At 46.7% G+C, this 57671-nt stretch carries 44 protein-coding genes, 1 tRNA gene and 3 pseudogenes (2 of these 48 cut by a window edge); 34 read left to right on the forward strand and 14 right to left on the reverse strand.

All coding sequences use genetic code 11. The annotated features are described in order from the left end of the window. Together NDI44_RS20885 and NDI44_RS20890 are read left to right on the forward strand one after the other, a co-directional pair. A protein-coding gene (locus NDI44_RS20885) for a hypothetical protein (RefSeq protein ID WP_348235314.1) crosses the window boundary here: on the forward strand, positions 1 to 21 show its end. It extends 1572 nt beyond the left edge of the window; the window shows 21 of its 1593 coding nt (coding positions 1573-1593); the start codon falls outside the window, past its left edge; its stop codon occupies positions 19 to 21. Between the two features lie 456 nt (positions 22 to 477). Beyond that, the gene (locus tag NDI44_RS20890; RefSeq protein ID WP_190416107.1) at positions 478 to 7077 is read left to right on the forward strand and encodes a translocation/assembly module TamB; all 6600 of its coding nucleotides are present in this window, start codon (positions 478 to 480) and stop codon (positions 7075 to 7077) included. A 188-nt stretch (positions 7078 to 7265) separates the two neighbouring features. Here NDI44_RS20890 and NDI44_RS20895 read toward each other — a convergent pair whose 3' ends face one another. After that, the gene (locus tag NDI44_RS20895) at positions 7266 to 8456 is read right to left on the reverse strand and encodes a histone deacetylase (RefSeq protein ID WP_190416108.1); all 1191 of its coding nucleotides are present in this window, start codon (positions 8454 to 8456) and stop codon (positions 7266 to 7268) included. Between the two features lie 63 nt (positions 8457 to 8519). On the opposite strand from NDI44_RS20895, the gene NDI44_RS20900 reads away from it, so the two are divergent. The 12 genes and pseudogenes from NDI44_RS20900 to NDI44_RS20955 all read left to right on the forward strand — a co-directional run bounded on the left by NDI44_RS20900 (position 8520) and on the right by NDI44_RS20955 (position 19663). Next, on the forward strand, positions 8520 to 8816 hold the full coding sequence (locus NDI44_RS20900) for a DUF981 family protein (protein ID WP_199305052.1): 297 nt from the start codon (positions 8520 to 8522) through the stop codon (positions 8814 to 8816). Positions 8817 to 8858: 42 nt separating this feature from the next. Next, positions 8859 to 9209: pseudogene (locus NDI44_RS20905) on the forward strand (alpha/beta fold hydrolase); the annotation flags it as partial. 214 nt (positions 9210 to 9423) lie between these two features. Further along, complete coding sequence (locus tag NDI44_RS20910; RefSeq protein WP_190416110.1) at positions 9424 to 10365, forward strand: NAD(P)-dependent oxidoreductase; 942 nt, start codon at positions 9424 to 9426, stop codon at positions 10363 to 10365. Positions 10366 to 10413: 48 nt separating this feature from the next. Further along, positions 10414 to 11115 (forward strand): dienelactone hydrolase family protein, encoded by a 702-nt coding sequence (locus tag NDI44_RS20915; RefSeq protein ID WP_190416111.1) that lies wholly within the window; start codon positions 10414 to 10416, stop codon positions 11113 to 11115. 73 nt (positions 11116 to 11188) lie between these two features. Further along, positions 11189 to 11392 carry a flavodoxin domain-containing protein gene (locus NDI44_RS20920; protein WP_190416112.1) on the forward strand — a complete coding sequence of 68 codons (204 nt, stop codon included), beginning with the start codon at positions 11189 to 11191 and terminating at the stop codon, positions 11390 to 11392. Between the two features lie 1387 nt (positions 11393 to 12779). After that, entirely contained in the window at positions 12780 to 15260 is a 2481-nt protein-coding gene (locus NDI44_RS20925; protein WP_190416113.1) for an ATP-dependent Clp protease ATP-binding subunit, read from the forward strand. Between the two features lie 392 nt (positions 15261 to 15652). Continuing rightward, entirely contained in the window at positions 15653 to 16183 is a 531-nt protein-coding gene (locus NDI44_RS20930; RefSeq protein ID WP_347276920.1) for a methylated-DNA--[protein]-cysteine S-methyltransferase, read from the forward strand. Between the two features lie 114 nt (positions 16184 to 16297). After that, positions 16298 to 16438: an element excision factor XisH family protein gene (locus NDI44_RS20935; protein WP_190416114.1), complete on the forward strand. Its 141-nt coding sequence runs from the start codon at positions 16298 to 16300 to the stop codon at positions 16436 to 16438. Then, positions 16426 to 16770, forward strand: coding sequence for a XisI protein (locus NDI44_RS20940; protein WP_190416115.1), 345 nt, complete (start codon positions 16426 to 16428; stop codon positions 16768 to 16770). Before NDI44_RS20935 ends, NDI44_RS20940 begins: the two co-directional genes overlap by 13 nt. 248 nt (positions 16771 to 17018) lie before the next feature. Beyond that, positions 17019 to 18503 carry an antiviral reverse transcriptase Drt5 gene (gene drt5, locus NDI44_RS20945; RefSeq protein WP_190416116.1) on the forward strand — a complete coding sequence of 495 codons (1485 nt, stop codon included), beginning with the start codon at positions 17019 to 17021 and terminating at the stop codon, positions 18501 to 18503. Positions 18504 to 18956: 453 nt separating this feature from the next. Further along, positions 18957 to 19202, forward strand: a complete 246-nt coding sequence (locus NDI44_RS20950) for a hypothetical protein (RefSeq protein ID WP_190416117.1) — start codon at positions 18957 to 18959, stop codon at positions 19200 to 19202. Continuing rightward, positions 19199 to 19663, forward strand: a complete 465-nt coding sequence (locus NDI44_RS20955; RefSeq protein WP_190416118.1) for a type II toxin-antitoxin system VapC family toxin — start codon at positions 19199 to 19201, stop codon at positions 19661 to 19663. Before NDI44_RS20950 ends, NDI44_RS20955 begins: the two co-directional genes overlap by 4 nt. A 186-nt stretch (positions 19664 to 19849) precedes the next feature. Here the strand turns inward: NDI44_RS20955 and NDI44_RS20960 are convergent, their stop codons facing one another. Further along, complete coding sequence (locus NDI44_RS20960; RefSeq protein WP_190416119.1) at positions 19850 to 20149, reverse strand: hypothetical protein; 300 nt, start codon at positions 20147 to 20149, stop codon at positions 19850 to 19852. A 312-nt stretch (positions 20150 to 20461) separates the two neighbouring features. Between NDI44_RS20960 and NDI44_RS20965 the strand changes: the two genes are divergently transcribed. The 3 genes from NDI44_RS20965 (at position 20462) to NDI44_RS20975 (ending at position 23518) form a co-directional block, all read left to right on the forward strand. Next, positions 20462 to 22717, forward strand: coding sequence for an FdhF/YdeP family oxidoreductase (locus NDI44_RS20965; RefSeq protein WP_190416120.1), 2256 nt, complete (start codon positions 20462 to 20464; stop codon positions 22715 to 22717). Between the two features lie 161 nt (positions 22718 to 22878). Beyond that, entirely contained in the window at positions 22879 to 23094 is a 216-nt protein-coding gene (locus NDI44_RS20970; protein ID WP_190416121.1) for a hypothetical protein, read from the forward strand. Then, on the forward strand, positions 23087 to 23518 hold the full coding sequence (locus tag NDI44_RS20975; RefSeq protein ID WP_190416122.1) for an aspartyl protease family protein: 432 nt from the start codon (positions 23087 to 23089) through the stop codon (positions 23516 to 23518). Before NDI44_RS20970 ends, NDI44_RS20975 begins: the two co-directional genes overlap by 8 nt. Positions 23519 to 23662: 144 nt before the next feature. Here the strand turns inward: NDI44_RS20975 and NDI44_RS20980 are convergent. Beyond that, positions 23663 to 23794 (reverse strand): annotated as a pseudogene (locus NDI44_RS20980) (VIT domain-containing protein); the annotation flags it as partial. 137 nt (positions 23795 to 23931) lie between these two features. Between NDI44_RS20980 and NDI44_RS20985 the strand changes: the two are divergent. The 4 genes from NDI44_RS20985 (at position 23932) to NDI44_RS21000 (ending at position 29300) form a co-directional block, all read left to right on the forward strand. Continuing rightward, on the forward strand, positions 23932 to 25746 hold the full coding sequence (locus NDI44_RS20985; RefSeq protein WP_190416123.1) for an RNA-directed DNA polymerase: 1815 nt from the start codon (positions 23932 to 23934) through the stop codon (positions 25744 to 25746). Positions 25747 to 26027: 281 nt separating this feature from the next. Further along, positions 26028 to 26252, forward strand: coding sequence for a DUF433 domain-containing protein (locus NDI44_RS20990; protein ID WP_190416124.1), 225 nt, complete (start codon positions 26028 to 26030; stop codon positions 26250 to 26252). After that, positions 26249 to 26587 carry a DUF5615 family PIN-like protein gene (locus NDI44_RS20995; protein WP_190416125.1) on the forward strand — a complete coding sequence of 113 codons (339 nt, stop codon included), beginning with the start codon at positions 26249 to 26251 and terminating at the stop codon, positions 26585 to 26587. Before NDI44_RS20990 ends, NDI44_RS20995 begins: the two co-directional genes overlap by 4 nt. Before the next feature lie 997 nt (positions 26588 to 27584). Then, on the forward strand, positions 27585 to 29300 hold the full coding sequence (locus NDI44_RS21000; protein WP_190416127.1) for a CHASE3 domain-containing protein: 1716 nt from the start codon (positions 27585 to 27587) through the stop codon (positions 29298 to 29300). Positions 29301 to 29713: 413 nt separating this feature from the next. Here the strand turns inward: NDI44_RS21000 and NDI44_RS21005 are convergent, their stop codons facing one another. After that, positions 29714 to 30793, reverse strand: a complete 1080-nt coding sequence (locus tag NDI44_RS21005) for a pentapeptide repeat-containing protein (protein ID WP_190416128.1) — start codon at positions 30791 to 30793, stop codon at positions 29714 to 29716. A gap of 236 nt (positions 30794 to 31029) precedes the next feature. Here NDI44_RS21005 and NDI44_RS21010 point away from each other — a divergent pair, with 236 nt between their 5' ends. From NDI44_RS21010 to NDI44_RS21025, 4 genes are all read left to right on the forward strand, one after another. Next, positions 31030 to 32142, forward strand: a complete 1113-nt coding sequence (locus NDI44_RS21010; protein WP_190416129.1) for an S-(hydroxymethyl)glutathione dehydrogenase/class III alcohol dehydrogenase — start codon at positions 31030 to 31032, stop codon at positions 32140 to 32142. Positions 32143 to 32285: 143 nt separating this feature from the next. After that, positions 32286 to 33152 carry an S-formylglutathione hydrolase gene (fghA, locus tag NDI44_RS21015; protein ID WP_190416130.1) on the forward strand — a complete coding sequence of 289 codons (867 nt, stop codon included), beginning with the start codon at positions 32286 to 32288 and terminating at the stop codon, positions 33150 to 33152. A gap of 86 nt (positions 33153 to 33238) precedes the next feature. Continuing rightward, positions 33239 to 33907, forward strand: a complete 669-nt coding sequence (locus NDI44_RS21020; RefSeq protein ID WP_190416131.1) for a discoidin domain-containing protein — start codon at positions 33239 to 33241, stop codon at positions 33905 to 33907. A 310-nt stretch (positions 33908 to 34217) separates the two neighbouring features. Continuing rightward, entirely contained in the window at positions 34218 to 35186 is a 969-nt protein-coding gene (locus NDI44_RS21025; protein ID WP_190416132.1) for a protochlorophyllide reductase, read from the forward strand. Between the two features lie 28 nt (positions 35187 to 35214). On the opposite strand, the gene NDI44_RS21030 is transcribed toward NDI44_RS21025, so the two are convergent. Both NDI44_RS21030 and NDI44_RS21035 read right to left on the reverse strand, forming a co-directional pair. After that, the gene (locus NDI44_RS21030; RefSeq protein ID WP_190416133.1) at positions 35215 to 35811 is read right to left on the reverse strand and encodes a hypothetical protein; all 597 of its coding nucleotides are present in this window, start codon (positions 35809 to 35811) and stop codon (positions 35215 to 35217) included. A gap of 403 nt (positions 35812 to 36214) precedes the next feature. Then, entirely contained in the window at positions 36215 to 36943 is a 729-nt protein-coding gene (locus tag NDI44_RS21035; protein ID WP_190416134.1) for a hypothetical protein, read from the reverse strand. 539 nt (positions 36944 to 37482) lie between these two features. Here NDI44_RS21035 and NDI44_RS21040 point away from each other — a divergent pair. Continuing rightward, positions 37483 to 37686: a hypothetical protein gene (locus NDI44_RS21040; protein ID WP_190416135.1), complete on the forward strand. Its 204-nt coding sequence runs from the start codon at positions 37483 to 37485 to the stop codon at positions 37684 to 37686. Between the two features lie 57 nt (positions 37687 to 37743). On the opposite strand, the gene NDI44_RS21045 is transcribed toward NDI44_RS21040, so the two are convergent. Further along, a complete protein-coding gene (locus NDI44_RS21045; protein WP_190416136.1) occupies positions 37744 to 39306 on the reverse strand; it encodes an RNA-directed DNA polymerase in 1563 nt (520 codons plus the stop codon). A gap of 260 nt (positions 39307 to 39566) precedes the next feature. Here NDI44_RS21045 and NDI44_RS21050 point away from each other — a divergent pair. Then, positions 39567 to 39740: pseudogene (locus tag NDI44_RS21050) on the forward strand (glutathione S-transferase N-terminal domain-containing protein); the annotation flags it as partial. A gap of 56 nt (positions 39741 to 39796) precedes the next feature. Here NDI44_RS21050 and NDI44_RS21055 read toward each other — a convergent pair. From NDI44_RS21055 to NDI44_RS21070, 4 genes are all read right to left on the reverse strand, one after another. Further along, positions 39797 to 41272, reverse strand: a complete 1476-nt coding sequence (locus NDI44_RS21055) for a glycosyltransferase family 39 protein (RefSeq protein WP_190416138.1) — start codon at positions 41270 to 41272, stop codon at positions 39797 to 39799. A 291-nt stretch (positions 41273 to 41563) separates the two neighbouring features. Further along, a complete protein-coding gene (locus tag NDI44_RS21060; RefSeq protein ID WP_199305054.1) occupies positions 41564 to 43654 on the reverse strand; it encodes a glycosyltransferase family 39 protein in 2091 nt (696 codons plus the stop codon). Between the two features lie 266 nt (positions 43655 to 43920). Then, positions 43921 to 45573, reverse strand: a complete 1653-nt coding sequence (locus NDI44_RS21065) for an AarF/ABC1/UbiB kinase family protein (protein WP_339380856.1) — start codon at positions 45571 to 45573, stop codon at positions 43921 to 43923. A 135-nt stretch (positions 45574 to 45708) separates the two neighbouring features. Further along, positions 45709 to 46770, reverse strand: a complete 1062-nt coding sequence (locus tag NDI44_RS21070) for a mannose-1-phosphate guanylyltransferase (protein WP_190416139.1) — start codon at positions 46768 to 46770, stop codon at positions 45709 to 45711. A 263-nt stretch (positions 46771 to 47033) separates the two neighbouring features. On the opposite strand from NDI44_RS21070, the gene NDI44_RS21075 reads away from it, so the two are divergent. Together NDI44_RS21075 and NDI44_RS21080 are read left to right on the forward strand one after the other, a co-directional pair. Beyond that, a complete protein-coding gene (locus NDI44_RS21075; protein WP_339380857.1) occupies positions 47034 to 48467 on the forward strand; it encodes an LCP family protein in 1434 nt (477 codons plus the stop codon). A gap of 256 nt (positions 48468 to 48723) precedes the next feature. After that, on the forward strand, positions 48724 to 49230 hold the full coding sequence (locus NDI44_RS21080) for a pentapeptide repeat-containing protein (protein WP_190416153.1): 507 nt from the start codon (positions 48724 to 48726) through the stop codon (positions 49228 to 49230). Here the strand turns inward: NDI44_RS21080 and NDI44_RS21085 are convergent. Further along, positions 49216 to 49953: a GDSL-type esterase/lipase family protein gene (locus NDI44_RS21085; RefSeq protein WP_190416140.1), complete on the reverse strand. Its 738-nt coding sequence runs from the start codon at positions 49951 to 49953 to the stop codon at positions 49216 to 49218. The genes NDI44_RS21080 and NDI44_RS21085 overlap by 15 nt on opposite strands. A gap of 230 nt (positions 49954 to 50183) precedes the next feature. Between NDI44_RS21085 and NDI44_RS21090 the strand changes: the two genes are divergently transcribed. The 5 genes from NDI44_RS21090 to NDI44_RS21110 all read left to right on the forward strand — a co-directional run bounded on the left by NDI44_RS21090 (position 50184) and on the right by NDI44_RS21110 (position 53582). Continuing rightward, positions 50184 to 50411 carry a DNA-directed RNA polymerase subunit omega gene (locus tag NDI44_RS21090; RefSeq protein WP_190416141.1) on the forward strand — a complete coding sequence of 76 codons (228 nt, stop codon included), beginning with the start codon at positions 50184 to 50186 and terminating at the stop codon, positions 50409 to 50411. A gap of 19 nt (positions 50412 to 50430) precedes the next feature. Beyond that, complete coding sequence (locus NDI44_RS21095; RefSeq protein ID WP_242037216.1) at positions 50431 to 51051, forward strand: hypothetical protein; 621 nt, start codon at positions 50431 to 50433, stop codon at positions 51049 to 51051. A gap of 62 nt (positions 51052 to 51113) precedes the next feature. Then, positions 51114 to 51479 carry a DUF1818 family protein gene (locus NDI44_RS21100; protein WP_190416142.1) on the forward strand — a complete coding sequence of 122 codons (366 nt, stop codon included), beginning with the start codon at positions 51114 to 51116 and terminating at the stop codon, positions 51477 to 51479. Positions 51480 to 51528: 49 nt separating this feature from the next. Next, positions 51529 to 51602, forward strand: a tRNA-Pro gene (locus NDI44_RS21105). Between the two features lie 255 nt (positions 51603 to 51857). Then, positions 51858 to 53582 carry a metallophosphoesterase gene (locus tag NDI44_RS21110; RefSeq protein WP_347276921.1) on the forward strand — a complete coding sequence of 575 codons (1725 nt, stop codon included), beginning with the start codon at positions 51858 to 51860 and terminating at the stop codon, positions 53580 to 53582. A 242-nt stretch (positions 53583 to 53824) separates the two neighbouring features. Here NDI44_RS21110 and NDI44_RS21115 read toward each other — a convergent pair whose 3' ends face one another. Further along, complete coding sequence (locus NDI44_RS21115) at positions 53825 to 54367, reverse strand: GAF domain-containing protein (RefSeq protein ID WP_339380858.1); 543 nt, start codon at positions 54365 to 54367, stop codon at positions 53825 to 53827. 160 nt (positions 54368 to 54527) lie between these two features. Continuing rightward, positions 54528 to 57671, reverse strand: the 3' portion of a protein-coding gene (locus NDI44_RS21120) for a PAS domain S-box protein (protein ID WP_190416144.1). Its footprint extends 837 nt past the window's final position; the window shows 3144 of its 3981 coding nt (coding positions 838-3981); its start codon lies off the right edge, out of view; the stop codon is at positions 54528 to 54530.

Below are 57671 nucleotides of genomic sequence, written 5' to 3' on the forward strand. Positions count from 1 at the left end.
ATTAAAGCCACCCTAGATTAAATACTACTGAAATCATTTCAGCTTAAGGTCGCCACAAATAAAGGGTTGTCAGTGGCTACTGCAATAGACTCGAACTGACTCTTTCAGCGCTAGGCTAACGCCTCGCTTCGCTAACGCGATCGCCGCCAATCTTCTACGAACCAAAATCAGAAATCAAAACTCTAAAAGAGAATGATTTTTAGAAAATGGACGGATTGGTGAAACATATCAGCGCTACTCAAGTCTTTTGGATTATGCATTGATTGTAGGTTAAGAGTGTCACCTACGCGATCGCAGGCAGACCCTTTCAAAGCAAGTCTCATTCTGAGTACGCGAGTGTGGGAAAATTCCCAAATATAAGGAACAGGCGTAAGGAGCAGAGTTGACACTTAACATAGGACAAGCCGATAGTATTCATCGGTAGAAGCCTGTAATCATGTCTAAAGACACCCTCGTTACCGCCGTTGCTAGTTTTCTATGAAGAACTCCCCAAATTCGGGTAATGAAACAGCAGCTACCCGTTCCAATCGGCGTCTATGGGTACTCTTAAGCCGCACCGGCCTTGGCCTGGGAATTATCCTGTTGCTTGGCACAATTGGCGGGGTCTGGTGGGCGTGGATTTTTGTCCATCAGCGGTTAGCACCAATTGTTGAAGAAAATCTCAGTCAAACGCTGAAACGACCCGTGCAGCTGGGGAAAGTCGAAGGCTTTTCCATCAACAATCTGCGCTTTGGTGCCTCCTCGATACCAGTTACGCCCACTGACCCCGACCGCGCTTCGGTAGAGGGTGTAGACGTGGTTTTTGATCCACTAGCGCTTCTCTTTAGGCGGACTTTGGAGCTAGATATTACCCTGGTCAACCCTGATATTTACGTTGAACAAGACAAAGAGGGGCGCTGGGTTTCTACGGAACTGAAGTCAGAAGAACCGAGTGGGCCGATTAAGACGGATATCCAAAGCGTTCGGGTTCAAAATGCAGATGTTGTGCTGGTACCAACGCCCAAAATTGTAGAGAGGAAAAAAGGCAGCCAGGAAGCAAGAGGAAATGTAGATGTAACGCTGCCCTCTCAAAATCTCCCGCGCAGTAACACTCAAGACACCCTCTCCAGACGACTGGAATCTCTGCTTCCCAGAGCAGAGAGGAGGGGGGTACCAGTCGCTTTTCGTCAGGTAGGCGGTACGGCTCGCTTTTTCGATAACAACCAGCGGATTCGCTTTGATGTCAGCGCTCAATCTCAGGTCGAATTAGGGACACCGACAAAAAGTGTCCCTCAAAAACAGCAGGCCAATCCAACACCTGCGCCCATCCAAAGCAGCCTCAAACTTTCTGGTGAATACCGCGCCCCAACCGGACAAACCAACCTGCAAGTTCAAGGGCAGAACCTGAGTGCAGTCGATGTCGATCGTTTAGCGAAGCTGCCAATAGACTTGTATGCAGGGCTGTTGGATGGCAACTTGGAAGTCCGATTCCAAAATGAAGAGCGAGCCACATTTCTGGGAACAGCTATCCTCAAAAATGTGAAAGCGCAGGTTGCAGAGGTGCCGCAACCGTTTAACAATGCCAACGGACTCGTGCGATTCAACGGATATGCGATCGCGCTGGAGAATGTCAGCGCTCTTTACGGTCAGGTTCCCGCAGTTGCCAATGGGGTTATTGATACCCAAGAAGAAAAGGGTGGGTACAACATTGCCGCCCAAGTGAAATCGGTCGCGATCGCGACTGCCCTCAATACTCTCAAAGTAGAGTCACCTTTCCCCGTAACTGGACAAGTCCGCGTTGACGTGCAGCTCAAAGGAGCGCTGGAAAAACCGATCCTCTCAGGAACCGTCGCCACCCTCCAGCCCACCGAAAAAGTGCCCCTAATCGTAGATAAGGTAAACTTTCGCGGCATCAGCGGTCAATTTCAGATGATCGATACCCTCCTCACCATTACCAACATCCGTGCCTTGCCTAGCGTTGGCGGCAGACTGGCTGGTAATGGTCGAATTCAGATGGGCGACAAAGGAGGATTGGTATTCGATGTCATCGGTCAAGACATTCCAGGGGATGCCGTTGCCCAGATTTACAACGCCAAGCCGAGCAATATCCAAATCGGCACCGTAGCCGCTAAAGCACAGCTTTTTGGCACTACCGGCAACCTCCAGACCGTCGTGCAAGTTCAGGCACCCCAAGCCACCTACCCAGGCAGTGGAGAAGTCATCGTTACTCAGGATAAAACCTACTTTCGCAACACGACTCTGAGAGTCGGGGCAGGCACCGTTAACGTCAAAGGTCAGGTGGCAAATGGTCGCTGGGAGGCGGCAGGAGTTGCCGATGATGTTCAACTAGCACGGTTGGCAGAACTCCCGCCACAGTTGCAGTCAGCCCAAGCAGATGGGACTTTTTATCTAGCCGGAAGTGTCGATTCTTTCAAACCGGAAACGATTCGCGGCACCGCTCAAGCGAATGTCCGGGTTGCTGGTGGCACCGTCAAGGCATCAAAAATTGCGCTGAATGCAGGGCGCTGGCAAGCTTCTGGGCAGGCTTCTGCTGTCCAGTTGAGGCAGCTAGCCCCGCAACTGCCGCCGCAATTCCAAAATCAAACCGCAAATGGTTCTTTTAGCTTATCTGGAAGTCTAGCTGCCTTTAAACCGGAAACTATTAGTGGCACCGCCTCGGTTCAACTGAATATTGGCGGGGGCAGCGTCAATGCCTCAAACGTTCGGCTGAACAACGGTCGTTGGCAAGCTTCTGGACAAGCGTCTGCCATTCAATTAGCAACCGTTTTGCCCCAATTACCCGTCCAAGGGCGACTCAATAATGGTTCCTTCAACCTGTCAGGAAGTTTGGCGGCTTTCACCCCGGAAACGATTAGCGGGACTGCCCAAGGAAATCTTCAGGTTGGCGGTGGTCGCGTCAGTGCCACCAACGTGGAGTTTGGCAACGGTCGCTGGCAAGCTTCTGGGCAAGCTTCTGGCGTCCAGTTGGCAACGGTGTTGCCCCAAATTCCGCCGCAATTCCGAGGTCAGCTGAATAATGCTTCCTTTAACGTCTCCGGTAGTCTGGAAAATGTCAGCGCCGAAACGATTACCGGAGAAGCTTCTGGACGTCTGAATCTTGGCGGGGGCACCGTTACCGCCTCGAATATCCAATTTAACAACGGTCGCTGGCAAGCTCGCGGACAAGCCTCTGGGGTACAACTAGCAAGGGTGTTTCCCGAACTGCCGCCGCAATTCCAAGGTCGGTTGAATAATAGTTCTTTTAATGTATCGGGGAGTCTGGGGGCGTTTAGCCCGCAAACCGTTACCGGAACTGCTTCTGGAAGTCTGAATGTGGGTGGGGGAACCGTCAGTGCCGCCAATGTAGAGTTTGGCAACGGTCGCTGGCAAGCTCGCGGACAAGCGTCTGAGGTTCAGTTAGCAACGCTATTTCCCGAACTGCCACCGCAATTCCAAGGTCAGCTGAATAATGGTTCTTTTAAGGTATCGGGAAGTCTGGCGGCTTTTACGCCAGAAACTCTTAGCGGCACGGCTTCTGGAAGCCTGAACTTAGCTGGAGGCAGCGTCAGTGCCGCCAACGTACAGTTTGGCAACGGTCGCTGGCAAGCGTCTGGTGAGGCGTCCAATATCGAACTTGCTAGGGTGTTTCCGCAATCGCCCCAATTCCAAGGTCAGCTAAATAATGGTTCTTTTAATCTCTCCGGGAGTTTAGCCGCTTTCAGCCCCGAAACGATTACTGGCACGGCTTCTGGAAATCTGAACTTGGGTGAGGGAAGCGTCAGTGCAGCCAACGTACAGTTCGGCAACGGTCGCTGGCAAGCTTCTGGCGAGGCGAATGGGGTTCAGTTGGCAAAAGTATTTCCCCAGCTGCCCCCGCAATTTCAAGGTCGGCTGAATAATAGTTCCTTCAACCTATCCGGCAGTTTGGCTGCCTTCACCCCGGCAACCCTGAACGGGACGATTTCTGGAAGTTTGAATGTGGGGGATGGCACCCTCACCGCCTCAAATGTCCAACTCCAAGACGGGCGCTTTGCGGGTTTAATTTCTGCTAACAATGTTGATCTAGAACAGCTTGCCGCAGCATTACCCGATTCCGTGCCGGTTCCGGCGCTGCGAGGACGGGTGAGTGGCAACGTTGATGCTTCTGGGCCGCTGAGTGCTGTCAATCCGGCGGCTATCCGAGCAACCGGACAGTTGCGCGTCGAGGATTTTGCCGCCAATGACTTAGTGTTCGACCCCATTCTTACCGGGCAAATCAATTTAGTCCCCGGACAGCCGAGTAGCGTTGAGCTGGCAGGCAATCAACAAGACCGGATTTCGCTGGTGTTGTCGCCTAGCTATCAACCCGTCTCTTTTTTAGTGAAGCGTGACGAGGTGCTGGCACAAGGCAACCGCGAGGGCGATTTGTTGGTGGTGGATGTGCAAAACGTTCCGCTCAAATTGTTGAAAGATTTAGCTCCCCAGAATGCCTTAGCAAGTCTACCGTCAGCGATCGCATCCCAACCCATCGAAGGTAAACTTTCTGGAGATTTTATCCTGAATCTCGCCAATTTTAATGTTGCCGGGAATGATGTAGCGATCGCTCAACCCGTGCTTGGTACCATTAAAGGCGATTTGCTGACCATCGGCAGTTTCCGCTATGCCGATGGTACCGCCACCTTGGATGGGGGAGAGTTCCGCCAAGGCGAAAGTCTATACGCCCTCGCCGGTAGCGTTACTCAAACCTCCAGTGGGCCAGAACTGCAAGGTTCGCTGAAAGTAGCTCAAGGAAAAATCCAAAACGTCCTCCCCCTCCTGCAAATCTTTGATTTACAAGACCTCGCCAGAGGCGGACAACCTCCTACCTATGCTAGCGCCGCCGAGGTTAAACCCCAACCCGTCGGTCTACCCAATGCTACCCTGGAAGCTCAACTGCGCCGCTTGTCAGAAATAGAAGCCATCCTTGCTGCCCAGAAAGAGGAACGGGAAGCTTCGCCCATCCCCGAACTCAAAGACCTCACCGGCAATTTCTCCGGCGGAATCAATGTAGCAGCTTCCCCTAGACAAGGCATTAACCTTGACTTTGACTTCGGCGGAAATAACTGGAAATGGGGCAGAGACGACCAGCCAAATCGGCTTTACACCGCTGATAATGTGATTGTCAAAGGCAGCTTCCAAAACGGCGTCCTCACCCTTCTGCCCTTACGAATTGAATCTGAAGAAACGCTGCTTGCCTTCACTGGCACCCTTGGCGGAACCGAACAAAGCGGTCAGCTGCGCCTGAGAAATGTCCCTGTCGCCCCATTCCAACAGTTCGCCAATTTACCAGTCGATATCACTGGGAATCTCAATGGAACCGCAACCCTAGCAGGCAGCATCAACAATCCCCAAGCCATCGGCGAACTGACTCTCATCGATGGCACTCTGAACCAAACCGCCGTCCAAGCGGCACGGGGCAGTTTCCGATATACCAATGCTCGTCTGACCTTCAGCAGCACCATCGCCACTGCCGAATCTGGAGAGCAGGCAAGCCCGGAAGCTGGGGAGACTCGGCTCGATACTCAACCTGCAACAACTCCTAGTACCCCATCTCCAATCGCCAGTATCCCCTCGACGACTCAAATCACTGGCAGCATTCCCTTTTACCAGTTGCCCTTTGCCTCCGTTGCACCCGATAACAACCAACTCAGCCTGGATTTAAACGTTCAAAATGAGGGACTTTCCCTGTTAAACCTGCTTTCGCGTTCTGCTGTCACTTGGGTGGATGGTACCGGACAAGTGCAACTCAACGTTCAGGGTACGGTGAATCCAAATACGGGCAAATTAAACCAGCTTGTCGCTAACGGGATTGCGACTGTTGACGATGCCACTATCAAGGCGCAAGCTTTGCCCGAACCGCTCACCGATGTCAACGGTAGGGTCTTATTTAACTTTGACCGCATCCAAGTAGAAAACTTCCGGGGTGACTTTAGTGGTGGTGAAGTGGTCGCCTCCGGAGCCATCCCCATCTCAGGCACGGGGCAAGAGTCGGGGGATAAACTCACGGTTAGCCTTGAAAAACTCGCTGTAAATTTGAAAGGGTTATACTCAGGCGGCGTCAACGGCAACGTGGAGATTACTGGCTCGGCTCTCAATCCGCAAATTGGTGGTGAAGTGCGACTTGCCGATGGTCGGGTGCTGATAGGAGAGACGGCAGGGGATGGCACAAACGGAACGGCTTCACCCGGTGGTGGTACCGCTACCCCATCATCCCCAACCTCTAACGAGCAACCCTTCACTCCCGCATTTAATAACCTACAACTGGCTTTAGACAAAGGCGTCGAAATCTCCCGCCCACCGCTGCTGAGTTTCCAGGCGACTGGTGGCTTTACTCTCAATGGCACTTTGGATGAACCTCAGCCAAAGGGGACGATTCGGCTAACCAGGGGTCAGGTGAATCTGTTTACGACTCAGTTCCGCTTGGCACGCGGCTACGAACACACGGCTGAGTTTACCCCCAGTGAGGGACTTGACCCGGTTCTGGATATTCGGCTGGTCGCGTCTGTTTCCGAAGTAACCCGCAGCCGGATTGCTGACACAACCGCCACGGGTATTGTGAGTAGCGAAATTAGCGATGTTCCCGCTACCAATTTGGGGGCATTGCGAACGGTTCGCATTCAAGCCAGAGCCACAGGTTCGGCAAGTCAATTGGCAGATAATCTGGAGCTGACCAGTAATCCGCCTCGCAGCGAGAGCGAAATTGTCGCCCTTTTGGGTGGTGGCTTTGTGGAAACGCTAGGTCGGGGAGATACCACGCTAGGACTCGCAAATTTGGCAGGTTCGGCACTGTTGACACCTTTCCAAAATGTGGTGGGAGATGCGTTGGGATTGAGCGAGTTTCGCTTGTTCCCCACAGTAGTGAGGGATGAAAAGTCCCGCACTTCAACGTTGGGCTTGGCGGCAGAAGTTGGGGTTTCCGTCACTCCTAAGCTTTCTGCCTCTGTATCGAAGATTTTGACGGCTGATGAGCCTCCTGAGTTTGGTGTCACTTATCGAGTCAATAATGAGATTCTGCTGCGAGGTGGCACCGATTTGTCTGGGGAAACCAGGGGAGTGGTGGAGTATGAAAAGCGCTTCTGAAAAAAAGGACTGAGGAGTAAGGACTGAGGACTGAGGGCTGAGGACTGAGAAGTGAGGAGTAAGGAGTAAAAAGTGAGGGCTGAGGGCTGAGAAGTGAAAAGTGAGGGCTGAGGGCTGAGAAGTGAAAAGTGAGGGCTGAGGGCTGAGAAGTGAGGCGCGAGAAGTCAGAAGTGAGGGGTGAGAAGTGACTATCGAGAGAATTGCCAACGACCTCGCTGTACTGCGTTGAGTGTTGCAATATATTCCTCCAAGTTAAAAGAAGACTCCGTTTCTTTTTGAGGGAGGGTTTCTTTAATGACAAGCGGCAAACCCAACATCGCCGCAGACGTATTCACTAGACAGTTGCCCAAATTCGTGGCATCGTAGCCACCTTCTAACAACAGCAGGTAATGCCCACCCACAGAAGCGATCGCTTCTGCGACCAAACGGGTTAGGTTGTAGTAAAGTTGGGCACTCAGGCACAAGCCTGCCCCAGGATCGTACAGGTAAAGATGATTGATATCATCGAAGTGTCCGTCAAACCCTGCCGACACAATCACGATGTCGGGTTTAGCTTGGGCAATTAGAGTCGGTACAACGGTCTGGAACAACGCCCAATACTCATCATCGGCTAGCTTTGCGGGTAGCGGCAGGTTGATAATGTTACCTTGTGCGCCAATATCCTCCAGATTGCCGGTTTGCGGGTAAAGCTCTTTACCAAACTGGTGGAGGGAGCAAAAAATGATACGCGGGTCGTCCTGTACGATATCTTGGGTGCCATCTCCGTGATGCAAGTCCCAATCCAAGATTAAAACACGCTCTACACCCTCTTTTTTTAAGCAATACTTGGCTGCGATCGCTGCATTATTAAATAAGCAGAAACCACCCGCTTGTTTGCGTCCGGCGTGGTGTCCAGGCGGACGGTTTAAGCACACAGCGCTTTGAATCTGCCCGGACAAAATGCCCTTGAGGGCGCTAATTCCTGCCCCAGCGGAAATCAAGGCGGTTTTGTAAGAGCCGGGGCTTACATAGGTAGACTCAGCCAAATACCCGCCAGCCGCACTGATTGCCCGGACTTGAGCAATGTATTCCGATGTGTGTACCGCCTGTAAATCCTCTTCCGTTGCTGGTTCAGGCTCAAGAAGAGTCATCTGCTGGCTTAACCCAAAATCTCTTAGCGCTGCCATTGCTGCTGTCAGGCGACTACTGGATTCCGGGTGGGGAACCGGACTAACGACTGGGTAAGGAAACTGAATTTGGTCTAACGTGTAAACTGGATCGAGCAAATCTTGCCCCGCTACCCGGTGATATAAATTATTTCCTTCGACCCTAATTTGACCAGGATCGTGTATAGCAAAATCAGGCGTATAAATTAGGGCAATTGGCAACATCTTGGTCATTAGTTATTCCTTCTTAGTTATGAGTCCTCAGGTAACAACTAATGACTTTTTATCCATTACCCATTGTCCGAAAATGGCATTTATGGATTTTTTGCAGGACTTGTATCGCTGCTCATTGGCTTGCGCTTCATCAACCTGGGACTCATACCAATCGCTGTGCCAGCAGGAACTGGGTTTATCTTAGTTGGTTTAGGAGGAATTTTTGCTGTACCAACTCTCTATTTCAAAGAAAACCGGCTCTTACGAACTGTTGGAGCCATTGTGTTAATTGTGGCAGCCCTCATTTTTGCGTTTATTGGATTGAGTTCCTACTGGGCACATCTTACTAACTTCTCGATGTGGCAACCCATGCCAAAGTAATTGCCGTAAAACGACTCCAGTAAACTTACAAGGAGTAATCCGATGATTACATATCGCACCGTTTCGATCGATGGTTTAGATATCTTTTATCGAGAAGCTGGTTCTCGCGATAATCCAACGATTCTGCTGTTGCACGGCTTCCCAATCTCATCTCATATGTTCCGCAATCTGATGCCCGCGCTTAGCGATCGCTTCCATCTCGTTGCTCCCGATTATCCGGGTTTTAGTAACAGTTCGATGCCAACTGTGGATGAGTTTGATTACACGTTCGATCATCTGGCACAGATCGTCGAGAAATTTATCGCTGCGATCGCTCTCAAGAAATATAGCCTTTACTTAATGGATTATGGTGTTCCGATTGGTTATCGGATTGCGGCTAAAGCTCCAGAGCGCGACACCGGGCACTTTGCGCTGGAAGAAGATGGGGATGCGATCGCAAACTACATCCGTCAATTTCTCGCGTCACGGCTTCAACCCATCCCTGCCTAATGAAAACAAAGAAACACTACTTTGATTTTTGTTGATTCTCTTAGGCTATGAAGTAAGCAATGAAAACGATTGAACGAGAAAGATACTCAACGTCAACAAAGTTTTAGAGGGTTTACAGATGAAGATTTTTGTTGCCGGAGCAACAGGAGCAATCGGTCGTCCGCTACTCAACCAATTACTTGCCAGAGGTCACGATGTTATAGCTCTAACCCGCTCCCCGGAAAGGGCACAGTCATTAGTGGCAGAGGGAATAGAGCCTGCGGTCGCGGATGTATTCGACGCTGATTCAGTTAAAGCGGCGATCGCCCGCGCTCAACCGGAAGTGGTGATTGAACAACTCACCGCCCTACCCAGGACTTACAGTCGTGAATCCATGAGTGCAGCAGCGCCTCTGAATACGCGCATTCGGTTAGAAGGGGGTGCCAACGTGCTGGCGGCTGCACAGGCAGCAGGGGTGCGCCGCTACCTGAGACAGTCGGTCGCCTTCTGGGGAATTCCCGGTACTGGATTGGCAGATGAGGAAACACCGTTATCGCTTGATGCCTCCCCCGCCGTTGCCGCCGATGCTCGCCTCGTAACTGAAATTGAACACCGTTTATTGGAAACATCCAATCTCGAAGGAATTGCTTTACGCTATGGTTTCTTCTACGGACCCGGCACTTGGTTCAACCCGGATGGCGATGTAGCACAACAGGTGCGACAGCAACAGTTTCCGATCGTCGGGAATGGTAATGGCGTTTGGTCCTGGTTACACATTGAGGATGCAGCGATCGCCACAGTTGCAGCCGCAGAGCAGGGCAATCCTGGTGTTTATCTGATTGCGAACGATCGCCCTTTAGCGGTGCGCGAATGGCTCCCTGCGTTTGCTCGATCGCTGAATGCTCCACCACCGCCACAGGTATCAGTTGAGGATGCTCTGAAAAGGGATGGTGGTGCGGATATTGTTTACTACCAGACTCAGATGCGAGGCGTATCGAATGCCAAGGCAAAACGCGAACTGGATTTTCAGCCGCGATCGTTGGAGTGGATCGTTGACAGCGCCGTGGCTGATGCCAGTTAACGTTCTAGCATCCAGATGGCTATCGTAATCAGGAAGAATGAAGGCATCATGACAACTCAAAATGTAACCATTCCAGCCTTTTCAGGCGGCAGTTTTAACGCCTATCTATCAGCACCCGATACTCAGCCTCGTGCAGGGATTGTGCTGATTCAAGAAATTCTTGGGGTCAATCCGAATATGCGACAGACTGCCGATGATTATGCTAAGGCAGGCTATTTGGTACTGGTGCCGGATCTGTATTGGCGACTGGAACCCGATGTGCAACTCGATCCTGGCAAGGAGGAGCATTGGGCTAAAGCCTTTGAGCTACTTCGAGCATTTGATGTCGATAGCGGCGTAGAAGACCTCAAGGCCAGTCTATCTTTTCTGCGGCAGTATCCCAGCAGCACAGGCAAGGTCGGCAGTGTGGGCTTTTGTTTGGGCGGCAAACTGGCATATTTCATGGCAACACGCACCGATGCGGATGCCAACGTCAGTTACTACGGTGTTGAGATTGACAAGAATTTAGCCGAGGCGACAAAGATTCAGAAACCGCTGATATTGCATATAGGTGGAAATGATGAGTATGTGTCCCCAAGCGCTCAAACAACCATTCAGCAAGGACTGAAAGACAACCCTCTGGTCACAATCTATCGCTATGAAGGAGTGAGTCACGGGTTTAGCCGCATGAATAGTTCCGCTTATCGCCAAGAAGCCGCAGAATTAGCACGCGATCGCACGTTGGCGTTTTTAAAACAGCATTTAGGGTAGCGGGACTTAAACGCAAAGCGATTGAGATTTGGCGCACAAACAGCTATCAACTTCAACAAGTGTGAGGTAAAAGATGACAAAAGTTTTAATCGTTTACGCAACTGATTACGGCAATACCCAGAAGATGGCAGAAGCGGTAGCATCTGGTGTGACATCAGTTCCAGGTACTGAAGTGGCGGTAAAGTTTGTTGAGGATGTTACTGAAGATGATGTAATCGCCAGTGATGGTTTACTGAAGAGAGGCTGGAAGCTGCCAAGTATCATGGTGCGAATGTAACACGAGTGGCTGCTGCCTTAGCAGGCAAAGAATTGTTTGCCAAGTAAAAAACTCAGGACTAGCCCTCAGCAGGAAATAATGTCGCCTCGGAAACAATGTTGATGGGACAAAAATTGTTATCTACAATCCTTGTCCCATCAACAAACCCTGCTAAGTTAACTAGCTTGACAGTGCTACTTCAACAGATTGTTTACTGCCAATCAGTAGCTTAGCTAATTTTTCCTTAAGAGCCTCTGCTGATTCTACTGCTGGCATCATCCTAAGCATGAACTGCCAGGGTGGTTATAACATCAATATTTGGCAGAAACATACTTCTGGTGAACTACTCTATCGTGCAACTAATCCCAACGGGAATTTAAGTTTGGGCAGAGGAACTAGCCAAAGGACAGAAGGCGTTTGAGTGTATAAGTTTCGGAATAGAAATTATGAATATTGGGTGTGGGATGGTACGTTAGATAATCCGCAGGCTGGAACTTTAGAGGTGTATAAAAACAACCGGATCTTGATGCAGCGAGCTTGTAGGAAAAGTTGAATCCTAAGAGAGGGTGTTATTCTCTAATGCTCGAATTGCGAACACTATGAGCGAATGATTCAGCCGTTTTTCATCTGAAAATCAGAAGTTGGCAGTCGGATTCCGGTATTTTTGCTTACCTTGGGATGCACTTGCTTCGCCCATACTTTACACCCCATTTACATCTACCGAAAGAGTTCAATCAGGGGATTTTCTCAAGATGATTCACTCGTTCCTGGCTGAGTGGAAAAGCCTGAAGGATATCAAGCCGGAGCGATAGTGAAATACTAGGGCAATGTCTTTATCGCTCACTGGGCTTCAAAACTAAAGGAGGGAGATCCCAATGAGAACGGCTGTCGATTACATGATAGCTTTACGATCTCATGTCTAGTCCTGCCGTTGCACACGCCAGAATCATTAGACCTCATGATTCATGCAGGAGATATAAATATACCGCCAGGTAGAAATATAAGGTTTTCCGACATTTTTAGTGGATGAAACTCTGATTGGTATCTTAAGCTACGAATACAGGGAGCGATGTATGGGGACTTAATAATAAGGATTATTAAGTTTATAAGAATTGATGAAGCTGCTTCTGGTTGAATGTTGGCGACGGTAGGGAAGAATTTTAAAATTATCCCTCCATTTATATACCTAAATTTCTAACTACCGAGGTATATTTTTTTCCGCCATATATGCATCGCGCTTCTATTCCCATGCATAGGCGGCAACTACACCTGATTTCATACGGTTGTGCCCACTGCGATCGCTATCAGGGTGGAGATACATTGTTAATTAAGCAAGTACATAAAAGTTTATGCATGGGGAAATGCCACTTCACCCATAGCCTAAACAGCTCGGTAGAGGAAAGTTGCTATGTTTCAACATTTCACAGACAAAGCCGTTAGGGTAATTATGCTATCCCAGGAAGAAGCACGTCGCCTGGGACACAACCTCGTGGGCACCGAGCAACTCCTTTTAGGATTAATTGCAGAAGGCACGGGTGTGGCGGCTAAAGTTCTGATCGATCAAGGCATCACCCTCCAAGCATGCCGGATTGAGGTAGAAAAAATTATTGGTCGGGGGTCTCGCTTTGTACCCTCTGAAATTCCCTTCACTCCTAAGGTGAAGCGTGTTTTCGAGCAAGCCTTTCTGGAAGCAAAGGCTTTCGGACATAACTATGTAGGCCCGGAACACCTGCTGCTGGGGTTAATTCAAGAAGGGGAAGGGGTTGCCGCCAAAGTGCTGCAAAACCTGAACGCTAACCCCGATAACATCCGTACCGCCGTGATTCGGATGCTGGGAGATGTCACAGCCGTCTCTGCTGGCAGTGGAGAAGAGCGTTCGACATCCGGACGTGGCGATCGCAAAACCGCAACGTTAGATGAGTTCGGCACGAATCTGACCGCACTCGCCGCACAAGGCAAGCTCGATCCGGTCGTCGGTCGCGCCAAAGAAATCGAACGCGCCATCCAGATTTTAGCTCGCCGCACCAAGAGCAACCCGGTGTTGATTGGAGAGCCAGGGGTTGGTAAAACTGCGATCGCGGAAGGTTTAGCTCAGCGGATTGTAAATAAAGACGTTCCTGGCTTTTTGGAAGATAAGCAAGTGATCGGTCTGGATATGGGTTCGCTGATCGCGGGTACCAAATTCCGGGGCGAATTTGAAGAACGCCTCAAGAAAATTGTGGATGAAGTTCGGACATCGGGGAACGTCATTCTGGTCATTGACGAAGTGCATACGCTGATTGGTACGGGTTCAACCGAAGGTGGCATGGATGCTGCGAATATCCTCAAGCCAGCATTAGCGCGAGGCGAGTTGCAGTGCATGGGAATGACCACCCTGGACGAATACCGCAAGCATATTGAGCGAGATGCTGCCTTAGAACGTCGCTTCCAGCCGATTATGGTAGGCGCACCCAGCGTCAGTGAAACCATCGAGATTTTATTTGGTCTGCGCGATCGCTACGAGCAGCACCATAAAGTTAAAATCTCTGATGTTGCTCTGGTTGCAGCCGCCAGCTTGAGCGATCGCTACATCTCAGACCGTTACTTGCCGGATAAAGCAATTGACCTGATTGATGAAGCGGGTTCTCGCGTCCATCTGAGAAACAGCAAATCTTCTGGGACTGGACAACTGAAGCGCGAACTGCGTGAAGTGACCAAAGAGAAAGAAGCGGTTGTGAAGGCTCAAGACTTTGATAAAGCGGGACAACTGCGCGATCGCGAGTTGGAACTTGAGGCACAATTGAAGGCGATCGCTGACAACAAAAAGGCAGAAGTCATTAACCCTGAAGATTCCCCAGTGGTTAACGAAGAAGACATCGCTCAAATCGTTGCTTCTTGGACTGGAGTTCCTGTCAGCAAACTCACAGAATCCGAATCGGAGTTACTGCTGCACTTAGAAGATACCTTGCACCAGCGTCTCATCGGTCAAGAGGAAGCCGTCACTGCCGCCTCTAAGGCGATTCGCCGCGCCCGCGTTGGTCTAAAAGACCCCAACCGCCCCATCGCCAGCTTTATCTTCTCTGGCCCCACCGGAGTTGGTAAGACGGAACTTGCGAAGTCTTTGGCTGCTTACTTCTTCGGTTCCGAAGAAGCGATGATCCGCCTGGATATGTCGGAATTCATGGAAAGCCACACGGTTTCCAAGCTGATTGGTTCGCCTCCTGGATACGTGGGATACGACGAAGGCGGTCAGTTAACTGAAGCGGTGCGTCGCAAGCCTTACACGGTGGTACTATTCGACGAAATCGAAAAAGCTCACCCCGATGTGTTCAATATGATGCTGCAACTCTTGGATGACGGTCGCCTGACCGATGCTCAAGGTCGCACAGTAGACTTCAAGAACACCCTGATCATCATGACTTCCAACGTCGGTTCTAAAGTCATTGAGAAAGGCGGCGGCGGTCTAGGCTTCGAGGTTACTGACAATCAAGCTGAAGCGCAATACAACCATGTTCGCGCTTTGGTGAATGAAGAACTCAAGCAGTACTTCCGTCCTGAGTTTCTCAATCGTCTCGACGAGATCATTGTCTTCCGTCAGTTGACGAAGGACGAAGTGAAGCAAATTTCTGTAATCATGCTGCGCGAAATCTCCGAACGCTTGACCGAACAGGGAATTACGCTGGAAGTCAGCGATCGCTTCAAAGACCGTGTCGTAACCGAAGGCTATAGTCCTGCTTACGGTGCAAGACCGCTGCGTCGGGCGATTATGCGACTCCTGGAAGACAACTTGGCTGAAGCCATGCTATCTGGCACCATTCAAGATGGAGACACTGCCATCATTGATGTTGACGATGACGGTCAGATTCAGGTAGTCAAATCCGAACAGCGTGAGTTACTTCCTGTCGCCTAAGGGCATGAGTTCCGCAATTCATTAGCTAAGATTTAGCACTTTCATCCCCTGGCATTTCTGCCAGGGGATTTTTTTTGCAACCGTCCATTTCTGCTCAAAAAAGGCTGCTGGCGAGATGTAGCAATTAGAGCTAAAAATTTAAAATCCACAGAGGTTGGGGAGTCACACGAAAAGCTGGAGTTTCCCCACTTTTCAACGTGGCGTTTAAGGAAACAAATCCAACTCTTATAAATATTTGTTGGGTTGAACGATGGTATGGGTTGCTGATAAGCGATACTTTCGGTGGGCTTCGTCAACGCATTCCCATGATGCACAGATGGGAATCCATGCAAAAATATACCTGGTGTTTTAGGCGATCGCGTTCTGGAAAATCTAAGCAAAAAGGAATTTTTATGATTTCTGATTCAATTTTCTATACCTACATGGATAGCCCTCTGGGACGTATCTTAATCGCGCAAAACTCAGTTGGGCTAGTGGCAATAGACTTTCAAGAAGGACTGGCTGCAAAGTCTCCAGAAGCCGCTTGGCATTTCCAAAAGAAGCTCGACGGTGACGCCGTTGATCAACTTCAGGCATATTTCAATGGCGAATTGTATCAATTCACGCTACCACTTGCCCCCATAGGTACGGTGTTTCAACAGCAGGTTTGGACAGCCCTACAGTCGATTCCTTACGGTCAAACGATATCTTATGGAGAACTGGCGAGAAAAATAGGATTGCCAACAGCAGCGCGTGCTGTGGGAGCAGCCAACGGTAAAAATCCTCTGTGTATTATTGTGCCTTGCCATCGTGTTATTGGCAGCAACGGCACACTTACAGGTTTTAGAGGTGGAGTCCGTCTTAAAGAAGGTTTACTAGAACTTGAGCGCAGACATAGCGCAAAATCTAATCGGCAATTGACAATGGCTTTGGGCAACTCTTAAAGGCGCGATCGCATTTTTTTGTTTCTGGAAGACCTTTTTTGATGCTGTCTTTAATGATGCGATTCTACTTTGTAGACGCTTTGCGATCGCCAATGCGAACCAGCTTAACTACTTGTGACTTATGTTGCTGTCAGTACAGTCGCTCATAACACCTTTTTCAAGCAAGATATAATTCAACTCATTCTCAATAAACACCAGCTTCCACTCATTGTCGTAAATATAGAGGCAGAGGAAATTACGCAATGGATAAATTAATTGAGTATCCCAAGTTGATGAAACAGATATTGTCTGAGTATGTAGAATTGTGCAACCGCCGTCCGAATCGAGACATTAAGACATTCTTGATTGTGGATGAACCAAAGGGACATTATATCTGGATGAATCTTGGTTGGCAGAAAGGCGATCGCATTGCTGGCATGACCGTCTATGTTCGTATTCGTGATGGTAAGTTTTGGATCGAAGAAGATTGGACTGAAGATGGCATTGCCACTGACTTAGTTCGTGCAGGTGTCCCCAAAGAAGATATCGTGTTAGCATTCCACGAGCCTAAGATGCGAGAGTACACAGATTTTGCAGTAGCATCGTAGCGGCGCAGGCTAATAAATTGATGGATCAAACGAGAGATATCGATAGGATTGCAAAAGCGAGGCGCTAAGACGCGATCGCTATCTCTTTTTTCTTCAGAGCAGGTGCGTCCCTCTGGAAAAATATTCAGCCTTGCGATCACTAAATACTCTGGGCGATTTCGAGAGAGTGATGGGTTCATTGCGGATTACCGCTTGTAGCTGAAAGATATACTGAAGTTATCAGTTTAACCAGACAAATTTTAGAATAGATGAGTACTTATACAGCCATTCAGTACCTACTAGATGACTATCCTCGTACCCTGTTTCCGCTTTCAACTACTAAAGTCATTGCAGAGAACAGGGGAAAGGAGGTTCTTGAATATGTCTATCAGAAAGTTTTAAATAAAACCGAGAATGAGCATTGTTTTTTATCCCAAGCTCGATGCTATGCATCAAAGCAAGGCTTTCATTTACGTCGAACAGTAAAGCTCGATCCGGTTGCTGAATTATTTATCTACGACATTATATATAGAAATCGAAATTTATTCAGGAAAGACTTCAATCAGAACCGCCGCAGCTTTGGGTATAGATTTGAGCATGGAAAACCTCTATCTGCTACTAAGAGCTATGCTGAGTTCAAAGCTGCTCTTGCTCATGCAAAATCAACCTATAAGTATGCTCTTAAATTCGATGTAGCTACCTACTTTAACTCACTGTACCATCACTATATTGTTAAATGGTTCAGTGAGATTGGCGCTCCTGTCGATGATGTTGAGTATCTTGGTCAATTCCTAAGACAAGCGAATACAGGAGTTTCAATTGATTGCTTACCCCAAGGACTTCATCCATGCAAAATCATTGGTGCAGAGTTTTTGAAATTCATTGATAATTCTGTAAGGTTACGTTGTAGCTTAATGCTTCGTTTCATGGATGATTTTTATCTTTTCTCGGACGATGAAAATGTCTTAATTGGTGATTTTTTAATGGTTCAGCGTTTACTAGGCGAGAAAGGACTCTCGCTAAATTCAACAAAAACCATTATTGGTCAAGTAAGCGATCTTGATGTAGCAAAGAAGGTTGATGAGATCAAAGCTGGTCTACTTAAAATTCGACGAACTATGGTCAAGGCTTATGGAGAGACGCTTAAATTTGAGGAGGAAGAGTACTATGAAAAATTGAGTTCTGAAGAGGTTGAATATCTCCTAAACCTTCTTAAGAATCCCGATATTGATGAGTCTGACGCAGAATTAGTTCTTGTTCTACTCCGAGAGCATGGAACTGACGTACTAGAGCGAATGGATACATTTCTAGAACGTTTTCCAAGCCTAAGCAGGAGCGTGTATCACTTCTCCAGCCGTGTAGATGACGTGGAAGCTCTTGCCTCTCTAATATTCAACTTCATTAAAAATGGCAATAATATCACTGAAGATCAGTTGTTTTGGATGGCTAAGCTTGCTGAAGATTACCTTTCTGGCACATCTCACTACTCTGCTATTCTGATTGAGCTTTACGAGCATAAGAATGCAACTTTGATTTCTCGTGCCAAAATTTTGGAAATTCCAGAGCAGAGATTTGGTATGGTTGAATTGCGAGAAGAACATCTTCGTACTGGAAAATCAGATTGGCTAGCTTGGGCAGCAGCAGTAGGCTCTGGTGGAGCAACAGCAATTAGCCGAAACCATACCTTGTCGTATTTCTCCAACGCTAGTCCAATGAATAAGATTATTGGTGATTGTATAACAAATTTGTCCTGAACTGCTCTAGAAATAACGTGAATTCAGAATAAAGAGGGGGGGTTGGACATTATAATCTTCTCGACAGTAAACAGAGCTTTAATGATCAAGAAGTCTGACTTTAATAGAATGACCCGTCAAGAACTGAGAGCCTATGTTTTGAATCACCGATAAAATGATGCAGGAATTAATGCTCTGATTAAACAAGGGAATCTTAATAGACTAAGATATCGATTTATCAAACAAAAATGATGAGAATTTTAGGGAAATAAAAGAGATTTTTAAGAGAAAATTGGGTAACAGTGGGGAAGCAATCTAAGACCTCATTTCAAACTGCATATTCTGATTTTGTAGAGTTCTTAACCAATCAAGAATGACCCACAAACCAGTTAGATAGTAGTGAGCCTGAAGCAGAAATGAGCGATCGCATTGGTTACAATAGAAGAAATCTGCTTTCGGACGATCGTTATAATCATGCTCCGAGAAAAGCTTAAGCAAGACCTAGACAAGTTAAACGAAGAGCAACTCAAGAAGATCGCTGATTTCATCGCCTTCGTTGAGTTTCAATCCAGACAGGTCGAATCATCTGTTCTATTCTGGCAAAGGGCAACCCCAGCAGAACGGGCTAGAGAGTTACAGGAATGGGTATCGCAACTTCCCAAAAATAGTTCAAGTCTGCCTGATGAAGCCTTCAGCCGCGACAGCATTTATGAGGAATGACGAGATATCTGCTTGATACTAATGTTGTTTTACGTTTATGCAACCCCTCTGATGTGCAGCATAGCCTTGCAATAGACGCAATATCCTGTTTACTCACACAAGAAGACGAATGTTTTCTAACAGCGCAAGTGCTTGTTGAGTTTTGGGTCGTTGCTACCCGACCAATTGAAGTGAATGGTTTAGGGTGGGCTGTTGAGCAAACGAGAAACACAGTAGATCAGCTTCTCGATCGCTTTCCGTTGCTAGAGGAAATTCCGCAGATTTTTCCAAATTGGTTAGATTTGGTAACAATCAATAAAGTGATGGGTAAGCGCACTCATGATGTTCGTATCGGTGCAGTGATGCTTGCACATGGAGTTACGCATCTTCTAACTTTCAATCCAAGGGATTTTGCTAGCATATCAGGCATTACAATTGTGCGCCCCCAGGAATTATTAATCCCTGAAACCGATGAGTCCTAGCCTTAACTCTATTTCTGCAAAGGCAAGAAGTCGATTATTTTTTGTTCCTGCCCATCCCATCTGCGGAATAGTGTATCTTGGTGCGTTGGCAGGATGAGCGATCGCAATCTTGAATATTCCGCAGACAACGCTTAAAACTCGGCAAGTGGAAATCGATCGCCCCAGTCAGAGTTTACATTCAACTGCTTAATCAAACAAGCCATCTACCTTTTGACGAAAGGCAATCAAGGCATGATTGCTCGAAAACTCCTTCAGGTCTTCTAACAATTGGTCTGATATCTCTTTTGACACAATGGTTTTGACTTCAATGTTGGTGTTATAGCCAGCGATATCTCCCATACGTTTACCGTGACTACCAGCGCCCTTGGCTGGAATAATAGTGTAGCCAGAAGCACCCAATCCGCTGAGCAGCTTAACTAGGCGATCTTGCAATACCGTTTCGCAAATGATCGTGACGAGATAGCCCTGGCTGTGAGAAATGGTCATAAAAATTTTGGGAACAGTTGTGTACTCATTATTCCACGGCGCAGTTGCAGGCTAGGGGAAGGCATCTGAAAATCTGCTTAAAGACTGAGATCCCAGCGCTACGATTGAAATAGTTAGACGATGTTTGAGAAGCTAGTTTTCTAGGAAAAAGCTCTCAGCGATCGCACATCTATACAATCGTGCGAGACAACTTTACATGAGTTAACCTGATTTCAAGTCCCTCTAGATAGTATTTTGCTCAAGATAAATTCAGAGGGATAGAACGCATTCCAGGCTGACAGATGAGTGGCGCTGCATTCAAGAGGAAGCTGTATGGACGCAGAAATTAAACCAGAAGACGCAACGAAAGCAACCAACAATGCTCCAGAAATGGGTGGCGGTTTGCCCGTCGTGCAATATTGGGCAGAGCATACCCTATCACCCGAAGGGCCAAAACTGTGGCAAACGTTGTTGCATAAAAGTGCTTGCTTGTCCTGTGCTTGGGGAACGGGGGGACAAAAGGGCGGCTTCGCGAACGAGTTGGGGGAAACGATGCAACGCTGCGCCAAAAGTGTAGAGGCAATTTCCGCCGAGTTGCAACCAGCCGTCTCGACCCATTTTTTCGACCGCCACAGTATCGCCGAACTCCAGCAGTTGAGTTCCTTAGAAGCGGATCGGCTGGGTCGTCTCAGCTTTCCGGTCATTCTGCGCGAGGGGAAGTCACATTACGAGCGGATTTCCTGGGATGAGATTTACGAGATTGGCGAAGCTGGTTTTCGCAAGTCCCCGGAGCGAGTCGCCTCCTATAGTTCCGGGAGATCGTCGAATGAAGCGGCTTATCTGCTGCAACTGATGATGCGATCGCTGGGGTCGAATCATTTGGCAGATTGCTCGGATTTGTGCCACGTCCCATCGACGGTGGGACTGAAGCAGATGTTTGGTTCTGGCACCTCAATGGTCAGTCTGGATAGCCTGAAAAAGGCAGAATGCGTGGTGCTGATCGGGTCGAATGCGCCTGCTAACCATCCGCGCTTGATGAACGAACTGATTGAGTTGCGCGATCGCGGTGGCAAAGTTATTGTTGTTAATCCAGTAGTGGAAGTGGGGTTGGTTAAGTTTGCATCTCCAGCGTTTCCCCTCAAGTCGCTATTTACTGGATCGGAGATTTCCTCACTTTATCTGCAACCGATTCCCGGTAGCGATGTGGCGCTATTTATCGGCATCCAAAAAGCGCTAATTGAACGCAACTTAATTCAAACAGATTATCTTTGCGCCCATGCTGAGGGTTGGGAAGCGGTTGTCGATTATGCTGGCTCTATTTCCTGGGAAGCGATCGCGCAAACTTGCGGTGTTTCCCAACAGGAGATCGAAGTCGCCGCAGAAATAATCGCCTCTTCTAAGGGTGTGGTGTTTGCCTGGGCGATGGGTGCAACGCAGCAAGAGAACGGCGTGGATAACATCTATGCGATCGCTAACACCGCTCTGCTGACAGGGAATGCTGGCAAAGAGGGCGGCGGTACGATGCCCATCCGGGGACACTCCAACGTCCAGGGTTTTGGCTCGATGGGAGTGACAGTCCAACTCAAAAAAGAGATTCAAGAAGCGTTAGAGAAATTGCTGGGGCGATCGCTCAACCGCAACCCTGGATATCGCGCCCGCGACTTAATTGATGCGGCTGATGCAGGGAAAGTAGATACGTTGATTTGCCTGGGTGGAAATCTGTATGCGGCGAACCCTGACTTAAATCAAGCAAAGCGAGCTTTAGGCAATATTGACACCATTATCTACCTCGCCACCAAACCGAATCTAGGACACTTTCACGGTTTAGCGCAGAAAAATACCATCATCATTCCCGTATTTAACCGCTTTGAAAATCCGCACGAAACTACTACGGAATCGGGCAACAATTTTGTGCGGCTCAATGATGTTGGGAAAACCCATCTCAAGGATGCGGATTTGATTTCCGAGGTAGAATTTCTCACACAATTGGCGCATCGGATTCTTGGCAGCGATCCGGTTGATTGGCGCAAACTGCAAGATACTAAATATGTCCGTCAACTGATTGCCAAAACGATTCCCGGTTTTGAGCAGATGGCGACGATTGATGAAACCAAGGAAGAATTCACCATCGCCGGACGTATTTTCAAGGAACCCAAATTTGCTACACATTCCGGTAAAGCGAATATGTTTGTCACACCATTACCAAAATTGCATTTACCGGAAGCCAAAGAATTTGGAGTCCCGGAATCTTCGCAAGCGATTGTATTAGCATTGATGACGGGACGCAGCTACTCGCAACACAACACGGTAGTTTACAAACCAGGCGACAAATATCGCGGAATGCCGCACCGAAATTGCATTCTAATGAACCCATCCGATGCAAAAGAAGCAGGATGGCAAGAGCATCAACGAGTGACAGTGCAAGGCGATGCAGGCAAGTTAGAGAATGTTGAAATTATCTTTGGTGTTGTGCGTCAGGGAGCAGCAATGATGTTCTATCCCGAAGTTAACATCATCTTCAAAGCGCGTATAGATAAGCAGTCTGGGATACCTGCTTTTAAGCGAGTTCCGGTTGTAGTTTACACCTGATAGCGGGAGAGCGATCGCTAATGCAAATCAACATATCATCGACGACTACCTCATCGGAACCAGTTGAGCTACCAGCAGCAATACAATTAGGTAATCCAATTGGCTCAGTAGATTCTAGGTATATGATGAAAAAGCGTACCTGACCTACTGGAGCGGTTTACATGGTATCAACAGAATTACTTTCTACTCTACGAGGGCTTAACCGGGCAGATAAGTTATATGTTATGCAGGTTTTGATCTCAGAGCTAGCTCAACAAGAAACAGACCTGATAAAACCCGATCTATCCTACCCCGTGTGGTCGCCCTATGATGCGTTTGAAGCAGCAGATACTATGCTAAAAGTTTTACAAGCTGCCAAAACTCAAGACGATGCGTAACGCCCAACGGTATCCATTTATCTCTGCTGATACTGCATTAGGCGAGGCAGGTTTTCGTCCATATCTTCCTATCACCTTAGTCAATCAGAAAAGTTCTGTTGCAACATCGGGTTTATTAGATACCGGAGCAACGGTGAATGTGCTGCCTTACCCGGTGGGGGTTGAGCTTGGGTATGAGTGGGAGCAGCAAACAACAGCTTTGAGTTTAACAGGTAATTTAGCTGAGTATGAAGCGCGTGTAGTGGTTGTTCAAGCAGTGGTTGGGCAATTTGAACCTGTGGAACTCGTATTCGCATGGACACAGGCTGTAAGTGTGCCATTAATATTAGGGCAAGTTAACTTTTTCATGGAGTTTGATGCCTGTTTCTACCGTTCGCAGCTACAGTTTGAGGTCAGTCCCAAAGCGGTAGTTTCCGACGCTTAGCCAGTTTGAGGATGCAGAGCCAGAAAATGTTGTGGTGCTAGCTAACCTAATGGGTGGTATTAAAGCGATCGCTACTTTGAATATCTTACAGAGCGGCTAGCTTAAGGACGATCGCCGCTCTGGATGATTATCCTTTTTTCGAGCGCGATCGCTAATGCGAATCAGCATATCATCGACTGGTGCCTCATCGGATAACGGGAATATGTAGACAACTTTCAGCGTCGTTGGGAAGGAATTTTTAAAGCCCTGGGTGACTTCCACTCGCTAGCTATTTCCTGTAAAACTTTCAGGCGATCGGTGAGGCGGTACTCCGAGCAATTCCTCTATTTCCATCGAGTTTGGTGTTTTTTCTATTGGCGTAACCCGTAAGGTGGCGGTTACAATCAAGTTGGTAAATATACATTTATTAGTAAATGCAAGGGACTCAACGCGCACAAAGTTTGTCTCTAGATCTTGATTATGCCTTCCAAACTCATAAAGTAGTTAAGGTTTGGAAAGACACAGTGCGTAACGGTCTACGGAAACAACCATTAGAAGATATTCACGACTTTTTAGATATTCACAGAAATATTCAAGCCTTTGCTAATCGCTTGCGTAAAGATGTTCTTGATGGTCATTACAAACCGTCATCCCCTGAATTTGTTCATCTGGAAAAAAGAGACGGCATTCCTAGACGACTTGCAATCCCAGAGCCAGCCGATGCTCTTGTTCTTCAATGTATCGTCGAAGTCTTGGAAAATGAGTTAAAAAAAGCGCAACCGTCACAGAACGCATACTACTCACGTACTCACACACCAGCAGATGTAGAGCAGGTTGATGGTACTTTTGCTTATCCTTGGTGGATATTATGGCCACAGTTCCAGCAACGTATATGGAAATTTGCGAATTCGCACCAGTATGTTGTAGTAGCTGACATTGCGAATTATTTTGACTGTATTCCATTACCGTCACTTCGCAACACTTTGGCATCCTGTGGGAAGTTTAGTGAAAATCTTCTCAATTTTTTGTTTTACTTGCTTGAAGCATTTTCATGGCGACCGTATTATATGCCGCATTCTGGTGTTGGATTACCCCAAATAAACTTCGACGCGCCACGCTTATTAGCCCATGCTTACTTATTCAAGCTTGATGAAGAACTAGAGAGAGCCACAAACGGGGACTTTGTTCGATGGATGGATGATCTTGATGCGGGTGTTGGTTCGCGTGAAGAAGGGAAACGGCTCTTAAGAAACTTGGATAACGTCCTTAGCAGCCAGGGACTTCGATTAAATACTAGCAAGAGCCGAATTTTATCTGCACAGAATGCTGTTGCACACTTTTGGATTCAGGAAAATCGCGCCCTAAAAATTATTGAAAACTCTATAAAGCAAGGTACTAAAAATCCAGCTATACAAGCAAAACAGAAATACTTACTAAAAAAAAGCTTTAGACGATTTCATCGGGAGGAAAGACTGGGACAATGGGATAAAGTATTCAAACGCTATTTCAATCTATTTGGGCGTATTAAAGATACTTGTCTTGAAAACCATCTGCCATTGATTCTTGCAGAAACCCCTAGCCTTAGAGGCACAGCCTTTACTTATCTTGTCCGCTTAGGCATTACTTCAAAGCGATTAAGCCTAATTGAAGACTTTCTCTTGTCCGGTCATTGCGAAGACGATGTTTCGCTCTTTGAAGCTGTTAAGTGTCTTGTAACGTGGGAAACTCCCGCTACAGGTAAACTCGTCAGCAGAATGGTAATCCTTGCAAACAATGTCGCGAAGAAAAATGGCTCATACTCATCTTCAGGGATAACTGCGGCTATCTGGTTGTTAGCAAAATATGGTTCAAGAGCAGATTTGATGTCTTTAATAGCTTCATCCAAAAATGTTTGGGAGAAATCTGCTTGGGCTGCCAGACAAGTTGCTGCCGTAACACCGCTTCTTCTTGAACAAGATTCCCTTGATATTACTGAAAAGATTACGCAAAATGCTTTGCTACAAGCTTTGCAAGTGCTTGCACATATTTCCAGTCTTAAAAGACTAACAAGTCTAGATAAGCAGTTGAGTAGTTACTTAAGGCATCAACCCTCGTCAAGCTGGGCGTATTACTCGCTTCCAAAGGTTATTCTTGCCATAGCCCTGTTGCAAGGCAACTTAGATCCTATCCAGAAAAAAAATTTGCGTAACAATCTATTAAGTATGGTTACAGACCGTCGATATAAGTACCTCATTAATCAACAGCCATAGTTCCCAGATGAGCGTAAGCCGAGCATCGTTAGGCAAAGTTTACCCTATGGAATTTTTAATTGGCAACATTGTTAAGAGGTGACATCATCTGCCTCAAACCAAGTTGCATGAGGTTCTTTATTTTGTTAAATTCTTGACCTGGCAGGAAGGATGTAGAAGCCAGTTAGATAGCAGTTAGTCAGAAGAAAAAATAAGCGATCGCATCTTCAGATTTTTTGAATTTGCAACTTAGGCAAACTCGATCCACACTGAGATAAGGATTTATTTCGGAGTAAAATCGGATGCCAAATTTGCTTGAAAGAATTACAGTTAATCCAAAACAGTGTGGTGGTCGTCCCTGTATTCGGGGTATGAGAATTCGGGTATCAGATGTGCTGGACTTGTTTGCGGCTGGTTTAAGTGCCGAAGAAATCTTGGAGGAAATGCCCGATCTGGAAATGGAGGATCTGAAAGCAGCACTCACCTACGCGGCGCGTAAAGTCGATCATCCAGTTCTGGTGGCATGACGATTTGGGTAGATGCACAACTGTCGCCTGGAATTGCACCCTGGATCGCGAATACATTTGGGGTGACAGCAGTAGCCTTGCGCGATATTGGTCTGAGAGATGCTGAAGATTATGAGATTTTTGAGGCAGCAAAAGCGCAAGGAGCGATCGTTATAACCAAGGACAGAGATTTTGTTGATTTGGTCGCTCGCTACGGGGTACCTCCACAAATTATCTGGTTGACGTGTGGCAATACATCCAATACGCGATTGCGAGAGATTTTGAGTGCAACATTGCCAGACGCTTTGGAGCTTTTGCGCTCAGGCGAGATGTTAGTAGAGATTAGCGGGGATTAGTCCATCAACGGAAGGACTAGCGATCGCTAGGTGATATTTTATTCGCACAAACCAGTTAGATGGCAGTTAGTCTAAAGCAGAAATAGGCGATCGCAACTTTGACCCTCTCGCGGCTTGAGCGCGATCGCCAATGTTTGCAGGATGATTATTCGGTCAATTCAAGCCAGTCAAGTACATCTTTTACGGTATGGTGATACTCGGTATCATGTCAATAACAGCCTATGCCTACCGCCGAAAAGGCTCTTGCCTGCGTCGGAGTATGACAGAGGCTCTTCTTAAATGGATAATTATGGCTAAACTGGCTTGAGCCTGCCGTCCCTTGCTAACTCGTACTTGCTGCACCAGGGCTGGATTGAGAAAGCTCCCAGATGTCCAATTTTACATAAACGATAGTAGCCATAGGCTGTTTGGCACCCTGGAAAATCGCGGGGCAAATTGCGCCATTTAATTCCATTATCTGCTCGGTAGACAATAGCATTCAAAATCTCTCGTAAGTTAACCTCTCAGTGTTTACAAATTAGTGTTTACAAAAAGGCTTGGCACAAAGTAACAAAGGTTCAATCTGTTGCGGTTCCTCATCGTTAAAGTCACTGTCGTAAAAGGGTTGACTCATTTATTACATCTTGTATCGATTATTTGATCTCCTGCTATATACTCGCTTCATATCTATTTACCAACTGTCTCTTACATCTCAAGTTTTCAGCCCATCAATTAACTACAGAAATACTTTGCTGATTCGCGTGTTTGCTTAGTAATTGTTAATTTTTTTACTAACTTTACTGTAAAGCAAAAAAAAATGCTATGACTTGTTCGCTCAAATTTAAACAAACTAATCTCGACTCGCTCAAACCTGAATCTGTTTATAAAAAAATATTGCTCATTAAAAATTATTAAGGACTAATTTAGATTAACAAGGGAATACCGTAGTTTTGCGGTTGTTGTCAATAACTTGCTGATTGTTAATATATCAATAAGCAATTAATTGAGATAGCTAGATATGGAAAATAAAATTAAGCTCGGTCAAGTTACCCAAGTCGGCTTTGGGACAATTATGGCACTGATGGTTGGTATAGGTATTAGTTCCAAAATCAGTACAAATACTTTGGTAGAAGCAGTAGATTGGGTAACACACACTTATGAAGTTAAAGATAAACTGGGGGGGTTGGAAAAAAATCTAGTTGATGCAGAAACAGGGCAAAGAGGTTTCATTATTACGGGGAAAGACACTTTTTTGGAACCTTATAATAAAGCTCTTGAAATAATAAATAAAGATTTCAAGGAAATACAAAAACTTATACAAGACAACCCCAAACAATTGGAAAATTTGGCTAATGTTGAAGATTTGTCTCAAGAAAAAATTTCAGAATTAGCGGAAACTATTTCTTTAAAGAAAGCAGGTAAAGAAACAGAATTAAGAGCTTTAGTGCTTTCTGGTAAAGGGAAGCAAGTTATGGATCATCTTCGCGAAGAGATTGGCGAAATGATTGCCATAGAAAATGAACTACTGGATAAAAGGAAAGAAGAAGCTAAACGAGCCGAAGAAATATCAAATTTTATTTCTTTAGGCGGCACTGCTGCTGCAATAGGTTTAGCTTGTTTTACTTTATGGTTTATTTCTAAAAAGGTTGTCCGACCGATTAATGACGTGACTAGTGCGCTGGCTAGTTCTTCTACAGAAATTTCTACTGCTGTCGAAGAACAAGAACGTATAGCAACCAACCAAGCTGTTGCCGTTAATCAAGCCTGTGCAACGATGAATGAATTAAATGCATCAGCTCGGCAAGCATCAGAACAAGCAGAGGCATCGCTAGAAAGTGCAAGACAACTATTAGTCTTAGCAGAATCATCAACCAAAGGTGCAAATCAAGTATTAGCTTTAGCAGAATCATCAACCAAAGGTGCAAATCAAGTATTAGCTTTAGCAGAATCATCAGCCACAGGTTCGCGGCAGGTACTATCCTTAGCTGCATCGGGCAATCAATCTGTCATAAAAACTGTAAATGGAATGTCAGAATTGAAAGAAAAAGTTGTCGCGATCGCAGACCATATTGTGAGTTTAAGCGAACAAGCTAATCAGATTGGCAACATTAGCGCCTTAGTTACAGGCATATCTAATCAGACAAATATGCTGGCATTAAATGCCGCAGTAGAAGCTGTACGTGCAGGAGAAAACAGTAAAGGTTTTACAGTTATTGCTAGCGAAATTCGCAAATTAGCCGATCAAAGCAAAAAGTCAGCAGAAAAAATCAACACGTTGATTTCCGATATTCAAAAAGCAATAAATTTAACAGTGGTAGTGACAGAACGAGGCAAGAGAAATGCCGATGAAACTATTGAAATGTCCAGAGAAACAGCCGATGCTTTTGCTAAAGTGGCTCAAGCAATTAATGATGTGGTCTTAGAATCCTCCACAAATGTTACCCAGGCAATTAATGATATTGTGTTGGAAGCGTATGGCAGCGTAATTCAAGCGATTGAGGAAGTTGTTTTAAACAATCAACAGGACTCAATAGCAGCAATTAATGATGTTGTGTTACGCAGTCAGCAAATTTCTCTCACTGCTAAGCAGCAAGCTCTGGCGATTGAGCAAGTGGTAGAAGTGATGAATAATTTGAAACAAGGATCGGTAGAAACAGCAAGTGGTTTAGAGCAAACTAAAATTGGGATGCAAATGGTGAATCAATCAGCGCTTAATCTCAATGCGGTGGTTTAGTTAGACAGATTATAAACTGCTATACGTTTAAGTCATCCTCAGTAAGAGGGTCGCGACTGCGATGACAAAATAAAGCCGAGAGCGTGCTGTGATGAGTAACAATATCGATATAGAACTGCTGCATCTGTTCTAGAAGCTGCACATCCTGCATCAACAGAAAACCACGCGGGTCAGCTGTTAGGGAATTCTAGTTATCAGCAATTGGGCAACCTGTGGCTGTGGTCAACTTTTCGCGATCGCTCATAGATATCCTTACTTAACCTTGTTTAAGTTAAACTCTTAATGACTTCGTTAAATTAACCACGCTCATAACGACTCCGAATTGACAAGAGTAAGTTTTGGCAATTTCGGAACCATTAGGGAGTCGTCGGAACGTCACTTGAAGGCGTTTGAGATTAACGACTGGGAGCCGCTCAAATTCCACAGGCTTTAACTCGTGCCATCCATTCCCCAAATCCCACACGGCGAAAGCGAGTAGGCTCGGTCTCAGTAGGTTCCTGAACCTGCCAAGAGTGCCAGGGAAAATGACCGATTGGAAGAACACTGCCATTGGAAGCGGATTCTTTAGCGGTTAAATCATTAAATTTGAGCCAAGTTCCGTTTTGCTTCCATCCCACAGCTTCTCCGAACTTGGTGTAATCTCGATTCACTTGAGAACTTTCCCAAATTCGCCGCTGAATGCCGAACCCAAAGCGATCGCCACTTGCTTGTCGCCAAAGTTGGTCTAGAGTTTTGAGATGTTTGCAAGGCATCTCCCGGATTTGTTCGGGTGTAATTTCGTCTACAGTCTGCTCAAGTGCCTTGGCATCTCCAGGAATCACCGCCTCTTTAAATAGATAACTGGTTGCCGAATCCATCCAGCGCCAATCCTGAGCTTGTGCTGCTTTCTTCAAATCGTAGGAAGGCCAAAAGCAACCCTGCTTAGAAATTGCACCATTTGTCATGGTGGCGTTGCAAAGCCGTGTATCGCGAAATCCTGTAATCCCCGTATCGGTCAAATCCGCTCGATCGAGATAAGCCGGATCGTGCTTCAGTTCGCTGAAGTCAGCCCCTACCAGTTTTGCCCCAATCAGAATTGCTCCCTGCAAATCAGCATCTCTAAAACGCGCACCATTCAGGCTAGCGTTGCTTAAGTCGGCCTCCCGCAGGATTGCGCCAGAGAAATTGGCTCTGGTAGCCTGAGTACCGGAGAGCAAAGCATTGGTTAAGTTGGCTTGGCGCAGGTCGGTGTCAATCAGGCGAGTCGCCGCACCAGAGAAGTCTGTCCATTGGAGGTTTGCCCGTTGCAGATTCGCCTCCGATAAATCTGCCTCTCGGAAAATTTGGCGGGAAAAATCGGTACCGGCTAAGTTTTTACCATTCCATTGCACAGCCCTCAAGTCAGGAATCTTCTCATAGCTACGCAGACGATGCCAGTTAGAGAAGTTCAGTAGGGCAAAGATAGCGATCGCACTTCCTCCCAAGATCCACCACAAACTTTTTTTGTGCCACATCCTTATTTACCCGAAGTAGGAATTTTGCAAGCCTATCCTAAGCCACAAGTAAGAAAGTCGGCTTAATTCAAGCAATGTTTGGATTGAGGGGGCGTTTACAAACGTATTTTTAAAACTTCTGGGTCGCTTTCACCCGCGAAACGAACTGCGATCGCTAAAGTAAGAATTACAGCTCTGGCTATCTCTGGCAAAATTCCGGATGATAGGGTACTAGGCAAAATTGGCAGGAAGTCACTATGAAATCACGCGCCGCGATCGCTTGGGAAACTGGCAAGCCCTTAGAAATTGAAGAAATTGACCTAGAAGGGCCAAAAGCCGGAGAGGTTTTGGTTCGGATTGTTGCCACAGGCGTTTGCCATACGGATGCATTTACGCTGTCTGGTAAAGATCCGGAGGGCATTTTCCCAACGATTTTGGGGCATGAAGGCGGCGGTATTGTGGAGGAAGTGGGTGCTGGCGTCACTAGCGTGCAACCAGGCGATCATGTAATTCCGCTGTATACGCCAGAGTGCGGGCAATGCAAGTTTTGTCTGTCTGGAAAAACGAATCTGTGTCAGGCAATTCGCGCCACGCAAGGCAAAGGATTGATGCCCGATGGAACTAGCCGTTTCAGCAAGAACGGTGAAACTATCTATCACTACATGGGTACCAGTACGTTCAGCGAATACACCGTATTGCCCGAAATTGCGATCGCCAAGATTAACAAAGCCGCGCCGTTAGAAAAAGTTTGCCTCTTAGGATGTGGCGTTACCACAGGCATTGGTGCCGTATTGAACACGGCGAAAGTGGAACCAGGCTCAACGGTTGCGGTGTTTGGTTTGGGGGGAATTGGGTTAAGCGTCGTTCAGGGAGCCGTAATGGCTCAAGCGGGACGGATTATTGGCATAGATATCAACCCCAGCAAGTTTGAATTGGCAATGCAGTTAGGCGCGACGGAATGCATCAATCCCAAAGACTACGAGCAGCCAATTCAGCAAGTGATTGTCGAACTCACGGATGGCGGTGCTGACTATACCTTTGAGTGCATCGGCAATGTCAATTTGATGCGAGCTGCCCTTGAAGCTTGCCATAAAGGTTGGGGAGAATCAACGATTATTGGGGTTGCGGGTGCGGGAGAAGAAATTAGCACTCGTCCGTTCCAACTGGTTACGGGGCGCGTGTGGCGGGGTTCTGCCTTTGGCGGAGTCAAAGGGCGATCGCAACTTCCCGGTTATGTAGAACGATATCTTGCAGGTGAAATTAAACTTGATGAATTCATTACTCAGACGATGCCACTAGAGCAAATTAACACGGCATTCGATTTGATGCACGCGGGTAAGAGCATTCGTTCTGTGATTCTGTATTCGTAATATCATGTCCGCCTTGCCCATAATTAAGAGAACCCCACCCCGCCATAGCCTGCGGCTATAGCTCCCCTCCCTGCTTGCGGGGAGGGGCTGGGGGTGGGGTTCTTCTCGATCGCGCAGAACTTGGTATGCAGCATTATTAAGTCATGAACCAACCCGTCCCGACAAACCTCACCATAGTCAGCCGCAACCGGAGTTTCGGTGGCTGGCAATCTGTCTACCGCCATCACTCTGCGGTACTCGACTGCGAGATGAATTTTGGAGTTTATCTTCCACCCCAAGCTGAAAGCCAATCGTGTCCGGTACTCTATTGGCTGAGTGGACTAACTTGCACGGAACAAAATTTCATTAGTAAAGCAGGCGCACAGCAATTCGCAGCGCAATACGGTGTAATTGTGGTTGCTCCCGATACCAGTCCGCGCGGCTGTAATGTCCCTGGAGAAGAAGATAGTTGGGACTTGGGAACAGGTGCGGGATTCTATCTCAATGCAACGCAAATGCCTTGGGCAAAGCATTATCGGATGTATGACTATGTAGTTTCAGAATTACCGGAAGCGATCGCTTCCAACTTCCCTGTAATGCCAATTCGGGGCATTTTCGGACATTCAATGGGTGGTTATGGTGCCTTAGCGATCGCCCTGAAAAATCCCGGAATGTTTAAAAGTGTCTCCGCCTTTTCTCCAATTGTTACCCCAAGCCTTGTCCCTTGGGGACAAAAAGCGTTTCAAAATTATTTGGGCGACAATAAATCTGACTGGCTAGCTTACGATCCGATGCATCTAATTAAATCTGCTCCAGAAAGATTGCCCATTTTGCTCGATCAGGGAGATGCCGATCAATTTCTAGGCGAACAATTGCAACCCGACGTTTTTGCACAAGCTTGTGCCGAGGTAAATCATCCCCTCACTCTCCGCAAACAACCCGGTTACGATCACAGTTATTATTTCATTGCCTCATTTATTGGCGATCATTTCGCTCACCACGCGGCTGCTTTGGCTCAACCGGGCTTTTGATTACTCTAACCTAATAAAAACCAATAACATTTTATTTACATTTTTCTAAAAAGTGGAGCAAAACTATCTATTCAGGTAAATGTAAATTGAATTTTGCGAAAAGCCAATCGAGACATAAAATGAGAAGGCAAAGTGTTAAATTATCTGTTTTTGCTTTTCTTGTCGCTTTCACGCTAGTTGGTTGTTCTGAATCTACACAAGACTTAAAAATTTCCTCCCCGCTTCCATCAAAAGCTCAACCCGAGCGAGAAGTTAAAGTTGCAAAAAAACTTAACTTTCCAGGGGTTAACGTTGCTGCGAAAAAACAGGTGATTGCCAGAGGCGGAGGAATTACTTACCCAGGTTGGGCCAATGCCAATGATAATGTGGATTACAAAACAACAACAAATTATCCACAGCTAGGTCGATGGGGAAATGAAACGAATAATGGTAAGGGCACGTTTCAAGTTGTGGATTTGGGTTCCGTTTATCAACTTAATGGAGTCGGCTATAACATCGATTGGGATGGCGCGTTTAAGAATTCCTTGACATTTCGAGTCGAAGTATCAACAGATAACAAGTCTTGGCAGTTAGTTTCTAACATTGTTCATCCTTACGCTCCAACAACTGTTTTTAATAAACTTGATATTGATGTTGCAATCAAACCGACTGCTGCGAGATATGTCAAATATTGGGAACCACCGGACGGACAATGGAATGGTTGGGGTACTTTTCATCAACTCAGGGCTTATTCTTCAAAGTCTGTTAAACGGTAATCGCTAGGCTGAACGCTCTAAGTAAAACAGAGCTATTAGATAAAGCTAAATTTGGCGAAGTTCGCGTTGCTTGCCGCTGCTGAATGGTATTAGCAAGTCAAGTACGCGATCGCCAGGTAGTTCCAAAATTGTTGGTACGATCGCTACTGAATTGGTGTTGTTGATGGACGATTGCAAAACCAGTATGGATAGAAAACTTTCCCCAAGATACTCATAACAGCGCACCTCGAAAAATAAGAGCTGATGACCCAGTGGTGTAAAATCCTAGATCCTAGAGACAGTTAACGGCGGTCAACGGAGTCTAAACACAATGGAATCACATCGGAAGCCAACAGTTGTAATCACGGGTGCCTCGTCAGGGGTTGGTTTGTACGGTGCAAAAGCGCTAGCCAAAAAGGGATGGCACGTAGTGATGGCTTGTCGGGATTTGGAGAAGGGGAAAAAAGCTGCCGAAACAGTGGAAATCCCCCAAGACAGCTACACCCTCATGCAAATTGACCTAGCCTCTTTGGAGAGCGTTCGCCAGTTCGTGAATAACTTCAGAGCCAGCGGCAAGTCCTTGGACGCATTGGTGTGCAATGCCGCAGTTTATCTACCTTTATTAAAAGAACCATTACGCAGTGCCGAAGGTTATGAACTGAGCGTGGCGACGAATCACCTGGGTCATTTCCTGCTGTGCAACCTGATGCTGGAGGATCTGAAAAAGTCCTCTTATCCAGATCGCAGACTTGTGATTTTGGGAACTGTGACGGCAAATCCGAAGGAGTTAGGAGGTAAGATTCCGATTCCAGCGCCTCCAGATTTAGGCAATCTCCAAGGCTTTGAAGCTGGTTTCAAAGAACCGATTGCGATGATTAACGGCAAGAAGTTTAAACCAGGCAAAGCTTACAAAGATAGCAAGCTTTGCAATGTTTTAACCATGCGGGAACTGCATCGGCGCTATCACTCTTCCACAGGCATTACCTTTAACTCCTTCTATCCGGGATGCGTTGCAGATACACCTCTGTTCCGCAACCACTATCCTCTGTTTCGGAAAATCTTTCCGCTGTTCCAAAAGAACATCACCGGGGGATACGTGTCTCAGGAGTTGGCAGGGGAAAGGGTTGCAGCGATTGTTGCCGATCCTGAATACAAGGAATCCGGGATGTATTGGAGTTGGGGAAATCGCCAGAAACCCGGTCGTCAGTCTTTTGTGCAAGAGGTTTCTGACGAAGCCAGCGATGATAACAAAGCTCAAAAGCTGTGGGATCTGAGCGCTAAGTTAGTTGGAGTAGCGTAACGAAGACTGTGCGTTAGCGAATTATTGGTCATTGTTCAATATAGCTATCTGGTTTTGATGTTGTCTGCCGAAACATCAAAACCAAGGCTAAACCTTTAATCGCAGCACTAATCGGAGGTAGAATCATTGCCCCGCCTAAAGCAGAAACTGGAATCCACCAACCCGCTCTCGAAATCTGCCGCTTCAGCAACAACCATTGTGCAGTTCCAACAATTGCTTCATTTATTGCACCTATCTTAGATAGGCTAAAAAGCTCATACGAATTACTTAGATCCAATGATATAAAGTCACTAAAAAAATCAGATAGTGCGTTTGTAGATATAGAGTAACTCGCTAGCACACATACTGGTAAAGCTACCGCTCCGCCTATAGCAGACGCTGCAATCCACAAACTCGATCTCTTAATTCGCCGCTTCAGCAACAACCATTGGAAGCAACCCAAAATAGCCCATACAACAGTCCAGCCAAAGGGAAATCCGTTGCTGCCAAAACCTCCAGTCAAAAGTGTTACAAAAAAGCCAGCAACAATCCCAAGCAAACTACCTATAGTAGATAAAGCAATCCAGCCTAACCAAAACTTCCATTCCGCACTCTTTAGCATTGCGAAGTTAGAGGAGTTATTCATAGACCTCTGTGAAAAAATTTAGATTAAAATTTTAGCCGGTTTTCCCGGCTTGGGTGTGTTAAATACATATTTATTTGCCCAGTTGTCAAATTGTTGATGGTCGCAACGAATTGTCACGCAACCAGGCAGAAGTCTTGGTTTCAAGCTTTCTATAAAAGTGCTTGTACTCAACAGCAGCTTACTTCACGTCGCAACTAGACCAGCTCGGCAGAAATAACCCACCATGAAAACTCTCACCCTGCTTCATCAACTATGTGAGGGGTGGGTAGTAAAGCTGATTGTCATTCTTTAGGTGGGTATTTTACCAAACATAAAATATAGCCTCAAAGCCATTCACTTTGAGGCTATTCTCCTTCAAACTATTAACGCTTGAAGTAAGACGATCGCGGCTTTTTTATGGCTGTTACTGAGCCGAACCATCCGGACTATCGGCAGCAGGGTTTTGTTGACTGCTGGATGTTGAATCTGTTGCACTCGATTCGTCTTGAGCTGGAGTGCGATCGCTCTCACTTTCGGACTGTGTGGGAGCAGTTTGTGTCGAAGGTGCTTGTTGAGCCTCAGGCTGCTTTGGCTCAGCATTGGGCACAGTAATGTTGATGTTAGGTGCCGGAGCTTGCTGTTGAGGTGCCGGAGCCTGCTGTTGAGGTGCCGGAGCTTGCTGTTGAGGAACTGGAACCAAAACATCCCTAGTTCTTTCAATGATCGTGGTTTCTTTTCTAGGAGCTTGCTTTGCTTCAGGAGCTGGCTTCGCTTCAGGAGCTGGCTTGGCATCTGGTTGTCTAGGAACCACAATATTTGGGATAACCGGAGCGGGTGCCTCATTCCGTTGGTTTAAAAAGAACCAAGTACCAGCGGCTAAGCCTACCAGCGAAGTCAGGAGCAAGCCAATTACTAAGCCACTCGCCGCATTGTTATTATCCCGAACAGCTAAATTCTCTTCTTGGTAGCTGCGTTCGGAGATTCGACCGCTAACGTAACCATCCCGGTAGGAGTCAGCGTTAGGCTTAACAACGCCATTATTAACTGTTTCTTCTGTTCGCGTTACGTTGGTGTGAGTATGACCGTTAGCGTCATTGTAAGAATCCTGACGAACTTCACGGTTATAAGTTTGGTAATCCTTTGGATTAGTCATAGCTGTTGATAAACTCCAAAAAAATGTAGATAAAATAGAACCTTGAAAGTCTGTCGGCGTGACGCACTTTCTTTCAAAAAAGAATTCTTAGCTTTGTTGTAGTTTGATTCGCTACTTTTGCTTGAATTGTTTTTAGAATAACTTTTGCAAACGCACGAATAGCTCTATCTCAAGAGCGGATTATTACTTCTATCAAAGGGCTGACTGTTTCAATAACTGCTATAAGGTATTAGCGAAAGTTGATAGATATAGGACAAGCTTAGTAAAGCGAAACGACTTTCAATAAAACGGGTATCTTTACTAAATCTTTATTTTTATATGAGCAGTCTTTACTAAATATTTATAGATAAAAGAAACCAGTTATGCTGAGTATTAAGCGGTTTGTAGGCATGGGCGTTTATAGATGAATGGCACTGACATAAGGAGAAATGCGAGGATTTGTAGGTTTGTTCCATGCGACTAATCGTTACCCAACATTTCAAAGGGCTTAGCTGGTTTCGTCGAAGGAAATCTAGCCTACGTGGTTCAGGCTTAAGTCAGTGACTCATACTAAAGGTAAAAATCAAGCCGTAACCAGCAACGGTAGCGATCGCGTCTGGGAATCCACTATCGTCAACGAGAATCTAGATGAAGTATTCCCCAAATCGCTATTGATGCCAAGCAATCTGGGAGAGCGATCGCACTCTTTCTCTATTCAAGACACCAACACACCGAAGACAATATTCTGTAAAGGGAACAAATAAATTAGCACTCGACAAACCGCCTCGCCTACTGGTGAGTACGGAACGACTGTTCTAGTTCTAATAAGGAAGGCTAAAGGATGGTGCAATACCAGAGCTTGGTGCAACACCAGTAGGAACCATCCCAGCGATCCTACTGGGGTCATAAAACTGCACATTAAGCTTCTTAAGAAAGGCAAAATTGGGATCAGCAGTAACATGATCGATACTTCCATTGGAACTGAGCCATCCCTTGACATTAGCCTCGTAGGATAAAAGCCATTGTTTATCATAAAGCTCATCTTTATCCATGTAAGACTGCCACTTATTTAAGTTAAGTCCTCCGGGTATTAGACCTCGCTGATTTGCATCCAAGGACAGAAGAGCTACTACAGAATCTTCCATCATTGAAAGAGCAGCGGCAGCTGGAATACCAATGCTGACATTGAAAACTATACAGCTCCAAACAGCCCAAGCTACTTCGCTGCCGTGATTGAGGGGAGCCTGATGAATAATTTGGTCATTCATTACATTTTCGACAGAGGCTAGGTCTAACAACCAACCTAGTTGATAGTAAGGCAGCAATTGACTAAGCACTGAAGTGAAAGTTCCTGGCTCTACGTTAATGCACTGCATAAGCAAGTGCTGAAATAATTGCCAGTTTGCAGCATCAATTTTTACACTTTTCAACCGGGATACGGCGTATTTTAAAACCTCTTCTTCTGGGTTGTTATTCATTAAATTAAAAGCCCTGTCAAAAAAACTTATAAGGTCTGTCTTCTGTCCTTTAGAAGTTGTCCTAATGCTAAAATTTCGTAATTCAGCAACCCATAGATGCTCTGGATCTGGAAGTTCAATAATTTTTGTTTTTCGTGGATTTAGTTCAAGTTCATACTCATTGAGTATCTCTTGTATTTCTGAGATACCTGCTTCAGCCTTGGAGTAAGTAGCAAAACCAAGTTCATAATCGTCAATATGTCGAAATCCACGGAGTCCCGGGAATTTTTTAGCTAATATTTGATCTGCGGCACAAAGGATTACTTCTGCTATGACAAGAGAAGTATCAGGGCCAATTGGTATACCCATCGTTTGGCTATCTTGTCCGTTGCGTATCCACATATCTAGAGTGTTACCTAAATTCGATGTCTGACGATTAGCCTTGGCGTAATTTTTTCCATGAATAGCCCACGGGATACTATGGGTATAAATAGAATGATAGAAACGCGAAATGTCCGTCCTAAGAATAAATCTTGCAGTAGCTCGTGTGTGTGCTTGGAAGATAGAAAGTTGTGAATGATCGTGTGAGGGAAGTAAAGCACGACCACTACCTGAGTTGGGGGTTGGAATACTACGTGAGAGGTTAGAATGTTGGAAGTGTGCGTCGATTTGAGACCAATTTTTCTCAATATCAGAGCATAAGTTGAAGTACAGGATAGGATTGGGAATTCCAAGCTTGCGGCGTAAAGTTCCAGCTCGTGCTAAGTTGTGGCACGTAACCTTTCCAGTTAGTTTCTTATTGGTGAATGAAGGTGGAAGAGAGGATAGATTTAGGACTACTTTAGAGGCAAAATCATTGCTAGTAAATGGCGGGGGAAGCTCACGAGGGAAGTAACCACGAGAAAGGAGAGCAAGTAGGTTAGTCATGTGTGCTTTCCTGAAATCAATAAATGTTCTTCAATCAGCTTCGCAGCCATTAGTCTCATTAAACTGTAGCATAAATGTATTATACGGAATTGCAAGCTTTCACAACCTATTGAGCAGATGATTGCTTCCTCCTCAACCTCTCGCCTCAAACCAGCGATTTGCTAAAAGCAATACCGTTCCGCGATTGCATCCTCCCCAACCACCCGCAAACTCAGCCTTTACAGGTGACAATCAAGCAATAACTAGCAAAGGATAAAGTCATGGCTGAAGTAGAAATCTACAGCGCAAGCGTGTGTCCCTATGCCCATCGGACGCGACTGGCGTTGCTTGAGAAAGGTGTAGAGTTTAAACTAACCGAGATTGACTTGCAGAATAAGCCGGAGTGGTTCGCGGATGTCTCGCCTTATGGCAAAGTCCCAGTCATTAAATACGGTAGCGCTGCGTCTGGGAATCCACTATCATCTCTTTTCCCTCAACAGTCGCAATTTTCTTACCTAGAAGATTCTTTTAATAAATAATGTTCCACCGTTCCTTTCTCATCTTGATAAGTCTTTGAGTAATTTTCATTGAGGTAAGTGCTGAATTGACTGTTACTCTTAAATGTTTCAATCCATCTTCCCAAGACAATTTGTTCGGGACGATACTTTTTCAAAACAGTAATGATATCATCGAAAGTCAAATTTCCCGATTTTAATCGTTTATCTGACATAACGGCAAGTTCTGGAGGAACCGGCAAACCCGCATAAAAAGCGTATATGGGACGATCCGTGAATATCCATTGAGTGGAATCCTTGTGTTTCAACACTAGATTCATAACTTCAAGACTTTTGGGTGGTCTTCCTTTAGGCTTAGCAGGAATCGCAATCATAGAGACAATCAAAAGTGCTGTGGCTAAGAGGGGAAAAATTAGCTTTTTGAAGTTTAAAGATTTTGGATTAGAATTCCACCCTTCTGGAAAAAAATTAATGACTAAAGCAACTCCATAGCCAGCTAACCAGCAGATGGGAATCGCCAGTAAAGGATAGTAGTGATACCAAACAGGTTTATGCTTGAGGAGAATTAGGCTAGCAGTCACTAGCCATGTTATAGGAAAAATCCCCTCTCTTTGTTTTTTAAATAAAATTGCTAGACTACCAATGAATGCCAAAAATACATAGTCATAGTCTTGATAAAGAAAGTAAGGTAAATTTTCAATATTATTAAAGGTTGTTGATTGACCTTGAACTTTCTCTCCCAAGTGTGCTTGAACTAGCTGTTCATAATTAAAAGCTTGAAAAATTAAGCTAACTCCCAGATAGATAACTGCAATAAAAATTAACCATAAAAGCAGAGGAGATAAAACAGAGGACGGAAAGAAGTTTTTTGATTTACTTCCCTCCGGTTCTCGGAGTTTAAAATCCAGCAGATAAAAAATCATTAAAGGAACCAGAAATATAGTAAATAGTTTCGTTTGCAAAGATACCGCTAGAACGGCTCCGGATAAAATGATGAAATGTTTACGACGCTGCTGTTTGTAGAGAGTTAGCAAATAAATAGAGAGCATTGCCAGCGATAGAGAGGGAATCCCAATCATCACGGAAATGCTGAGTCTAAGAAATAGCCATGAAGTGAAAATTAATAGTGTAGAGACAAGAGCAGGTATTGTTCCTAAATAGAAGCGTAAAATTTGATAAAAAGACCAGATTAGAAGTGCTGAGAAGAGTATAACCAACACCCGTGCTGCAAAGACTGAATATCCAAATATATTAAACCAGTACGATAATAAGACTGTGAATAAAGGTGGTTGATCGTTCCATATCTGCGTATATAGAGAAAAGCCTTGTGAGTATAAAAGCGCTTTTATTAAATTTAATCCCTCATCATAATCGAATTCAAAAGCCTGATTGACTGGTCTAATTGCCAGTACAAAGCCAACGTAGAGAAATAGTATGATTATAGAAAAAAAGATATTTTTTAAATGGGTCATCTTTAATAAATTTTTCAATTTTATAGGCGGTGAAAGCCTAAAATTCATAATTGATGAGAAGCTAATGGTAAATGAAGAGGATATTTTTAATACATTTTAAAAAATTAATTGCACTCCGGAACCCCACCCCAACCCTCTCCGTTTATGGGGAGGGAGAAAGGAGAAAGGGAGAAATCCTAGTTGAGAGGGGTTTATATAACTTTTCACGGGTGAGATGCTCCCAATTAAATAGCTACCAGACAAGCCTTATGTAGGTTTTTAGTAATAGGTGAAATTAGCCAAGCGTCTGTATTATGTATCTGACCTTATTACCTCGACCTTACCAATGATTGCTTGGGTTCCTGGGGAATTTCCGACCGCATCGTGGGTTTCCAATTGTTGTCCCTTGCTGGGCGAATACCACCCTACCTCAAGACGGTAGCGATTGGGGGGCGTACCGGGTGCAACTGTAAGTTTATGGACATCGCGTAAAACTGTCCCTGAAGTTACTTTATCTGTAAAAAAATAGCCATCCACCGGATGTGCATCGGAACGATTTTGTAGGTTTCCTTGCCTGTCGCGCAGACTGATGTTAATGGTCATATCAGGGGGCATCGGTGCTAAAAATTTCCAGTAGAATGTCAATACCAGCACTTCACCGGGCGAGAGTTTAGAAGTATTCAGGTCATAACCGAGCAATTGCACCTGCTTGCCAAAAGATACAGAAAGCGGAACCTGAATGCGTTCTAAATCCTCCGGTAAAGGCACCGGGCCAGGATACACTCGTGCATAGTCAATATCGTGCAATCGTGCCGCATACAACGGTTGCTGGGGGGCAAAGTAAGCGATCGCTTTTGGTTCTGGTAACTGACGCTGGAATTGGTTGTAGTACAATACCACGCGATTCGCTGTCGTCCAAGGTTGAGGATCGGGCAGAATATCTTTTTCGATCGGTAAAGTTTGACCGTGAAAATAGGCGGCAAATGAGGAACTATACCAACTGGCGACTTTGATTTCTTTCGCATTCGGTAACTGATTCAACCATTTAGCCGCTAAGTCGAGACCCTCGCCTTGACCGATCATAAATATCTGTTTGGCAGCACGCGAACCGCCCAGCAAAGGGTTGTAATAGCTTAGGTAATAAGGATAGTAAGGTACAAGGATGATGAGTTGGAAGAGGAAAAGCGCGATCGCTGTGGTTACGCCTCGATTGATTCCCCACTGACCAATGTGATGCTTCCCAAAGCGACACCGCAGTGCCTCCGCGCCGCGTCCGACCCAAACCACCATTTCTAGCCAGCCAACCGCAGATAGCAGTGCTAGCACTGGCAAAAAAAGATTAATGTAACGGTCGATCTTGCTGTCGCTGGCTGATAAAATCAGCAGCACAGACAAAGGTACTAAAGTGAGTGCTGTTAGTTCCGGCATTCTCTTTTGGTGACGCCGCAGCTTGGGGATTAGCAATATTGCTAAAAATGCCACCAACCCCACTTGCAGCACGGGTGAGAGACGATACGCCAGCACTAGCGGATAAAAGAGTAGTCCCGGCGAATCAGTTATTTGCCCTAAAAAGAAAAGTAAGCCTCTGTCTGACTCTTTCAACAGACCTTTATAAATCTGCGCTACAACATAGGAAGGGGACACCCACGTCGCAGGCCAAATTAGAACGAATGTCCCTAAAATGCTCAATCCCCACCACCTGAGATCCACTAACTGCTGCTTCCAACCCCTTTGAGGAAAGCTGGTTCTCCAGTGCCCCAACTCAATTAGCACGATCCAGATCGCGATCGCTGGCAAGATAAATAGAGCCGTCACTTTTGTTGCTGTTGCCAGTCCCATAAATACCCCAGAGGCGACAAGCAACTGGCGACGATAGCGATCGCTCCGCAGATACAGTAAAAATAGCAGCAACGCCAAAATACTAAAATCCGCCATCAGCGCGTCAGTCGTGAGGTAGCGCTGATAAGCCAAAAAGAAGGGTTCGAGTAGCAGTAGGCTAAGAGAGCATAGCGCGACGGATTGCCCCAACAGCCGCTTGGTGAGGATATAAAAACCCACCATACACGCTGAAGCGATCGCACCCTGTAGCAAGCGCGGCAGCACGTAGAAGAGCATGGGGAACTGAACTTGGTTGAAACAGGCATCCAGGTCTAGTGGCTGATTCAGACCTAGCAAACTTGGGAACTGCTGTTGCAACCGACAATTGGCTAACATACTGCTGCCAATCACCCACATATTGGTGACGCCTGGATGATGACGGCGATAGGTACCAGTTAAATCTCCCTCCAGCAAGTTCTGTATAAAGGTGCTACCGCGAGTCATCCACAGCACTTCATCAGAATTGATGGGAACGGTAATTGCCAGGATGCGTAGCGTCAGCGACACCAGAAAGATGCCGAGCAAAAGAGGAGAGCCTTTTATTTTGATCAATAGAAGTATGTGACTTTAAATTAATAGCCCATTCTCCGACTTTTAGAGGCTGTTTGTAAACATCGGTGAGCAGATAGCCTTGATCTAGCAGTTCTATATAATTCCGAAATGCGAAATCCCCGGATTCTTCAAGAATTCGGGGATTTAAAACTGTTAGGCTCTCATACCTTAAATAGGATTGCCCTATTAAGCTTGATTCGTGATAAAAAAAGTTTACTTCCCAGACAACAGTAACTCTATCACTTCAAACGCCCAGAACGTAGGATGCTTACAATTAGCCACAAACCCAGGAAGCTAGCAGCAGCAAATAAACCATTGCTTAATAAAGATAGCCCCCCTCCTGTTTGAGCATTGCTGGAGATAATCGCCGCCCCGATAATTAGGGAACCCACGACAACACTAAAGGAAAGGCGGTTAGCAGAGTTCTCCAAACTGCGACGAAATGGAATGATGTCTGGCATCTTTATATTCCACTTCAAAGTTTCAGTCGTGATTCTTTCAAGCAGCAACTCCACTTGCCGGGGAGATTCCAAAGACAAACTTTTGATATCTAAAGCGGTTCTCAACAAAGCTTGTAATGGGTCATCTCCGAATAATTGACGCCGAAATAAATCGGTCATCAAAGGCTTAATTTCCTCGATGAGATTTAAGTCTGGGTCAAATAAATGCCCTGTCCCCTCCAAATTCGCTAGCGTTTTTGAATATAAGCCCATGTTGCTAGGCAACCGGATTTTATTGTCGCGGGCGATTTGCAACACTTCATAAAAAACTTGACTCAAATTAATTTGTGACAGGCTCAGGTTGTAATACTTTCGCAACAGCTTTTCAAAGTCACTTTCCAACTTTGCTAAATTTGCTGGTTGAGCCGATTCAGCTAATTGCAAAGTCAACTGACTACAGCGACGGGCATCAATATTGGCGATCGCTAACAGCATCTCTGTTAAAATCTGCTGAGTCCGGGGGTCTAGTCGCCCGATCAGCCCAAAGTCAAGCAGCGCTACGCGACCATCTCTCAGATAAAAAATATTGCCTGGATGCGGGTCAGCGTGAAAGAAGCCGTCAAGATACAACTGTTGAAAGAAAACGCGACACAGTAGCCGAGTGATGTCTCGCCGCTGGTCGCTGGGGCTTTTACCGTCGTTGATTTGCTCGAAATTTGCCTCTAGCAGCGGTACCCCATCTAGCCATTCCAGTACCAATAGCTTTTGGGTGGTTAACTGCCAAATAATTTCCGGAATCACCACCTGCTTCGGGTCAAACCAGCGGCTGGTCGATAAATTGCGGCGTAGCTGGTTGGTGAAATTGGCTTCTTGGGTAAAATCAAGCTCAGCCAGCAAAGCATTAGAAAATTCGTTCGCTAAAGCGACAATATCGATATCTGGCCCAATATCGGTGCGAGCAACTAAATCGGCTAAACCTTTAATGATGGAAATATCTTGAGAGATAATCGCATCAATTCCCGGTCGCTGCACCTTCAGAGCCACTTCCCGCCCATCTGCTAAGGTGGCGCGATGCGTCTGAGCAATTGAACCAGCAGCAACCGCCACCGGGTTGATGGTGCTGAAAACCTCCTCCATCGGACGATCCAATTGCTTCCGAATCACCACTTCAACCTCTGACCAAGGCACGGGCGGTACCTCAGATTGAAGCGTTGACAGTTTTTCAATGTAGTCCGCCGAGAGTAAGTCAGGGCGAGTCGAGAGCAGTTGCCCCAGCTTGACATAGACTGGCCCCAAATCCACTAAGATGTTGCGAAGGACGGCGGGAGTCGGCAGCCTCGGTTCATCAGCTTTGCCGCCGGTCAAGAGCCGTCTCATGTAGTCCCAACCGTTGCGGAAGACGACCTCAAGGATTTCTCTTTGGCGAGAAGTGGTTTGGGTTAAGGAAAACACGGGTTTTAAGGGATAGCTAATGGAATCATGGAAGTCTGGCTAATGGGTCTTGAACAATTCGCAATTCGCCATTAGCCATCATCCCTCTTATTAATACTTCATACTTCCAACTTCTGCCTTCCGTTGGAGGGTAGATTACAGCAACTTTTCAAGCTTCGGATCGGTTCGTAGCAACTCAAGAACCTTTTTGATTTCTTGGGTGCGGTCTTTTTTGACAATCAGCGTGACATTGCGATCGCGTACAATCACCACATCCTCCATCCCAATCGTCACGATTACCTCATCCTCACCCTCGGCGTAGAGAATCGCCCCTTGGGTATCCATTCCCACGTGAGTCGCCAGTTCTACATTGGGCTTATCGCCTTTCAGCAACCGTTCGATGGCGTTCCAATCTCCCAAATCGTCCCACCCGAAGGACACTGGCAGCACATAAGCCAGCTGAGTCTTCTCCATCAGCGCATAGTCGATACTCTTCTTCGGCATCTGAGAGTAAGCTGCAACCCCTTTTTCTTCGAGAAGATCCATCATTTCCGGCGCGTAAGTGCGAAGTTCATCTAGCACGACCCCAGCTTGGAAGATGAACATTCCGCTATTCCAGCTGAATCGACCCGTTGCCAAAAACTCCTCTGCCGTCGGGCGGTCGGGTTTTTCGGTGAATCGGCTGACGCGGTAGGTGGGAAACTCCCCAACCTTGCCAGTTTCTTCTCCTTGCTCAATGTAACCGTAGCCCGTAGATGGATAATTCGGCTTAATCCCCAATGTCACAATCGACGGCTGAGTTGCTGCCAAAGTAGCACCGGCTTCCAGCGTTTGTTGAAAAGCCTTCTCGTCTGCAATCCAATGGTCGGCGGGGAAAAAGCCCACAACCGCGTTTTCTCCATACCGCTTAGCAATTTCCAGCGTTGTCCAGGCGACCGCTGGGGCAGTATCGCGTCCTTCTGGTTCAACGAGCAAATTTTCCACGGGTAGCTGGGGCAGTTGTTCTTTCACCCCATCTGCCAGCAAAGCCGAAGTAACGACCCATAGCTTCTCCCAGCCTCCAGCCAGAGATAACAGCCGGTCAGCCGTCGCTTGCAGCAAACTCTTGCCGCTGCCATCCAAACTTAAAAACTGCTTAGGTCGGTGCTTGCGGCTGAGGGGCCAGAAGCGTTCCCCTTTACCACCGGCGAGAATTACAGGGATTAGCGATTGATTCATTTTTGGCTTTAGCCTATTGTTTTCGGCTCTATGTTAACCTTGACGCGATCGCTATAGCGGTGCAACCTTTGTGGCAACTCCCGATCAAACGCCTCGTGCAACTTCTCCCCACTTTCTTTAGAAACAAACCTGTAGAAGCAAGCTTAAGGCACCGCTGCAATGTCATTTCCTTTGGGAGATGGAGAACCTGAAGTTATAATCCACCTTGGAAATAAGTCTCCAGAAAGATACATATAGTCTGCGGTTGTGGTGATGAGGTAAACGTGGAAGAAGGTATCAAACAGTCTCAAACCAGTCCAGACCACGAAACATCTAAAGGTTCTAGCAATCAGCAGGAACCCCGTACAGATGCCGTTGATGACCCCGATCCATCACCCCAATCGCAAGCAGGCGATGTGGCAAATCAGGTTTCGCCCCGAAGAAATAGCTTGGGGCGGCGCTTGTTATGGAGCGCTCTCTTTATCATCACAGCAACAGTTTCTGCCACAGTGGGAGCAACTTTAGCACTGATTACCCCTTTGTCGCCGATCGTTGCCTCCCATACTCCAGGACAAAAGACCGCAACTGATGGATGGGGTCGAGGTTTCCAGTACCGTCTGGCGCGACCCGTCAATATCCTAGTCATGGGGATTGACCGCCTCCACAACTCACCAGACAACTCACCAGATAATTTCACTGGCAACAGCGATACGATGCTGCTGTTGCGGTTAGACCCGATCGACCATTCTGTGAAAATGCTTTCCATTCCACGAGATACGCGAGTGGAAATTCCAGGCGTTGGTTTTAACAAGATCAACCAGGCGAATGTCAACGGGGGCGCAGCCTTATCTGCACGAGTTGTCAGCCGTACCTTAAACAACGTCCAGATCGATCGATACGTGCGAGTCACCACTGATGCCTTTCGGGAGTTAGTAGATTTGGTGGGCGGCATTGAGGTATTTGTTCCTCGCCCAATGTCCTATGTAGACGAAACCCAAAAACTCAAAATCGATCTTTCTCCAGGCTGGCAAACTCTCAATGGCGACCAAGCAGAACAGTTTGCACGCTTCCGGAATGACAAGAACGGCGATATTGGTCGGGTGCAGCGACAGCAAGCCCTTCTCAAGTCGTTGCGGCAGCGTCTGACGAACCCAGCCGTATTGCCTCGTTTGCCTCAACTGATCCGGGTGATGTGGAAGTACGTTGACACGAATCTCAGCTTAGAAGAAACCCTAGCACTGGCAAATTTTGGCATCAGCTTGGAGCAAGATGATTTCAAGATGGTGTTGTTGCCCGGTCGATTTAGCGACCCCAAGGAGTACATTGCCAGCTATTGGATTCTGGATTCAGAGGGGAGAGATCGAATCATGCGCCAATATTTTGGACAAGAAATGATGGGAACTGTAGAGGCAAGCCGTTCTCTGAGTAGGCTGAGAATTGCGATCCAAAATGCCACTGAGCAGCCCGATCTCGGTTATCGCGTTTCTGAATATTTGGCGGCGAAGGGATTTGTGAATGTTTATGTTGTGAATGATTGGCCCGACCGCGAACGCCAAACTCAAATTATTGTGCAGCAAGGCGACTTAACAAAAGCAGCAGCCTTGAAAAGAGTGCTGGGCGTCGGTCATATTGAAGCGGCTTCTATCGGGGATTTGGAATCTGAAATCACCCTGCGAGTCGGTGAAGACTGGCTTGATACAATGAAAAATGTAAAATAAAAAATTGAAGAACAGCAAATATACTTGGCGATTGGAAATCGCGGCTATACAAACGAAGTCCGCTTATGCGCTAACGCGCACGCTACGCTAACGCGGATTTTTGAAACTCGCTTCAGTCGGGTTTAGTTTGAGTCAATGCGAAGCAACTTCTGCCTCCTTTTTCCAAAGGGGTTGGCGTAGATGCGAATTCTATTCGCCCTTTTTACCTCCTGTTTAATTTCTGATTAATTCTATGCAACCTTTAACTTCAAAAGCCATTAAAAACTTTGTGGTGCGCGTGCTTAGCGCTATCTTGCTATTAGCTTTGGCATGGCTGTGGGTGATGTTGAGTGCTACTCCTGCTTTTGCTCAGGCAGGGACAATTAATTACACCAATATTAATTTGGAAAATCGGGATTTCTCGAATGCTGATTTAGTCGGTGGTGTATTTGTGGCGGCGGAAATGCGAGGAACAAACTTCCAGGGAGCTGACCTTACTAATGCGATTCTCACCAAAGGAGTGTTATTAAAAGCGAATCTGGCAGGGGCAAACTTGACAGGCGCTTTGGTAGACCGAGTAACGTTGGACGAGGCTAATTTAACCAACGCGATTTTAACGGAAGCGACGTTGACGCGGACTCGCTTCTACGACACCATCATTACGGGCGCTGATTTTACGGATGCGCTGATTGACCGCTACGAAGTGGCTCAGCTCTGTCAGCGAGCAGAAGGTGTGAACCCAGTAACGGGTGTTTCTACGCGGGACAGCTTAGGCTGTCGTTAAACTGTCGTTCGCCAATTGTTGCATTGGCTCCCAGTTGAGGACATCTTGGAGCAATGCCTGATAGCCTGCGACATTGGGGTGGAGTCCGTCTTCGGTAAGATGCGATCGCCACCAATCTTCACCCCGATTCATCCACAGCTCGAAAATATCCAGATAAGGAATCTGTCGCGCCTGACACGCTAGTCGTGTTGCTTCTTTATAGCGATATTGATCCGCGTGATTGTAATAAAAACAGTCGAGAAATGGCATTTTCGCTTCATCGACTGGCACCATCCCCACAAAGAGTACCGGACAGAATCTTTGGGTTAGCGTTGCGGTTGCGCTCTGAGTACATCGCTCCAGCAACAACGCCATTTCTGTTTTGAAAACTTCAAAGTCAGTAAAATTCCGCCCAGTCGGTCGAGCCAGCTGAGCCGAATCATTGACTCCGACTGATAGAATAATTGCATCGGGTACGCGATTTCTAAGCTCACCCCGATGGCGAAACTCTTGCTCTAACCGCTGTTGCACTTGGCTGATGCCGTCACCCCGGACACCCAAATTGTAGAGAACGTGTCCCGGACTGTCTGGCAGCATCCAGCGACGCCGCAGCCGCTCTACCCACCCGCCACCTTCCGGATCGCCGAATCCATAAACAAGACTGTCTCCCAGTGCCACCAGCTTCAGAGGATGGCGATCGCTTTCAGGAAACGGCTTAATCGTAGGAGCGACAAGTGTTTGCATGGACTGTAATCTCGGATTTATTTTCAGAATGATATAGATAGATTGATAAGAATCTACATAATATTAAACGATTCTTTGTCTTGAAAGAAATTCTTCAGTGAATCTCCGGGCGGTGCTAACAGCCACAAAAATTGGGGACTCCTGCTAGACTGAAGGGTGCAAGGTGACAGGAGGGTCGCGCGACTGTGCGCCGCTACTCACGAACAACAATTAACAACTAATCCAACGTGATGCAAAAGCGTTTCAAGTTTGATACAACCGAAGTTTTACTCCGGGCTGAAGAGCTGGTGAGTGCTGCTTCCAATCGCTACCGGATTACCGTTCAAGTAGCGAATCGCGCTAAGCGCCGTCGCTATGAAGACTTTGATAATGTTGACGATCCGATGATGAAGCCAGTGCTGCGGGCGATTCTGGAAATGTCCGATGAGCTAACGCAACCGGAAATTATTGGCGATTAGATAAAAAACAACAAGCAAGATGAAGCGACAAACCAGAAAATTTCCCAAGCGAATGCTACGTTTTGCCGTTGCCTCTCTAACGGCGCTGTTTTTATTTCCTTGGGGAAGCATCTTTAATCCTTCATCCTCGCTTTTTCATCTTTCCGAACAGCCTGCGATTGCCCAGATGTACGGAACTCAGGATGTCTGGCGGCAAGTTTATCAACGCCTACCGGATTTGCCGCTAGAAAATCAATACATCAGCAAGGAAACTGGCAAGCAGGCATCGGAAAATACGCTCGTGGGGCGCATCATCCGGTATCACGTTTATGTAAAATCACGTCCACCCAACTATCGGCTGGACTGGAAACTGACCTTGGCGGACTATCTGGGCGCAAACGAACTAATCCAGGAGTCGCTATATCCGGGTTATGATACGTTGCAGAAAAATCCCATGCAGAGCGATCGCGCGGTCATTGAACGCCTGAATCGAGTGCAACGAGACGCCTTAGTTCAAGTCCTCGTGAGTCTATTCACTCCCAATTCTCAGCAGCAGGCACCCGTACCTTCTCCTAGCGCTTCACCTCAGCCACAGGCAGCACCCAAACCCAGTGGAGGGCTAGCATTGCCTCAGCCAGGAGATGCTCAGTTACTCAAGTAATGAAAAATTAAAAACTAAAAATGTAAGAAAAGCGCTTTAGTTTTTGATTTTTAATGACTTTTATGGAACGTCTCATCAAAAGTGGAGTTGGCTGGCGCATTGGCTGGAACCCTAACACGACTGAGTTTAAAGGGTTAGTTGGTGGGGATGATTGGGCGATAGAGCTGACAGAGGCAGAGTTAAATGAGTTTTGTCGCTTGCTGGCACAATTGGCAGAAAGTATGAGCCAGATCGCGACTGAGTTGATGGATGAGGAGAAAATCGCCTGCGAAACTGAAAGCGACTTACTTTGGATGGAAGTGGAGGGCTACCCCCATGCTTACAGCCTTCGCTTCATTCTCCACACGGGACGGCGGGGTGAGGGTAGCTGGAATGAGGCAGCAGTACCGGGTTTGATGCAAGCGGCTCAAATGTTAAAGGTTTTCTGATTGCATCTTGACAGCTTTAAGAAAGCTGGTATAGAATATAAGACTGTGCCGGGGTGTAGCGCAGGTTGGTAGCGCGCAGCTTTGGGGTAGCTGAGGTCGTGGGTTCGAATCCCGCCACTCCGATTAGTCCGGCAGAATCCGTTAAGTTGAAAGGGGCGAGTTCTCCTGAGGGAGATAAAAAATCGCTCATCATTGTCATAGAAGCTAAGTCATAGAAGCTCATGGCTTAATGTGTAGGGAGCCTGTATCGCGGTTATTGCTGTGGAGCGATCGCTTATGCTCAGACGTTTAACCAGCCGCTCTCTGCTGACGGCAGCTATTTTTCTGGTTGTGACATCGCTTACCCTAATAATTGTCCTATTAACTAAGCAGCCAGTTATGACATCTCAACCCCAGCTGCTAAGCGATCCCTTTCTACAACTGCCGACCGAAACAAGCGTGCGAGTCGTGTGGTTTACTGAGTTTGCTGGTGAGCATCGTGTCGCCTACGGTGAGAATCTGGCTCGCAGTGTCGTCGCCAGTACCACCAAACTCAGCCGCACTCGTGAGGATAGTCAATCGCGGGTAGGAAATCAGACTCAAGACGGTCAGATTTACCGGCAGCCAACCAGCCGAGACATCTGGCGGCACGAAGCAGAGGTGACTGGCTTAACTCCTGGCACGCGAGTTTCTTATCGCGTCACCAGTCTGCGGGAAGATGGTACGAGCGTTAGCAGTAAGGTATTCACGCTCGCCCCCAAACCCACACCGGGCACATCACTGAAAATTTTGCTGACTTCCGACCACCAGCTCAAGCCGATGACATCTGCCAATCTTCAGAAGGTCGTTGAGACAGTCGGGCAAGTAGACGCTGTCTTCTTTGTCGGTGACTTAGTCAACATTCCCGACCGTGCCTCCGAGTGGTTTGATGATAATCGGGGGGGTGCCTTCTTTCCTTGTCTCCAAGGTCGCAGCAACTACGAACTTGAACACAATGAACTTGAACACAACGGTGTCAAGACGGTTTATCGGGGTGGACAGATAATTCAAAACGCCCCCATGTTTGCAGCGATTGGCAATCATGAGGTGATGGGACGCTTCTCGATGGAAAGTAGCTTAAACGACCAGTTCGATGACTCCTATCCTCGTTGGGCTGCTCAGGAAATTTATGCACAAAAGGCAGAAGAAAAAAAGGCAGAGCAACTAAACCCCGGTGAGGACACGAAGCGCAATTTCGCGTCTCTTCAACAGTTAAAAGATAATTCTTTTAATACCGATACTTACGAAGAAATTTTTACTTTACCCGAAAGCCAGGAGGGTGGAAAAAAATATTATGCCGTCACATTTGGTGATGTGCGGTTGGTGGTACTTTACGCGACCAATGCGTGGCGTTACTGGGGATTGGAGGAGAAGACAAAGGGAAGATACCGCGAACGAGAAAAACACTTAAATAACCCGGAAAAGTGGGGATATGGGCAGCACATCTTTGAGCCAATTGCCAAGGGTAGCAAACAATACACCTGGCTCGAAAAAGAACTGAATAGCCCAGATTTTAAGAAAGCAAAGTACAAAGTTGTGATGTTTCATCACCCACCGCATTCACTGGGGGATAACATTGTCCCTCCTTATACCGACCCAGTGCAGACGATCGACCGAGATGGGAATGGCAATATTAAATCGGTGCGTTACAAGTACCCTAGAGAAGCAGATTACATTATCGGAGATGTAGTACCACTGCTAGAAGCTGCTAATGTGCAGTTAGTATTTTATGGGCACTCGCACCTGTGGAATCGCTTTGTCAGTTCTAGCGGGATGCACTTTTTAGAAACCTCGAATGTCGGCAACTCCTATGGTGCGGCGTTGGGCGAAAAGAAGCGACCTGTACCAGAAGAGTATCAAGAGAATGATATTGTAACGGGCGATCCAAATGGGTTGGAGGCAGTGGTACCGACCATTGCGCCGCTAATGGGTGAAGATGGGAAGCCATTGTCGTATGTGGCAAGTAATGAGATGACGGCATTTAGTATCTTCAACACGGGTACGGGTATGGTGAGCAGTTACCGTTTTGATACGCGAAAACCGGACTCAGAGGTGGTAAAGTTTGATGAGTTTAAGCTGAAATAGAGGAAATTTACCCGGCAAGTTATCGAGTAGGCAATGAGCGCGATCGCACAACAATTCTAAAAAGTTGTTATCCCACCATTTGACTAGTATAAAATTATCTAAAATTAGGTAAAAAAATCCCCTCTACAGTTACTTTTATCGCCATCCGATATGAGTTGTAAGATGAGAGCGGTTTAGATCCCCGACTTCGAGCGAGAAGTTGGGTATCTCGCCTTCAGGAATCATTAAAGGGATAGCACGATTTAGCGATCTCGAATTGAAGGAGCCGTTGCCAAAGTTTCTGCTGCTTTTTGCATTGCTTCCAGATCCGAAGATGTCCAGGTACGAGCATCCTGACAATTATGAGCAACTAGCAATCCCCACAACCGAACAGAATTAAGAATTGGCACCACTAAATTAGCGCGTACCTTCATCGTGCGGAGAAAGTCGCGATGGCAAGGATTAATCGGTTCTAATTCAATATCTGCGATCGCTCGCACCCTTCCTGCTTGGTACAAGGCGGCATATTCATCATTAAAACAATCATCGGGACCTGTTGAGCCGAAGAGCGAGTATTCTCTAGACCTCAAGGACTCAAACGTAACCTGCCCTTTCCACTGGCGATAAAAGTAATATAAAACTACGCGATCGACTTGAAGCAAATCTCTTAGCTCGTCGGTCGTCTTTTGAACTAAAGCATCTCGCTCGATACTAATGGCAAGACGGTTAGCAAATGTTCGCAAACCCGGATCGCTATCCTGTATAGCAGGACTAGAGTCAGAATCTCTGTTGAAGTTACTTTGCACGGGAAGACAAATCCGACTGAGTTATGACAATTGAATGTTTTTTATCATAACGCTAGAGTCCAAATAGCATCCACTCTAAACGCTAAGAGATTGATGCAAACAGCGATCGCTCTTATTTTTTGGGCGGTGTGCAATGTCCTATACAGCAGAAATTTACATTCTATACTTCTTGATTTACCAGTAATTGACTTTTTTGTTGCTCAATTGGAATCTCAATTAAGAACTCTGTACCCTGTCCCGGTGCTGAAATACATTTCAGTTGACCGTTATGCTTATCTACAATTTGGTAGCTAATTGACATCCCCAAACCTGTCCCAGAACCGACCGGCTTAGTTGTAAAAAACGGATCGAATAATCGACTGCTGACTTGCTCTGTCATTCCTGGGCCGTTGTCAGTAATTTGAATCCTGACTTGATTGGGTTGTACAGTAGAAGTGCGAATCCAAATCGTCGGAAATTCTTTGGGGTTCATGGTTGATGGTTCATTGCCGCGAACTGCGAACGGCGAGCAATGAACTGCTTCGAGGGCATCAATCGCATTCGTCAAAATATTCATAAATACTTGATTAATCTGTCCCGCATAGCATTCAACTTTGGGTAGGTTGCCATATTCTTTGACGATCTGAATACCCGAACGATCCGGTTTGGCTTTCAGACGATTTTGCAGGATCAGCAGCGTGCTATCGATGCCTTCATGAATATCGACAGTCTTCATCTCTGCCTCATCAAGACGAGAGAAGTTTCGTAAACTCAGGACTATTTCGCGGATGCGGTCAGCTCCTACCTTCATAGAAGATAGGATTTTAGGCAGGTCTTCGAGTAGGAAAACCAGGTCGATTTCTTCCGCCTGAGCTTGAATGGCGGCGGGTGGCTGGGGATAGTGTTCCTGGTAGAGCTGAAGCAGGCGTAGTAAATCGAGAGCGTATGCATTAGCGTAAGAGAGATTGCCGGAGATGAAGTTAACGGGATTGTTAATTTCGTGAGCAACCCCCGCAACCAACTGTCCTAAAGAGGACATTTTTTCACTTTGAATCAGTTGAGCTTGAGTTTGCTTCAGTTCGCGCAAGGCGTGTTCAAGCTGAGCAGCTTTGGTTTGGGCAGTGCTGGCGGCATCAAGCTGCTGGTTGTAAAGTTCGGCTTGGTTAATCGCGATCGCTAGCTGGTTGACAACCGCCGAGAGTAATTCCACCTCGCTGTCCGTCCAAGGTTGCACTTGGTTCCGGCGATGACAAGCCAAGGCACCCAGTTCGCCACTCGGTGTCTGTATTGGCAGCGCCAGCGCTGACCGAGTGCCTGCAACGAGTAATGTTTGCGGAATGACTGGATCGTCCGGAGTTTGCACTTCATCCAGGCGGAACATTTCTAAATTCAGCATTTTTTCCTCAAACTTTGGAAAAAATCCCACCGGATAGAAGCCAAGCCAGTTCGCTTCGGTGGAAGTTCTCGCTTCCTTAACAACCTCCCATCCGGGGGGTGACGAATGAGGGCGATACCAAGCGAAGGTGCATGACTCAATCCCCATCCGCCTTTGGATCGCCCCTACGGCGGTTTCTAGAATCGTATCTAGATCGAGGGTGTTCCGGATCTGGTTAGCTAGACGGTTGAGTAGTTCTTCCTGCTGAGCGAGTTGTCTGAATCGAGTTTCCGATAGTTGCAGAGCGACTTCAGCCTGTTTGCGTTCGGTGATGTCGGTGGAAATGCCGCAAACTGCATAAGGCATACCATTGTCGTCGTAAAGCGGAAACTTCATCGAAATGTAGGTGTGTAAGCCGTCGTCTTGAGGAATCACTTCCTCACTTTCTAAAGGAATCCCTGCCGCAAGTACCTTTTGATCGTTGGTTTGCAATGCCTCAGCGACCTCATAAGGTAAGTACTCGAACTCTGTCTTCCCTTTGACTGCCTTTGCATCAACGTTGAGCAAGTTGGCACACTTCCGGTTCATCAAAATATTACGACCTTGAATATCCTTGACGTAGATAGCGGCTGGAGAGTAAGCCAGAATTGCTTGAAGCTGCTGTTCGCTCTCCCTCAGAGCGGCTTCAGCCTGTTTGGCACTTGTGATGTTCCTCGCAGTGCCTGTGGTGCCGAGGATGTTTCCGGCGTCGTCCTTAGATGCGATCGCGTTGAAGCTCATCTGAATTGGCGTTCCATCTTTACGCAGATGCACCGTTTCGTATTGGAAATACGGCTCACCCTCCAGCAGGCGCAGATGTATCTGCCAGTTCTGCTCCACTTGTTCCGGTGGCTGGAAATCGGTGAACAAACGCCCGATCATTTCTTGGGGATCGTATCCATGCATTTGTTTGACCGCAGAGTTCACAAATGTAAATCGCCCCTGTCTATCCACCGACCAAATCAAATCCTGGGAAGTCTCGACCAAATGGCGGTATCTTTGCTCACTCGCCTTCAGCGCCGCCTCTGCCTCTTCCCGGTTGGCAATTTCGCTTTGCAATTGCCCAATGGCAGCTCTTAATTCGCAGGTACGCTCCTCAACGCGGATTTCTAGTTCTTCTTTGGCTTTCTTGAGTGCTTCCTCTGCTTGTTTGCGCTGGGTGATTTCCCGCGCTACGCCAACTAAACCGATAACCTTTCCTTTGGGGTCGCGGTAGACGCTTTTTGTGGAAAGAAATGTCCGGGTAATCCCTGTGGTGAGTATCGTTTCCTCGACAACTTGAGTCACGCCCGTCGTCATGATTTGGCGGTCAGTCTCCATGACTGGATGCGCCAACTCTAGAGGCAGTAACTCGGTATCATCCTTGCCGATAATTTTCCCTTCCGGTCTGCCAAAAACAGCGGCACCCGCCGAGTTGATCATCAAATAGCGGCCCTGAAGATCCTTTACATAGATGGCATCCGGGGTGCCTTCAATCACCGCACACACAAGGCTGTAGCTGAATTCTAGTTCTTCTTTGGCTTTTTTCGCAGTTTCCTCGGCTCGCTGGCGCTGGGTGATGTCCGTGTGCGATCCAGCCATCCGAATTGCTTTGCCGTTAGCATCTCGCAGCGCTGCTCCCCGCGCTAAAATCCACCGATAGGAGCCATCTTTGTGCTGCAAGCGATGCTCTAATTCGTAATTAGAAGCTTGGCTATTCATGAGATAAGCTTGGACGGTCGCGATCGCGCGATCGCGGTCATCGGGATGCAATCGTTTTTCCCACTCTTCAATCTGATTGGGCAACTCATGCTCTTCATAGCCCAGCATCTTCTTCCATTGAGGTGAAAAATAGGTCTCGTTGGTTGCTATATCCCAATCCCATAATCCATCTTTAGAACCTTGAACTGCTAAATCAAACCGTTCTCGGCT

This window comes from Trichocoleus sp. DQ-A3 (genome assembly GCF_039961975.1).
Taxonomy (GTDB): domain Bacteria; phylum Cyanobacteriota; class Cyanobacteriia; order Cyanobacteriales; family FACHB-T130; genus FACHB-T130.

What these genes read in the sequence shown, in the direction of transcription:
- NDI44_RS20950 (WP_190416117.1), top strand. Translation starts at nt 18,957, where the DNA reads ATGCTCCGAGAAAAGCTTAAGCAAGACCTAGACAAGTTAAACGAAGAG.
- NDI44_RS21005 (WP_190416128.1), bottom strand. Translation starts at nt 30,793, where the DNA reads ATGTGGCACAAAAAAAGTTTGTGGTGGATCTTGGGAGGAAGTGCGATC.
- fghA (WP_190416130.1), top strand. Translation starts at nt 32,286, where the DNA reads ATGAACCAACCCGTCCCGACAAACCTCACCATAGTCAGCCGCAACCGG.
- NDI44_RS21070 (WP_190416139.1), bottom strand. Translation starts at nt 46,770, where the DNA reads ATGAATCAATCGCTAATCCCTGTAATTCTCGCCGGTGGTAAAGGGGAA.
- NDI44_RS20910 (WP_190416110.1), top strand. Translation starts at nt 9,424, where the DNA reads ATGAAGATTTTTGTTGCCGGAGCAACAGGAGCAATCGGTCGTCCGCTA.
- NDI44_RS20985 (WP_190416123.1), top strand. Translation starts at nt 23,932, where the DNA reads ATGCAAGGGACTCAACGCGCACAAAGTTTGTCTCTAGATCTTGATTAT.
- NDI44_RS20990 (WP_190416124.1), top strand. Translation starts at nt 26,028, where the DNA reads ATGCCAAATTTGCTTGAAAGAATTACAGTTAATCCAAAACAGTGTGGT.
- NDI44_RS21030 (WP_190416133.1), bottom strand. Translation starts at nt 35,811, where the DNA reads ATGAATAACTCCTCTAACTTCGCAATGCTAAAGAGTGCGGAATGGAAG.
- NDI44_RS20970 (WP_190416121.1), top strand. Translation starts at nt 22,879, where the DNA reads ATGGTATCAACAGAATTACTTTCTACTCTACGAGGGCTTAACCGGGCA.
- NDI44_RS20925 (WP_190416113.1), top strand. Translation starts at nt 12,780, where the DNA reads ATGTTTCAACATTTCACAGACAAAGCCGTTAGGGTAATTATGCTATCC.
- NDI44_RS21090 (WP_190416141.1), top strand. Translation starts at nt 50,184, where the DNA reads ATGCAAAAGCGTTTCAAGTTTGATACAACCGAAGTTTTACTCCGGGCT.
- NDI44_RS20955 (WP_190416118.1), top strand. Translation starts at nt 19,199, where the DNA reads ATGACGAGATATCTGCTTGATACTAATGTTGTTTTACGTTTATGCAAC.
- NDI44_RS20975 (WP_190416122.1), top strand. Translation starts at nt 23,087, where the DNA reads ATGCGTAACGCCCAACGGTATCCATTTATCTCTGCTGATACTGCATTA.
- NDI44_RS20895 (WP_190416108.1), bottom strand. Translation starts at nt 8,456, where the DNA reads ATGACCAAGATGTTGCCAATTGCCCTAATTTATACGCCTGATTTTGCT.
- NDI44_RS21035 (WP_190416134.1), bottom strand. Translation starts at nt 36,943, where the DNA reads ATGACTAATCCAAAGGATTACCAAACTTATAACCGTGAAGTTCGTCAG.
- NDI44_RS21010 (WP_190416129.1), top strand. Translation starts at nt 31,030, where the DNA reads ATGAAATCACGCGCCGCGATCGCTTGGGAAACTGGCAAGCCCTTAGAA.
- NDI44_RS20890 (WP_190416107.1), top strand. Translation starts at nt 478, where the DNA reads ATGAAGAACTCCCCAAATTCGGGTAATGAAACAGCAGCTACCCGTTCC.
- NDI44_RS21085 (WP_190416140.1), bottom strand. Translation starts at nt 49,953, where the DNA reads ATGCAAACACTTGTCGCTCCTACGATTAAGCCGTTTCCTGAAAGCGAT.
- NDI44_RS21110 (WP_347276921.1), top strand. Translation starts at nt 51,858, where the DNA reads ATGACATCTCAACCCCAGCTGCTAAGCGATCCCTTTCTACAACTGCCG.
- NDI44_RS20920 (WP_190416112.1), top strand. Translation starts at nt 11,189, where the DNA reads ATGACAAAAGTTTTAATCGTTTACGCAACTGATTACGGCAATACCCAG.
- drt5 (WP_190416116.1), top strand. Translation starts at nt 17,019, where the DNA reads ATGAGTACTTATACAGCCATTCAGTACCTACTAGATGACTATCCTCGT.
- NDI44_RS20965 (WP_190416120.1), top strand. Translation starts at nt 20,462, where the DNA reads ATGGACGCAGAAATTAAACCAGAAGACGCAACGAAAGCAACCAACAAT.
- NDI44_RS20915 (WP_190416111.1), top strand. Translation starts at nt 10,414, where the DNA reads ATGACAACTCAAAATGTAACCATTCCAGCCTTTTCAGGCGGCAGTTTT.
- NDI44_RS20960 (WP_190416119.1), bottom strand. Translation starts at nt 20,149, where the DNA reads ATGACCATTTCTCACAGCCAGGGCTATCTCGTCACGATCATTTGCGAA.
- NDI44_RS20930 (WP_347276920.1), top strand. Translation starts at nt 15,653, where the DNA reads ATGATTTCTGATTCAATTTTCTATACCTACATGGATAGCCCTCTGGGA.
- NDI44_RS20995 (WP_190416125.1), top strand. Translation starts at nt 26,249, where the DNA reads ATGACGATTTGGGTAGATGCACAACTGTCGCCTGGAATTGCACCCTGG.
- NDI44_RS21000 (WP_190416127.1), top strand. Translation starts at nt 27,585, where the DNA reads ATGGAAAATAAAATTAAGCTCGGTCAAGTTACCCAAGTCGGCTTTGGG.
- NDI44_RS21045 (WP_190416136.1), bottom strand. Translation starts at nt 39,306, where the DNA reads ATGACTAACCTACTTGCTCTCCTTTCTCGTGGTTACTTCCCTCGTGAG.
- NDI44_RS21055 (WP_190416138.1), bottom strand. Translation starts at nt 41,272, where the DNA reads ATGACCCATTTAAAAAATATCTTTTTTTCTATAATCATACTATTTCTC.
- NDI44_RS21095 (WP_242037216.1), top strand. Translation starts at nt 50,431, where the DNA reads ATGAAGCGACAAACCAGAAAATTTCCCAAGCGAATGCTACGTTTTGCC.
- NDI44_RS21025 (WP_190416132.1), top strand. Translation starts at nt 34,218, where the DNA reads ATGGAATCACATCGGAAGCCAACAGTTGTAATCACGGGTGCCTCGTCA.
- NDI44_RS21100 (WP_190416142.1), top strand. Translation starts at nt 51,114, where the DNA reads ATGGAACGTCTCATCAAAAGTGGAGTTGGCTGGCGCATTGGCTGGAAC.
- NDI44_RS20940 (WP_190416115.1), top strand. Translation starts at nt 16,426, where the DNA reads ATGGATAAATTAATTGAGTATCCCAAGTTGATGAAACAGATATTGTCT.